Origin of the sequence: Prauserella flavalba, assembly GCF_003202235.1 — a bacterium.
Taxonomy (GTDB): domain Bacteria; phylum Actinomycetota; class Actinomycetes; order Mycobacteriales; family Pseudonocardiaceae; genus Prauserella_A; species Prauserella_A flavalba.
In genome coordinates, this window is sequence record NZ_MASU01000024.1 from 1 (window position 1) to 56,736 (window position 56,736).

Genomic DNA, 56,736 nt, shown 5'->3' on the forward strand with positions numbered 1-56,736 from the left:
TACTCCAGCTGTAGTTCGTGATCGGGTGCTGGGTTTTCGTGTCGTCGCTGGTAGTGGCTTTGCCGGGCGTGATGTTGGTGTCGTCGGCGCCAGGTGGACCAGGCCAGGATGTCGGCGACGCGGCGGGCCGGCTTGAGGATGAGCTGGGCGTAGAGGTGCCTGATCTCGTTGCGTGTCAACGGGATCAGGCCCTCGTGCGGTGGTGTGTGGCGGGCATGGGCGGCGGCGATGGCGAGGAAGGCGTGGGCCAGCATGACCAGCGTGGTCCAGCGATACCAGGAGGTCCAGGTGCGGACCTGGTGCTCGTCCAGGCCGGTGAGTTCTTTGCCGGTCTGGAACGTTTCCTCGATCGTCCAGCGACGCCCGGCAACGCGGGCCAGCTTGGCCAGTGAGACCCGGCGGGGGCTGTAACAGCGGTAGAACGCAGTCTCCCCGGTGCGCCGGTTGCGGCGCATCAGGATCCAGTGATAACCGGTGGTGCCCGCGGGGTGCAGCCGGATGCGGGCCCACAGGTAGTAGCGCCGGCCTTTCGCGCCCGCTCCGGCGGAGAGCTTCTGCCAGGCCCGTTTCGGTAGCGCGGCCGCCCGCTCATCAGCTCGCACGCTCTGCCTGCCGGGCCCGGGAATGCGATGGTCGCAGGCCACGGCCAGCACATAGGCCTGTCCGCGTTGTTCGAGCGGATCGCGCAGGCCGGCAGCGTCTTTGCCGTAGGCCTCGTCCCCGGTCACCCACCCCACCCGCACGCCCGCGTCCAACGCCCGGGTGATCATGGCCAACGCGAGCCGGGATTTCGTGGTGAAGCGGGTCGCGGCGGGCACTCCGGCCCGGTCCCGGCGCCGGGGGTCCTCGGCCCAGCTTTCAGGCAAATAGAGCTCGCGGTCGATGAACGTATGCCCGGCCGGGGTGGAATACGTCAGGAACACCGACATCTGTGAGTTCTCGATCCGGCCCGCCGTGCCCGTGTACTGCCGCTGGACTCCGACCGACTCGGTGCCCTTCTTCAGGTCGCCGGTCTCGTCGATGACCAGCATCGCATCCTGATCACCCAGCTGCTCGACCACGACCTCGCGCAGGTCGTCACGAACCCCGTCCGCGTCCCAGCTCGCGCGCGAGAGCAGGTTCTGCATCCCATGCGGGGTCTTGTCCCCGACAGCCTCGGCGATGGTCCAGCAGTTCACCCGAACCAGCCCGGCCAGCAGCCCCTGCACGAACCGCCCCGCGCGGCGACGCGACTCCACCCGCGCGAACCGGTGCCCCATCCGCACGAACATCTCACCCAGCAGCGACTGCCACCCCGCAGGGTCTACGCTGGCAGCCGCGGCCACCACATGATCTTGAGTTGTCTTCACAAACACCATGATCACGTGGTGGCCGCGCCCATCTCACCGGCCCCTCCAGCAAGATCACGAACTACAGCTGGAGTACTAATGTGCGCCCTTGTGTGGGAAGACCGCAGCTCGCGTATCGACCATGAATCGCTGGAACAGCACCTGTGGGAGCAGGTAGCCGATGACTTACGCACCATGATCGGCTCCCGCAAACTGCCACCTGGCGCGAAGCTGCCGAACGAGCGCGAGCTGGCGGAGCTGTACGCGGTGAGCAGGCCGACTACTAGGCGGGCCGTCTTCGAGCTGCGGAAAGAGGGCTTGCTGATCGTGGTCACTGGCAAAGGGACGTTCGTGCGGCGCTGAACGCCCGTGAATCCTGACCAGGGCAAACGTGTGCCGACGATCTCCATTCGTGTGGATGGACGGCCATACAGGCGACTATCCGATGGGGCAATCCCGGTAGCGTCACGACCGACAAGACCTCGCGAAGCCGCGATGCGGGACGAGCTGGATCAGCGCGAGCCTCTAGTCCAGGCATCGCCGATGCACCGACCGGGCCTTCTGCTGGTAGGATTTAAGGCGGTCGTTCAGGCCGAGGGTGGTGCCGGTGAATGCCGTGACGGCGGACACTCTCCGGCCGAGCGGGGCTGTGTTAAACGCCTGTGCTTGGTCGCTAGGTCGCTCGACCCGACCGGCAAGGGCCAGGTCTTGGGGAGGTCAGCGATATCGCCGACCCTCGCCGTCGCGCACAATGGGCGCGATGAAGATCAACTGGGTATGCGTCGGCTGCGGGCCGCCGTGCGGGGACCGTTTTGCTAGCGGCCAGCGTCGGCGATAGTGATGGGCGCAATGCTAGACGCGCAATGTGTACCGGGTGCTCGTAGGTCCGCGAGGGGTATGCGGTGTCGAAGCCAATGCGCCGGACGAGGATCTTCGCCCGGTCGCGGCACGCCGAACTGGTGGTCGTGTCTTTCCGTCCGTTGGCGCGTGTACTCACGGTAGTCGGCTCGACTCGTCGCTTGACCACCTACGATACCGGCGCCAAGACCGTGGCCGATCTCGGCGCCCGCAACCAGCACGACTGACACCCCTGAAAGAGCCTAATCGAATCTGCCGCTGCACTCTACGCCCCTACGTGAGCGGATGATCTTGCTTCGGCACCATCTCGATCGCCGAACTCCGGCCAGTTTGTCAATTGGCCAAAATGGGGCCAGAACGCCTTCGCTCCATTGAGCGCCGGGAGCATCAACCGCCGCGCTGCGGCGAAACACACCAAAGGCCGATAATGGCCGGTGGATTTCCAGAACGGAAGGACAGATTCTGGAACGGGTGACGACCTGGCGGTAGATCTCCTCGAATCGGGAAAGCGTGCGGTTCTCATCGTGGGTGTCGGCGATCCCCCGGCTCGCGGCACCCATGCTGACACGCAGTTCGTCGGAGATCAGGATTCGGCGTAATGCGTCGGCGAGCCCGGCAATGTCGCCCGAGGTGAACAGGAACCCGTTCTCACCTGGTATGACCAGTTGCAGCAGTGCGACAGCGTTAGCTGCAACTACGGGCAGGCCTGATGCCATGGCCTCGAGCGTCGCGATGCTCTGCAGCTCCGCGACTCCTGGCATGGTGAACACGTCGGCGGCGGCGTAGACGGTCGGCAGCTGCTCGTCCGGCACGAAGCCGAGAAAGTGGACGTGCTCGCGCACCTGGAGTCGGGCCGCGAGGCGTTGGGCGCCCCATCTTCCTGAGTTGAATCAGCGCCCGGGCCGCACGGGCGGCGTTGACCTTGTCGCTGATTGCTGCGCCTCCTGGCCGGCGGGTCGCAGGAGAGCGCCGAACTCCGCGACCGCGCTAGCGAGCGCCTCGTCCTGATCGAGCACAACACCGGTGACGTCGTGGTTTCTCGCGGTCCAGTGGGCGGCGTCGGGCGTGGTGAAGAAGTTGATGTGGCCGCAGGTGCGGTCCACCGAGGGGCCGCAGGCATCACCGGTAGTGCCGGCGCAGACGACCGTGGTGTCGGGGTGCCAGCGTGCGGTGTCGTGGTCGACCTGAACGGTCACAGTGCGGTCGGTGCCGGGTTCCGTGCTGGTGACGGTAATCGGGATGCCAAGCATGGCGGAGATACCGAGGGCGTCGATGGCACACATCGCGTATACGGTGCTTTCTGCGCCGTCCCAGGTGACCCGGTGTCGGGTCGGGGCGTGCGAGAACGGGTAGGCGGCGCGGATTTCGCCCCGCTCGTCGACGGCGAGGACGCCACGGCCGGTCAGTACGATCAGTGCCTGGGTCGGTGAACTGCTCGGGGTCGCGGTTGGTTGCCGCCATACAGGTGATGATGTGCTGACCTTAGGGGGTGTGGTGGCCGCCGATGTCGAGGTCGGCGTGCGAATGCGCCGGGTCAGTTGTAACGGCACGTCGTCGCGGAGGGCCTCGTCGACCGTGTTCCCTGCGAGGGTGGGGTTGTCGCACAGCGCGGCCGACTGGTCCGGGTGGCGCGGCAGCGCGAGGGTGCTGTGGCCAAGGAGGTTGACGGCGGTTTCGTGGCCGGCGACGAAGCAGCCGCAAGTGTCGCGTTGATCCAGGTTTCGGTGAGCTGCTCGTCCAGTGTCTCTGCTGCGATGAGCGCGGAGATCAGGTCGTCGCCGGCTCGTGGCGACGACGGTCGATGAGCAGCTCGAAGAGCGTGGAGCGAGCCCAGTTGCCGCGAGCCCCCCGGCGATCAGTAACGACAGGCGGCAACACAGCGCGGGCGATAACCGAGTGCGCGGCCGGCCAGGGGCGTGCGCTTGCTCCCGTGATCGGGATCGGTGGACATCACGAAGCCGCATCCTTTCGCTCTGGCTCAGGCGCGGGGGTGATGCGCATGCAGGCGGCCAGGGCGGCGGCGTTGTCGGCGGCCAGCGAGCGGGCCAGCAGCACCAGTTCGGCCACCCGCAGGTCGGTCACTTTGTAGTGCGCGAACCGGCCCCGCCGGCGCACCTGCACATACCCGCAGTCCGACAAGCACCCCAGGTGGGTGGACACCCGTCCCTGCGACAGGCCAACCTGCGCCACGCACTCGGTGACCGTGTGCTCCTTGTGCAGCAGGAACTCCAGCAACCGCAGCCGCACCGGGTCGCCCAGGGCGCGGAAGAACTTGGCCACCATCTCCACCCCGTTCGGCTCGGTGGGCAGCAACGTGGCCGGGGGCTCCGGGACTGCAGCCATGGGTTTGCCGTCCTCACATCGGATATGCAACGTATGCGGATGAACGGATACCAGGCTAGCATCGTCGTATCCGCTAGGGCGAATACGTCCAGTGGTTGGCGATCGGACGACGAACGGAGAGGGGCACAGGGATGCCGTACGACCTGGCGGTGACCGGCTCGGGCGGGGGCGCGTTCGCAGCGGCGATCGCGGCCCGAAACAAGGGCCGCACGGTGGTGATGATCGAGCGCAACACCGTCGGCGGCACCTGCGTCAACACCGGATGCGTGCCGTCGAAGGCGCTGCTGGCCGCCGCCGAGGCCCGCCATATCAGCCTGGACGGCCGGTTCCCCGGCATCAGCGTCACCCCGTTCGGCGTCGACCTGCCCCGCCTGATCGACGCGAAGCGGGACTTGGTCGACTCGCTGCGGGCGGAGAAATACACCGACCTGGCCGCCGAGTACGGCTGGGACATCCTCGAGGGAACCGCCACCTTCGCCACCGACGAGCACGCCGACCCGGTGTTGCGGGTCGATCTCGCCGCCGGGGGCACGCAGGCCGTGGTGGCCGAGCACTACCTGATCGCCACCGGCTCGACCCCGTGGGCACCTCCGATCGACGGGCTCGCCGAAGCTGGCTATCTGACCTCCACCACCGCGATGGAAGTCGACACGCTACCCGCGTCGATGATCGTGATCGGGGGCAACGCGATCGGCCTGGAACAAGCCCAGCTGTGGAACCGGCTCGGCGTCCAGGTGATCGTCGTGGAGGCGTTGGATCGGCTGGCGCCGTTCGAGGAACCCGAGAACTCCGAGGTGATCGCCGAGGTGTTCGCCCGCGAAGGCATCGGCGTGGTCACCGGCGCTACCGTCACCCGCACCGACCGGGACGACACCGGCTACCGGGTGACGCTGACCGGCACCGACGGCCAGCCCACGCAGCTGCGGGCCGAGCAATTGCTGGTGGCCACAGGCCGCCGCCCGGCCACCGCCGGCCTCAACCTGGACGCGGTTGGGGTCAAGACCGGATCACGCGGTGAGGTTGTGGTCGACGAGCACCTGCGCACCGACAACCCCCGCATCTGGGCCGCCGGGGACGTCACCGGCCATCCGCAGTTCGTCTACGTCGCCGGAGCCCACGGCACCCTCGTGGCCGACAACGCCTTCGACCACGCCGGACGGACGCTGGACTACCACCACCTGCCGCGGGTCACGTTCACCAGCCCCGCGATCGCCTCGGCCGGGCTGACCGACGCCCAGGCAGTCGAGCAGGGCTACGCCTGCGAGTGCCGGGTCCTGCCGCTGGAGTACGTGCCGCGGGCACTGGTCAACCGCGACACCCACGGCCTGATCAAACTCGTCGCCGAACAAGGCACCGGCCGCCTGCTCGGCGCGCACGTGATCGCCGAAGGCGCCGGGGACGTGATCGCCACCGCCGTGTACGCCCTCGCCAATGACATGACCGTGCAGCAGATGGCCGACCTGTGGTGCCCGTACCTGACCATGGCCGAAGGCATCAAACTCGCCGCGCAAACCTTCACCCGCGATGTGTCAAAACTGTCCTGCTGCGCATCCTGACCGAACGATTCGCCCGCACCACGCCGGGTAGTCACTGCCTGAACGGACGCCACGCATCGGGGAGGAGTTCTCCTGACAAGCACAATCCGGGGCTTGGCCGACGATCTGGCCCTTGGGCCACTTCGGGGTATGCGGCGACGAAGGTGAAGGAACCAGTCAGCATGACGCTCTACCGGTGACGCCTTGTTTCTCGTATCCGGTGACCTGACCGGGTCGGACTTCTCGCGGACCGCGACCGCCGTGTGCTCGTCGGTGCATGGGCGGTCGCGCCACTGGCGGCCGAGTGGATCCACCAGGCCGCCCTGGCCGTCCGCGCCGCCGTTCCCGTCAGCGAGGGATGCTGCTCGTCGTAGCGCTGGACGGCGCGCCGCTGCAGCCACCGCAAGCACCGCAGGCAAACCCCGATCTCGCGATGCTGTCCCAGGCGAACCAGCTCCGCCTCGGGGTACTCGGTGCCGCAGCACCAGCACCCCGTCGCCGAAGCCCGTGCCTGTTCAGGCTGCGCCGACACCAGGATCACCTCCAGCCCCGCAATGATGTGCGCTGAGACCACCATCCCACTAGATGCGGCTATCCGGCTGCGGGTCTATGCTGTGCGAACGGACTGGCTCGGCGGTCGTGCCGCAGAGCTCCCGGACATCCTCTCTGCTTCGACGGCGAGCTCTGCGTGCCGCGCCTGCCGTCTACCAGTCGTCCGCCAGGAGACATCTGTTGACCAGCTACAGCGTTCTGCCCTCCGGTCCCCGCCCCACCGTCATCGCCACCTGGCCCGGCGAATGGTCCGACCACAGTGTCAAGGTCACCACCCTCGCCGACACTGACCAGGCCAGCGAACTCGCGCACGTCCTCACCCGCCTCTCGGAAGGGGCGTGGGACGCCGCCGCCTGGCTGGACACCTACTCCGCGATCGAGGCCGGCCTGACCACGCTCATCGACCAACTGCGCGCACCGGCGGACAAGATCAGTGAGATCCACCTGCCCGAAGGCGGTTACCGGCACACCGACCAGTGGAGCTTCACTGACGTCAAAGGACCTGCCAGCGGCCGAACCGCCCGCGTCCGTGAACGCGATGACCCGCGCCCAGCGGCTCACGATCGCCGACGAACTGTCCTCTGACGCCGCCAGCCGCACGCAGGCGTTGCGTCTCCTGCCGACCGGACAGGATCCCGCCGCGACCTCCCGTGCTTGGCAGATTTGCGAGGTCACCCGATCACTGCGCAACGGCCAAACCGGTCCGCTCCCCGAAGGTGCCGCCGCGTGGTTGGTCCGTGGCTGGGGACCGGATCGCTCACCGGCCGAGCGGTGGGCGGCCCGCGATCGGTTGGTGCGTATCGAGCAACTGGTCTCCGCGTGTCAGGCGCACGGCGGCCGGGCAGCGGCGGAAGACGACCCGATGCTCGCCCACCTTCGTGGTGCCCGTACGCCGTGGAAATGGTCGACGACGAGGTCTTCTATGTTTCCGTGCACGACGGACATCGCAACTCGTGGGATACCAGCCCATACGCACCGATGACCGTCACCCGTGCCGGTAATCGCAACCGTGAATCGGAGATCCTTCGGCGCGCTCGACCCGACCGACGACGACGGATTCGTCCGGACGCTCGGTGAGTGGACCCGGCTCGTGCCGTACCACCGCTGACCGGCCTGCCGCTTCAAACGATCAAGCCGCCAGCGTGCATGCGTCGGAGTCTCTCGGATTCGATCTCGTCCTCGGCCAACTCGACTGTCGCGTCCTCCCCAGCTTCAGAGCGCACAGACCCGCAAGCCGCCGTGCCCTCTCAGCGTCAATTCCAGTCACGTGCGCCGCGTGTCAGCGGAGATCGGCCTCGGGTCGATCGCCGGGTGCTCGGCCCGCCGCGCCTGTCCTACATACGCCGGTTGCCGGGGCTGTGGGAGGGACGTCATACTCGCGTTTGGACGAACTCGAATCCCCGGTGACGGACTTGCTGTGGTAAGCTGACCAGCCGTCAAGGTTGGTGCTGAGCCGGGAAAGCCAACCTCGCAATTGACATCGCCGGCAGCGGTGATGTGTCACTGACGCGGCCAGCTTGGATCCATCCCTCGATGGTCTCAATCCTGCTGGATGCCTGCGGCGATGGCATCTGCGTTGGCAAGCAGAGTCTTCACCGCGTTAGTTTGTGCTGCCTCGCGTCGGTAGGCAAGCTGTACGTCGAGCGACCACCGTGGCAACGTGAGCGACAACTCGACGATAGTTCCAGCCCGCAGTGAATCCACTGCCGCGAATTCAGGAATGATTGCCACATAATCCTGTTTGATCGCCAACTCGATCGCGACTGAGGGTAGTCCAAGAAGTTGGACCGGGCGTTCCGGCGGTCGTCGCGGATATTCGAAGATCTCGGCAAGTATATCCGCGTCTGGATTCCAGCGATAGACGGCAATCCGTGAGGTACTTAGCGCATCGATACTTACCGAAGGTTGCTCGGCCAACGGATGTCGGGGATGGCTCACGGTGAGCAGTCTGGAGCGGCACAAGTTGTGCGCCGTGATGCTTGCCGGAAAAGCCTGATTGATGACCAGTCCGATATCCGCTGTTCCATCCAGTAAAAGGTCGATTACTTCACGACTGTGGGCGACTCGGCAGTGCGCTTGTAACGACGAATCGCTCAAGATCTTGAGTACCGGTGGGAAGAGTTCCGTTCCCAGGCTGGCGGGCGCGGCAAGAATGAGCCGGCTGGATGCCTCGGTTCCCACTGCCTGGTGAGCCTCGCCGAGTAAGTCGAGACAGCGACGTGCGTAAGGCACCAGTCGTTCTCCGGCTGGGGTGAGCGTTGACCCGCGGGCTGTGCGTGCGAACAACTGCGTCGTCAGTTTGTGTTCCAGCGTGGCGATGCGTGCGCTCACGGAGGGCGTCGCGAGTCGCAGTTCCCTGGCCGCTGTGCCGAAGCTTCCGGCGCGGGCAACGGTGAGGAATACAACGAGATCGAATGTTTCCAGGCTCTCATGAGTAGCCATAGGCCCAGCCTAACACTGGCGACAGGGAGATGCCACCTACCGCGCTAGCGTACACGCTGCCATGCTGGCGAAACCCGCGCGAAGTCTATATAGGAGCACCTAACGGGCAGATCGGAGACTCCGATGGCAAAGCGTTCTCCTCGATTGAAAACACTGATGGCAGCGGCGCTATCGCTCGCGCTGGTCAGTACGTCCTGCGGGACCAATTCCGGGGCCGTTGGTTCGAACAATTCTGCGGGCCTGCCGACCACTTTGGTGGTCGCTACGGGTGACTACAAGGTTCCGACGAGCTTCTTGAACAAGAAGGGCGAGCTGGACGGGTTGAACGTGGACCTCACCAGGGCGTTGGGCCGTCGGCTCGGCGTCGAGATGAAGCTGGTGGCCGTTCCGTTCGACGCTGTGATTCCCGGTATACAATCCGGCCGGTTTGACACCGCTCTCTTCAATGTGAGCGATACGCCGGAGCGGCGCGCGGTCGTCGACCTTGTCGACTACGCGCCATCGGGCACTGTGATTGTGACACGAAAAAATGATCGTAAGGGGATCACGGCCAACCCACTTACCCTATGTGGCCGGACAGTCGCGGTGAAGGCGGGGCAGACCGAGTTTAATATCCTGAACAAGGACGTGTCGCCGAAATGCAAAGAGACGGGCGAACCTGCGATCAATTTCCAGACTTTCAAGGACGACAACGGCTTGGAATTCGCCGTGGAGACTGGGCGTGCCGACGCCTTCCTCGGGGGCACCACGGTGACGCCCTACTTCGTCAGCAGGAACTCTGACACGTTCGAGATCGTGGGCAAACTGCCGATTGCGCTGGATCCGCTGGGTATGCCCTTCGCGAAGGGGCGCGATGACCTGGTGGGTGCCGTGCTCGCTGCATGGAAGGAGATATGGCAGAGCGGTGAGTACGAGCGGATCGCGAAGAAGTGGTCACTGCAATCAATTGTTCCAAAGGATATCTCGTTGTTCACCGTGAACGGGGGCGACAAGTCATGACATCGCTTACCGAAAGCCGGGAGACGTCGCTCGACCGCGATCGGGCTACCGCCGAGGACTTCGAGGTCAAACCGGGCCTGCATATCGTGCGGTGGGTCGTGGCGGGCGTGGTTCTCCTCTTTGCTGCGCAACTGGTATACGGCGCGGCGACCAATCCTCGGCTGTCCTGGGACATCGTGGCCGACTACTTCTTTGACCCGCAGATACTTGATGGCCTGCTCGTCACCTTGGGATTGACGATGGTCTCACAGGTGCTTGCAACTGTCATCGGGCTCACCGTGGCGCTCATGGCGCTGTCACACAATCCGGTGCTCGTGGCGGTCGCTCGCATCTACGTCGCTGTGTTTCGGACAGTTCCCACGATGGTGCAGATGTTGTTCTGGTACTACCTTGCGGCCGTCGTACCAGTCTTGTCGATTGGCATCCCATTTGGTCCGGACCTTGTCACACTCGACACAAACTCGGTAATGACTCAGTTCGCAGCGGCATTGCTCGGTCTCGCACTTGGCGAGGCAGCGTTCTTGGCGGAGTACTTCCGTGGTGGAATCATCTCGGTACCGCGTGGGCAGATCGACGCAGCTGCGGCTTGTGGACTGACACCGGCGTGCACATTCCGCCGCATCGTGCTTCCGCAGGCGCTCAGGGTGATCCTGCCTGCCTATGGCAATGCCATGATTATTAACATCAAGAACACCTCGCTAGTCTTCGTAATCGGGGCCGGCGACTTGATGACGCGCGCCCAGCTCATCTACTCCCAGAACTTCCAGCAGATTCCGCTCTTGATTGTTGTCAGCGGCTGGTACATGGTGATCGTCTTGCTGCTCACCTGGCTGCAACGTCGTATCGAGGTTCGATATTCACGGGGTTATGGAGACCGACCGGCGCCCGGAAGAGTGTGGTCCTGGCTCCGTGAGAACCTGAGTACGCGGCCGAGGAGCGTGCGATGAGTGGAAGTATTGTGGTTCGGGCCGTTGGTGTTCATAAATGGTACGGCGATGTGCACGCGCTACGCGGCGTCGATCTCGATGTCCCCCGAGGAAGCGTGGTCTGCCTCCTCGGGCCCTCAGGCTCAGGTAAGAGCACCCTTTTGCGTTGTATCAATCGACTTGAAGTACCGACTTCCGGCGGTGTAGAAATCGAAGACGATTGTATCGGCTACAAGCGGGAGCCGGGACGTCTCCGTCCGTGCAGTTCACGGCGTCTTGCGGCGCAACGTCGCTGCACCGGGATGGTCTTCCAGCAGTTCAACCTGTTTGCGCATATGACGGTTCTGCAGAACGTGATGGAGGGCCAGACAAGCGGTCTGGGTACGCCGAAGGCGCAAGCCCGTGAGCGCGCGTTCGAACTGCTGGACGGCGTTGGTCTTGTGGACAAGGCCGACCATTACCCAGGGCATATCTCCGGAGGTCAGCAACAGAGAGTTGCGATCGCGCGTGCCCTCGCATCGAATCCCAAGGTGCTGCTGTTCGACGAGCCGACCTCGGCGCTTGATCCTGAACTCGTGGGCGAGGTCCTCGCAGTGATGCGATCGCTCGCGCAGGAGGACGTGACGATGATCGTGGTGACCCACGAGATCGAATTTGCGGCAGAGGTCGCGACGGAAGTGCATTTCATGTGCGATGGCTCAATTGTTGAGAGCGGAAACCCGCGCCAGGTGATCGACGCGCCACAGCAGGAGCGCACACAGTACTTCCTCGCTCATATGAGGAAACGTCGCAGTGCGGACACAAAAGCATAGAACTTATCGTGAGTAAATACCACGACAGAAGGGGCTGGAAGCAGTTGACCATTTCAGATCTGGCGAGTTGGAGTGTTGCGAATTCCAGAGCGCGACGTTGCAAACGGTGGTCGCTATATCCGGCAGAAATCATCGACCTGACCGTTGCCGAGATGGACCTGCCGGTGGCGGAACCGATCATGGCTGCCGTACGCGACGCGGTTGATCGCCAGGCCTTCGGGTATCCGCTTCCCGGGCACGACAGCGAGTTGCCGGCCGCCGCAGCGGAATGGCTAACCGCACAAGGTCTGGCGGTACAACCCGAACACGTCAACCTCATTTCGGATGTCATCAAAGGGATGGTGCTTGGCCTCAGACATTTCGCTCCTCCGCATACTCCTGTCGTGGTTATCACGCCTACGTACAGTCGTTTTCTGGACGCGGTCGAGGCCGCGCAACGACAGGTGATAGAGGTGCCGATGCTACTCGGTGAGAACGGCTACAGCCTGGATGTTCCGGAGATCGAAAAGGCTCTTCGGCAGGGCGCGCGGACCGTGCTGCTGTGCAATCCGAGTAATCCTGTGGGCCGGGTCTTCAACCATAGCGAGCTAGCTGAGCTCAGCGTGCTCGTAGAGCGGTTCGGCGCACGCGTCATCAGCGACGAGGTCCATTCGCCGCTTCGGTACGGGACGAAGTTCGTGCCTTACGCGAGCGTAAGTTCGGCGGCGGCGGAGCATTCGATAACACTGACAAGTGCTAGCAAGGCGTGGAACATCCCAGGACTACGCTGTGCGATCATGGTGCTAACGAATCCGGCGGATCAGCTCACCTGGGACGTACTGCCGCGCGCGTCAAAGGGGGGCATCTCGCCTCTCGGGATCGAGGCCTCTACCGCTGCCTTCAAACAAGGGCAGCCATGGTTGAACGAAGCGATCAAACTGCTTGACGTCAACCGGCTGGCAGTCGGCGACTATCTGAAAAGGGCCGGGTTGGGGGGGGTCATGTGTATGCCGGAGGCGACCTACCTCGCCTGGTTTGACCTACGCGAGTTCGGCCATCCGGACCCCCAGCGCTACCTGATGGAGAACGCCGGTGTGGCTACCACTAGCGGTGACGAGCACGGCGTCGGCGGCGCTGGATTCGTCAGGGTGAACTTCGCGACTCCCCAGAGCGTTCTGCTGGACGCCTTGGAACGGATGACAAGTGCGCTACGTAGGTCGCCGACCCGGAACTCGTCCTGATTGCCCGCAGATTGACGATTGACCTCATCCTGGGCCGAGTGTTGTCGGCCGTAGCAACGTCGCGTACCTGTCGGCCGGGCTTTGGTGAGTGGCTGGCCCCTGCGCCGGAGCGGTGATGAACAGAGATGAAGACTCCGATGGAAGGAAAAGTGTCGTTGTGGAATCAAATTTTGCCAAATCGGTAATCGGCGATGTGCGGGTGCATCTCGTGCGATTGCCGGGTATGACGAACGTCTTCCGAGAGGAAGCAGCGATTGTCGAAGTGCAGACAGAAGACGGCGTCAGCGGTTGGGCAGAGGCGAATGGCCTGCTGCTTGCGCTCAAGGCGCACGTAGAGGCGGACCGTCCGCATCCACGCGATCGCGGCCCGCGGGCCGCGCTGGTGGGCCAGCAGTTCGCTGATGTCCATGCTGCGGTGGAGGCGCTCCGCAGCAACACAACGTTGTCTGGACGTTCCGGGCTCGGTCGTGTAGCCAATGGTGCGATTGAGACGGCGCTGTTCGATCTCGCCGGTCGACTCGACGGCGTGCCCGCCTGGCACCTACTTCTAGGGTCGGCCGAAGGTCCCGAGCAGCACGTCATTACTCCCTACATCACGATCTTCAATCGTGGCAGCTACCCCGATGTGGTTGCCAAGGCGAAGGAAGATATCGACCGTGCCAGGAGCTTCGGGTACCGACATTTCAAGATCGAAGCAACCAGTTACAACACCGACGAACGTCAGGCGGTGACGATTGTCGATGAGGTGCGCTCTCACGTCGGTGACTCCGTGACGTTGTTCGTCGATAATGTTTACCGGTGGGCCGAGTATACCGCCGGCGCGGAGGCCGCGAAGGCGTACAAGTCATTGGGCGCCGAGTTTCTCGAGGACCCTTTTCTGCCGGAGCAGTGGGAATGGTGGCGGCGCCTTCGAGACGAGGTCGGTCTGCCGCTCGCGACGGGCGGCGGTATGGAAACGCTGGAACGTTTCTTAGCGCAGATGGAGTTCGCGAACACGGACATCTTGCAACCAGGCGCGCATGTGGCCGGCTTGCTGGGGGCGCACGAGGTAGCGCAGGCGGCTGCGAAGCGGGTCAGGAGTATCACGCCGTTTGGCGTATCGGCAACGACACTCGCAACAGGCGGTGCGCTCCACTTGGCCGCCGCAAATCCGAACGTGAAATACATTGAGTACGCTCCAGCGAATCTGTTTAGGGTATTGCGTCTGAGGTCGGACGTAACACCCGACGAGCCGGAATTGCGGCCCGACGGCACGTTCCTGGCGCCCACAACCCCGGGTATCGGAGTCGACTGCGACACGGACGCCATCGACAAGTACCGGGTGTCGGGGTAGCCAGCTGGCGGACGCTAGCTGGGTGACTAGCCGCAGGGTCGCCGGGTGTGTCGGCACCTGGCGGCCTTTGCGTGCGTACGCCGGGCTACCTGACCGGATCTGCGCCGGACATGGTGCCCGCGCGAATCTCAGGAGAGGTCGGGCGTCCGTCGTAGTCGCAGCAATGGCCCTCAGCCTCGACCCTGTGTGTCAACAAGGGGCGGAAAGGGGAGGACGGCCGTCCCATTCCTACATCCCGGCGACCACGTTGGCGGTGATCCCGGAGGCTGGTTCGTAGCGCCGGTTGGAGATGGTCCGCCGTTGACGTGTGCGGCCAGCCACCAGGGTCAGTGAACCCTTGAACGCGCAGTCCGCCCAGCGTGGCGCGGCACAATAGGCTCGAGTTCGTGGCAACGGCTGTCGGACAGCTCCGGGAGAGACCGAACGGCTACCCGCATGTCTGGGGTCTAGGTGTGCTGTTCGGGGACGTTGGTGATGGGCTGACACGCTGAGGATGATCTTGATATGGGTGAGGACCTCCGGGTTCGGTGTGGATTGCGACATCAACACCCGAACACCAGGAGGTCCTCGATGGTCCACCGTAACGCCTCGTTGACCCCGACGGGCCGGCTGCGGCTTGCCCTGTGTGTCGTGGAGCAGGGATGGTCGCTGCGTCGGGCAGCGGAGCGGTTTCAGGTCAGTCACACCACCGTGGCCCGCTGGGTGGGCCGTTATCGCCAACACGGCCCGGCGGGGATGAACGACCGGTCCAGCCGGCCGCATCACAGCCCGAACCGCACGTCGCCTGAGGTGGAGGCTCTGGTCGTCATGTTGCGGCAGGAGCACAAGATCGGCCCGGTTCGCCTGTCGGTGCGGGCTGGGGTGGCGCCCTCGACCGCCCATGCGATCCTGCGGCGCCACGGGGTGCCGGTGCTGGCCGCGTGTGACCGCGCCACCGGCGAGCCGATTCGCCGCTACGAACGCGCCACTCCGGGCGAGCTGGTACACGTCGATGTCAAGAAACTCGGCCGTATCCCCGACGGTGGTGGGCACAAGGTCCTGGGCCGTGCCCAAGGCCGAGCCAACCAGGTCCGCACCGCCGGCGGCGGCTACCTCTGTCTGCACACCGCTCTGGATGATCACTCGCGCCTGGCCTACACCGAGATCCTGCCCGACGAGAAAGCCGCCACCTGCGCAGCCTTCCTACGCCGTGCGCACGCCTGGTTCGCCAGCCACGGCATCACCATCGAGCGGGTGCTGACCGACAACGCCTGGGCCTACCGCAAAACCACCTGGCACACCACCTGCACCGACCTGCACATCACACCCCGCTTCACCCGCCCCTGGCGACCCCAGACGAACGGGAAGGTGGAACGCTTCCACCGCACCCTGCTCGACGAATGGGCCTACCACCAGCCCTACACCTCAGAAACCCAACGACAAGCCGCCTTCCCCGACTGGCTCGACTGGTACAACTACCACCGACCCCACACCGGCGTCGGCGGCAACACCCCCGCCAGCCGCGGAACCAACCTCACCGAACAGCACATCTAGGGCGGTATCCCTCCCAGATGACGAGTTGACCGAGGGGCTCACGCTGCGGGCAGACCGCAATCCGCCTGCGGCCCGGCGTCGTCGCCGAGCTGCACTACGACAACAGTCTGGTACGTGCTTGGGCGTTGGATGAGCGAACCGGCTCCCCAACCGGGCGCCTTCACCGCCGATCTGGACGCGGCGACGAGATCGCCCTCGGCGCTGTCGCCACGTCGCTCGTTGCGGCTGAACTGCTCCACGGCAGGCCGTTGCGCTCGGTCGACTCGAACGTCACCGTGGTGGACTTGTGCGCGGCCCCATCCTTCGCCCGTGTCGCGGCTGTGAGTGCGGCGCGGGCTCCGGCTGCCGACTGCGACCGTCGAGATGAACCGGCCCCTGTCTAGCTCGCCGTTGACGCCCATCCTCGTAGCGTTGATCTGATACACCTCATCGGCCAGTACCCGGAAGGAGCGGGATGGTGGGGAAACCGTGCGAGTGAGTGGCGCGGGTAGCCTTGGATCTACGACCTGTGTACCAATCAACATTTCACACTCAAGCAGAACCCACTGCGCCGTCAACACCTGGACGATTTCGTCGAGCGCTACGCGTCCGAAACGCCACGCTCCGAGCGGATCGAGTCCGAACGATTCAGGCCGTTCATCTATGACGCCCTTCTCGCGCGCGACAAGGTCAACCTCGACATCACGTGGCTCCGTGATGAGTCACTCGAAGACACCGACAACCTTCCAGCCCCACACCTCATCGCCCGCGAGATCATCGAGGACCTCACCGCCGCACTGGTCGAACTCGAAGTCGTCGCTGCGGCGCTCGAACTGTCATCCGGCGGAATGTCCGACTGAAGAATGACTCGGACATCGAGAGTCCTCCGGTCAATGCTTGTCAGGGGGACTGTTTCACGGACGGTGTTTCCGACCGACACGCCGGGCGTGAGTTCGGCGGGACGGACACTGTGAGTGATGACATCTGATGCTGTGAGCGCATCGAGGAAGACCAACAAGCAGGAGCAACAGCTGTCGGCGGAGCAGGCGGGCCGCAGCCGAGCTGGTGGCGCAGGCGCGCGAGCGTGGGCTGGAGCTGACCGGGCCGGACGCGCTGTTGAAGATGTTCACCAAGAATGTGCTGGAAACGGCGCTGAACGAGGAAATGACTGAGCATCTCGGTCAAGAGAAGAACCATGCCGAGTTTGGACGGGACTCGTCGAATGTGCGTAATGGTACGCGGTCGAAGACGGTGATCTCGGACGCCGTGGGCGAGGTGGAGGTCGAGGTTCCGCGTGGTCGGGAATCGACGTTCGAGCCGAAGATTGTGAAGAAGCGTCAGCGTCGATTGACCGATGTCGATGAGATCGTGTTGTCGCTGTATGCGAAAGGTCTCACCAGGGGGAGATTTCTGCGCATTTCGCTGAAATCTATGGCGCCTCGGTGTCGAAGGAAACCGTCTCACGGATCACCGACAAGGTGGTCGCCGAGATGCAGGAGCGGGCCAGCCGTCCGCTCGATTCCGTGTACGCCGCGGTGTTCATTGACGCGATCGTGGTCAAGGTGCGTGATGGGCAGGTGACCGACCGGCCGTTCTACGCCGCTGTCGGCGTCACCACGGACGGCTGCAAGGAGGTCCTGGGCCTGTGGGCCGGCAGCGGCGGCGAGGGCGCCAAATTCTGGATGAGTGTTCTCGTGGACCTGAAAACCGGGGTGTTAAAGACGTTTTCTTTCTCGTCTGCGACGGGCTGAAAGGACTGCCCGAGGTCGTGGAGAACGTCTGGCCGAGCACGATCGTCCAGAACTGCATCATCCACTTGATTCGCAACTCATTCCGGCTCACCTCGAAGAAGTACGTGAAAGATTCACATGCCGTTGACAACTCGGCCGAGTGAATCGTGCCGCTGCTGAAGTCGTGCTCAGGTGCAGTGCCGCCTCATGGATGCCTCGCGAGCGCCGTGTTGTCCGCTCTGGTTCAGATCTTGATGTCGCCGGTCTAATCGCCCGCACCAACCCGGCCGACTTCGGGCAACGGAGACGTCCCACCGGCCCGCGTCGACCAGGTGTACAGCAGGTCAGGCTCATGATGACGAGCCGGGCGGGGGAACGTCACGGTGATGGCGACGCAAAAGGGTGCGTGCGGCCTCAACACGCTAGTTGATCGTGACGCGCCATCGCTGTTCCGCATCTACGACTACCTACTCAGCGGCGGGCACAATTTGGCCGCCGACCGGCTCGTGGCCGACAAGATCGCAGCTCTGGTGCCCGAATGTGGCGTGCCATCGCTGGGGCCCACCTCGCCGCGCATCCTCGGCGCGACCTCGCGCTTCTGATCACCGGCCTGCGCCACCATCCCGCCAAGGCTTCATCCGGCGCCTTGGATTCGCACGAGCTGCCTGTCGGAGGAGTGCTGCAGATGAGCGACGAGGACCTCGACGTCACCACCGCCCGGCTGTACCGCGGCCTGGTTGAGCAGCCCGGCGCCGAGTTCACCGCCAACCCGCTGGCCGCCGGCCTGGAAGTCCCGGTGACCGAGGTCGAGCGAGTACTCGGACGGTTGCTGGAGGCCAACCTCGTCACCGAGACCGGTGACGAGCGCTACCGGCTGTACGACCTGGTGCGCGACCACGTGACGCCCCTGACCGACCAGGACGACGAGGCCCGCGCGCCTCGCGGTACGTCGTCGGATGATCGAGTGGTACCTGCGGCGCACCGCGGCGGCCGACAAGGTCATCAACCCGTTCCCCCGTCGGTTCAGCCCCGTCTACTTTAGCCTCGACACCCGGGATGTTCCCCGACGCCAAGGCCGCCCTGGACTGGGTCGAGACCGAACGAGGCAACCTCCTGGCCGCACAACAGGTTGCCGCCGACAGCGGCTGGGACGAGCTGGTGTACCAGTTCGCCGACGCCCTGTGGAGCCCCCTGCGCCCCAACTACACCGCAAGCGAACTGGTGTGGTCCCAGTTCCTCGGAGCCAACGCAGCCGCCGACGCCGGACACATCCTGGAGATCGTCTGCCGTACCCGGCAGGGCTTCGGTGAAACCAACCTCGAACTCCACGAGGCCGCGATCGCCATCTGCGCCATCGCCGTACAGCGTGCCACCGAGGTGTGCGATCCGTGGCTGAAATCCGGCGCATTGGCCACTCTCCCGCGCGCACCTCAAGGCCGACGAATTCCCACGCCGCCCGCCCGGACCTGGAACGGGCGCTGGAGATCGCCGAGGACCCCAAGATCGCCGACGCCAAGCTCGCGGTACACCACCTACGGCTCGCGGCGAGCATGTTCGCTGGCATCAGCGACCACATCGGCCACGCCCGCACCGTCATGCACCTGGCGCGAGCCTCACCCTGAACGGGCAGGCCGCCGAGGCGCTGACCGAACTGACCGCGATCGAGCAAGCCGTGCACGACTACGGCTTGGTTGGCTACCTCGCCGACCTATACACCGTGCTGGGCGAAGTCCACGCCGCGCTAGGCAACACCGCCGAGGCCCGCCACCACTTCGGCAGGTCATCGACTGCTACACCGTAGCCGGCCCACTCCGGCTACGGCGACAAGCGGACTCTTGAGCCTGTTCTGAAGCTGATACGGAATGCCGCAGCGGTAACGGCGACGGATTGATGTGCGAGGTCAGGCAACGCCTGGCTCGCTATGTCCGGGCGACGAACGTTCCCCGGCCGAAGCGCGTGACGACTAAGCCGTCCTCCTTCAGCTTCAACAGCGCACGGCCGATCGTCCCGCGGGCTACGCCGTAAATCGAGGCCAGGGCCGACTCGCTCGGCAACCGCACACCTGGCGCCAACGCGCCGCTCTCGATGTCTGCGCGCAGGTCAGCAGCCACCTGTTCCCAGACGAAGTCCGGCCCGTCGTGATCAATGCGGTCTGCGCGATTGTCCCAGCTCACCTGCAGGAAAATACGCACTCCTATGCGCCTACCTTGCCATAGCGACGTCCATAGACGGACACAGACTCCTACAGACGTCCATAGGAGCCTATATTTTACCTGCAATAACGTGAGGAGGTAGAGTCATGAGAGAACCACAAGCGACGCCGCCACCCGCGCGTACCCACCGCGCGGCTCGGGAGGGGTTCACCGTGTCGCCCGCCGATGAACAGTGCCTCCGGATCGCCGACGCACTGCTGGATGACAACGTGGCACAAGCTGAGGTATACCTCTGGGCTGCGTGGCACCCCACCGCCGAGTTTCCCGACGAGGATTACTCTTCCGAAGAAAGGGCCTGGGCCACCGCCATCCGTACCCTTCGCCAGCCTGCTGCGCAGGACCTGGAGAGCGCGCTGGTACGGCTGGACCAGGCGATCTGCGCCGAAACGACACACCTTCTGCAGCACGACGACAGCGCCGCGCGCGACACACTGCGTTCCGTCGGCACCCACCTTCTCGCGCGGGGCCACACGATCCTCACCGTCACGGAGTCCCAGCCATGATCGTGCGACGACTCCGCCGATACGCCAGCCTCACCCGACGGCAATGGGAGGACATGATCGACGTTCTCTGCGAGATCACCATTGCCAGTCACGGCGCGCTCGAACACCTGCAACACCGGGGGCGCGGCATCCTCGAAATCGCCCGCCGACGGCGGCGCCCCCTACCACGAGCGCATGCCCTCGGCGCCGCCGAAACACTCTTCCGCCGCGAAGTACACGAAGCGATCGGCCTGCTGGCCACCTACATCGAGGACAGTGAGATTGACGAACACTACCTCAACGAAGTCGGCGCCGAAGTTCGCATCATCGCCGAACGCATGGAATGCTTTCCCCGCGAACCACTCCCGCCGCCACCATCCAACGACATCAGCGTCCAACTCACGCGCATCAACCACGCCGTCGACGCCGAAGCAGCCATGATCTACCAACTCAAAGACACCGGCCAACCCTCCGCCACGACCTACCTCCGGCGCAGGGGCCTCCACCTCCTCGAGCTCGGCATGCTCGAAACCGAACAAGCCGGCATCGACATCACCGCCATCCGCTCAGCCATCTCCACCGCCTTCAACATCCCCAACCAAACAAATAGCGAAAGTCGCGGCCTGTGCAGATGACCTGGATTTCGCAGGAAGTCACGGGCTGCTTCTTCGGCTAGCAAAGCGCGAACTTGCCTTCCGCGCCCCCATCGGACGCGCATCACAAGTCTGCGTCGTCGAGTCGGATATCAGCTGCCCAGGCCCGGCGGATCGATAACGCACGAGCGCGGGATTGCGAACACAGTTCGGTCCAAGGGCACGGTGATCGTCTCGATTGGCAACTCAGGCACCTCCTGACCTCAGCAGTGGCGCGGTCAGCTCGTGCAGCGGTGTGATCAGCGCCGGGTGGTCGCCGAGTTTTGTGGCCCGGTGCAGCAGCCGTGCCGCCACCCACAACAGGGCCCGCTGGCCGTCGTCGGTGTCCAGCACCGTGCCGAAGGTCCGCCAGACGCGGCGCGCCACGTCGGGGACGAGCAGGCTGTAGCAGTACAGCGAGGCCGCGTCGGTGCCCGCTGGGCCGCGCCCCCAGAATTCCCAATCGAGGATGCCGAGTTCGGGTGCCAGCAGGTTGTTCCAGTGGAGATCGTTGTGGATGGTCTCCCAGCGGCGAATGTGCAGGTCAACGCCGAGCGTGTCACGCACTCGCCGTGTGTCGATGCCGCGCGTGGCGTAGCGAGATGTCGACACTTGGCGCAAACGGTCCAGGCTGTGCGCAGGGACTCCCACCAATCATCCGACAGATCCAGCGGAGCCTGGAGAACATCTGTGGGCGAGCACGGATGCCCGCCTAGGACGGTCATGACGTCGGCGCGGACGCGTCGGTGCTGGTCAGCCGCCTCCCACTGGGTGGTGTCGAGCACGCGCGGTTTCGGTACCCCACGGATGATGTTGGCGTCGAGGTTGCCAGTCCAGAAGTCGCTGCCGTGATCCAGCCATCGGGTTTGCTCAGAGCCCACCCGCAACCAGCAGAGGCCGCCGGCGCCACGGGCGACGGCGACGACGGACCGCAGCCGCCAGCCGAAGGTCGGTAGCTCGACGAGGGTCAGCCCGAAGTGGGCGGCGGCGTGGTCGAGGTTGTCGCGCATCCACGCGCGAAACGCCTCGTCGGAACGCTCAACCTCGGTCATGGAGTGATATGCCGCAGGTAGAACGCGGGCTCGGCGAGGAACCGCCGCCACTGCGCCGTGAGGTCCAGGCCGTCCCACTTCGCCCGGCGTGTCCCGTGGTCGCCGATCTCGATGATGTCGGCACCTGCGCGCCGGAGTGTCCGAGGTCGTGCATGAGCGCCACGAGCTGGAGACACGAGGTGAACGACAGCGCCGCCTCGGGCTCGTCCATGAGATAGAGCCCGCCACCTTGGAACATTTCGGCGAACACGGTCAAAAAGCCCTCGCCGTGACTCATCTCGCTCGTGTCAGCCTCCCAGTGCCCGCTCATCCCGGACACGGCATTCATCAGCCCGAACGCGGTCTCGGCGCGCAGGAAGAACCCCTTCCGTTTGGTGCGCGGGCCTGACCGCATCCGGGCACCTTCGGGTGTGGTTTCGAGTTGCACGACCTCGCCGAGGGGTGTGCGAGGGCGGTCGTTGCCGTACTTGCGGCCGGCGCGCCCGCCGTAGGCGTCGAGTTTGAACGCCTCGGCAATGGCTTCCACGACAGTGGATTTCCCGGAGCCGTTCTCGCCGACCAGCATTGTCACCGGAGCGGTGAATTCGAGCCCATTGTCGGCCAGTTCAGCCACGCACGGCACCGTGTAGGGCCACGAGGTCAGGGCAGCGGGTCGCAGCCCCTCGGGGATGAACGCGCGTCGGACAGCATCCGCCTCTCCCTAATCCCTGTTCGTCAGCCATAGTCCGGTGCGCAAGCCCCAACCGGTCGGCAGTTGCCTGCTGGTCGGCACGCCGGGCTGCACGAGGGTCCGCATTGAGGGTCGCACATGGTCGGCACGCACATCGTCGCCGGCCGATCGGCGAACGCGGTGCGGAGCTCGTTGCTGACGTGGGCGGCTTTTTCGCTGGTCAACGCGGCGGCGAGGCTGCTCTCGCGCACATTGCCGATCGGAAGCCAGCGTGAGAACACGCACGGCCACACGATGCCGTCCGCCGCGACAGCGGCCGAGCCGCGACCGCATTGTCCGCAGAGCTGACCGACCGTGCCCGGCTGCCCGCGGCCGCCGCGCCCGACGTGCCGGAGCCGATCGCGGCCGATCTCAGGTACGCCGAGGTTCACCAGCTCCGCTGCCGCTTCGTTCACTCGCTGATTGTCGGCGAGGTCGATCAGCCCGGCGCGCAGCGGAATTCCGCTGCGCAGCGCCTTGCTGATGTTGGCACGTGTGCGGGCGAGCGAGGGGCGGCCAGTGATGGCAGCGTGCCGGTCAGGGTCGTCGGAGTAGTAGGAGGTCGCGAGGCTGACGCCAGGGCGGGAGAACACATGCCACAGCTCGTCGCTGATATGCACGAGGTTGGTGAACACCTCCACTTGCACATCATGGGCGAGCGCATGGTGCACCAACTCTGGCAACGCCGGGTGCAATGTGGGCTCGCCGCCGATCAACTGCACGGTCGTGACGCCCAGCTCCGCAGCTTGGTCGAGCACACCACGCCAGCCATCGGGCGTCATCGTGCCGTGGGTGCCCATCGGCGAGCTGCCTGCGTAACAGTGAGTGCACTCAAGCTGACAGCGGCCCGTGATCTCCAGCCACAGGAACGTCAACAGGTGACGGTCGCAGGTGACAGCGGTCAGCGCGGCATGGGCGTCATCGGCGTCAAGCACGTTCCAGCTAGCGGCATGCCGCGGAGAGGGTTGCGAACCGCGGACGACCAGTCGCCAAAGAGGTGCCACCTCGCCGCGACCCCTGCCAACGCCGCTGTGGCTGATTCTGCTCCGCAGTCGTGTGTAGAGAGATCGAGCGACGCGGCGAGCGCGCACGTCGGAGAGGCGGTAACAGATTCGAGGTCGCGTGCGGTCTCCAAGCCACCCATGACGGAGACGGCCTTCAGGTCATCTGTCATTCCGCTGATGACCACGCAAAGTGATACGGCTACGACAATGTGGTGAACTCGCGGGACAATGTGGCCTCGTGGCGTGTGCTCCGGCTTATCGTGGACGATCTGGATGCGACGGTCAAAGCGGTACGCGCGGGCTACGCCAATGGGGAGGTGAGTAGGCCCGGTCGTGACGACGTCGTCGTCACTCGGGCGGCCCAGCCAGGCTCGTCGATGCGAGCGGCTCGTCCCCAGGGTCAGTGGCCGAGGACGAGCCAGGCGAGCTGGGTGAGTCGATGCCTTCACAGGTCCTTGTTGCGCATGGCGAGCCTCCTCCCACAGATGGCGGACGGCCGAGTCTGGTAGCCCGAGCCGTCGCGAGCGGGCGCGGAACGAAAGCGGGACCAGTATGACGGCACATGCAACGGGTCGGCACGAGCAGTCGGCTGGCGATCAGCGCGCGGCATCGCGTTTACTACCGCTGCGATTCACGCTGTACTTTGTCGCAACCGTGTTGGCAGCTGGCGCGATCTGGGCGGTGGCAGCGTTAACTGAAACAATCCACGGTGCAGATGGCACTACGTTCGGCGTGCTCGTGGTGTCCGGCCTGGTGGCGGGCGAGCTCGCTGGGCAGATCGAGCGTCGGCGTCGGCGCTTCTCCGACACGCCACACGTGAATTTCAGCTCGGTATGGACGCTGGCTGCCGCGTTGCTGCTGCCCCTGGACTTGGTCTCGCTGGTCGCCGTGGTGCTGTATGCGCATCTCTGGGTACGAAGCTGGCGTGGCGTGACGGGCGTGCGTGCCTACCGCGTCGTGTTCAGCGTGGCCAACGTGATCGTGTCCTGCCAGGTGGCCCAGTGGTTCGCACGAGAGTTGGGCCTGTTCCCGCTCGGGTCGGAGCTGGCACTGACCGGAGTGCTGGCTCTGGCGGTGGTGGTCCTGGCGTATTTCGCGACCAACTCGATCATCGTCGGGATCGCGATCGCGCTGCTGCATCCTGGGCGTTCGCTGGCTGGTTTGACCGGGCCTGCGAGTGAGAACGTGCTCGAGCTGGCTACCTTGTGCTTCGGGACGGTGGCGGCGGTGCTGGTGAGCACCGAGCCGTGGCTGGTGGGGTTGCTGGTGCTGCCGCTGTACGCGTTGCACCGCAGCGTGCTGGTCACCCAGTTGGAGCGCGCGGCGACGCGGGACGGCAAGACCGGTCTGCTGAACGCGGCGAGTTGGCGCGCCCAAGCGGATGCCGAACTCGATCGCGCCAGACGCCACGACAGGGCCGTGGGCCTGCTCATGATCGATATCGACCGCTTCCGCACGATCAACGAGCGCTACGACCGGGGTATCGGCGACGAGGTGCTGGGCGCGGTGGGCGCGACGTTGCGCAAGGGCACCCGGCAGGAGGATCTGTGCGGCCGGCTGGGTGGCGAGGAGTTCGTGATCATGTTGCCCGGGGTGGCCGGGCAGGACCTGGTGCGCGTCGCCGACCGCCTCCGGCGCCGCATTGCGGAGACCACGATTGCCACTGGCGCGCCCCTGCCGCTGCAGGTGAGCGTGTCCATGGGGGCGGCGAGCTATCCGCGGGCCGGCTCGTCGGTGGAGGAGTTGCTGCTGGCGGCGGACAACGGGCTGTTCGCGGCCAAGGACGGGGGACGCAACCGGGTTGTGCTGGCCGGCTGACCCCGGAGTACGTGGTTAGGGTGGCGGTGCTCGGTATTCGCGTGCCCAGTCGACCAGGGATCGCAGGGCGCGGAGCAGGCTGCGTCCAGCCGGGGTGAGCCGGTACCAGACGGCGCCGAATCGGTCTCCTTCCGCTCGACGCTCGACGAGTCCCTCATCGTGCAGTCGTTGCAGGGTGGTCGTCAGGACCTTTTCGCTGAGGGGACGCGTGTGGGAGGCCCAGCCGATGCGTTCCTCGACCTCGTTCACCTCGGCCCGAAGCTCGCCGAACCGTCGTTCTCCCGGCGCCAGGGCAGCCAGTACGGCGACGGTCCAGTCGCCGTTGAGCACGGCGAGGGTGTCGCGCACCTGCTGGCGGTATGGCATGTCCCAATCGGCCACCCCGGTTGCGTATCACGATCAACACCGCGGGTTGACGACCCCCGGCGACCCGATCGGGTGGTGTACCGCAAGACCGTTTTCGAGGGCTGACCTGGTGTAGGTCGAACGGGTGAAGATTGCCCGACTAACCCTGGGGTAAGTCGGTACTTACCTTGCACTCAGTCGAGGTCCGCGCGCTACACGTAGATCAATCCGCCGCCGCGGATGGCGACAGAGGCGCGCAGAGGGGGGACTTGGCCATGGTTCATCGTCGACCGTTGATGACCGCACCCGATCCCGCTGCCGGGGTAGCGAGATGCATCTTCTATGGGTGTGGCGATGCCGGACGAGATGCTGGCGTCTGGGGAGGCGCAGCGGGCTGTGCTCAAGCTCTGATAGGCGCGTTGCTGAGCATGCCTGGCCGCTCAGTGATTCAGGTCTTTGCGTTTGCCTGGCCGCTACGCCGTGGCCAGGTGGCTCCCGGCAGGGATGACGGCGATGAGTGCACCCGCGACGAGGACAGGGCTCAATGCGAGAGTGCTGCGCTGGCGTGGCTGCCGAGCGGCTCGCCAGGTCAGGGTGATGTCGGCTGTGGAGAGTCATGTCAGGGCCGAGGCCCCGTGGTCGCGGGTGGCGACGGGGGCACCGGTGAGTCGGGTGCCGGTGCGCCGGTCTGGTGGTCGCGGCGTTGGTCACCGGCGTGCCGCGCGGGGGGTGTGTGGGATGTCGACGATGTTGTGGCTTATTGGGGTCGGAGTGCTGCTTGGTCCCGGGCTGGTCGCCGTTGCCGAACGCAGCCTGGGCTCTCGTCAGGGACCATGCAGTTCATGTGTGGTGGTGCTGGTTGCGGCGTCGGTGGGGTGTGCGGTGTTGTTCGCCGTGGGGTGGGCGCGGTTTGGACCGGGCCCGGTGGCAGTGGCGTGGTGCTGGGCGTGTGCGATGAGCTGCGTGCTGACGATCACCGACGTACGGTCTGGGCGTTTGCCGTTTCCGATCGTGGCCGCGATGACAGCCGGAGGCTTGGCGTGCTTGACGATGGCTGCGGCCGCCGAGAATCGCTGGACGAACTTGGGCTTCGCCTGCGGGGCGGCGCTAGGGGTGTTGGCCATGGCGGCAGCGGTGCAGGCGGTGGCACCGGAGCACACCGGCGGCGGGGACACCGCTCTGTACGGGGCGGTCGCGCTGTATCTGGGCTGGTTCGGCTGGAATGTCCTGGCGACCGGACTGCTGCTGGCTGCCGGCCTAACCGCGGTAGTCGCCATCGCGGTCGCGGTGGTCACGCACCAAGCGCGCGCCCGTTTTCCCGCCGGTCCTTCCGTGCTGGCTGGCGCCCTGCTGGGGATGTTGTTCGCGTAGCGAACCGATCGACGCTGAGCGTCGGCTCGCGCGGAGCGGACGGCTCTGCGAGTTCGACAGCGTGGGGGAATGCGTGATGGCTTGCTCGATCTGGCGCTCGTCGGCCTGGGGTGTCATCGTGGCGGTGGCGCTCGGCGCTTCGTTGCTGGTGTCCGGGTGCAGCGGCGAGAGGCCGTCCGCGCCACCGCCACTGGATTCGTCTGCGCCATCCCAGGGATCGCTGGCTCCGTCGGCGTCGCTGGATGCGGCGGCCGCGGTAGAGGCCGCGTACACCCAGTTCTGGCCGCGTTCGGCTCAGACGCCGCACAAGCCCGAGGACACCTGGCGTGACGCGATCGCCGCGATCGCCATTGAGCCGCAGCTGAGCGTCACGTTAGAGGCAATGCGCCGCAACAAGGCGGCCGGGTTCACCACCTACGGTGAGGTTGTCGTGCGTATCACTTCGGTCGAGGTGAGCGGCGACACGGCCAAGGTGGTCGACTGTCAGGACGCCTCCCGTGCGGGCCAGGCCGACGCGCGCACCGGTGACCCGAAGACCGTTGGCGTGCCTCGAATGCCGGTCACGGCGACGATGAAGCGCGATCAAGCTTCCGGGCAGTGGAAGGTGGCTCGACTGCGCTTTCCTGGGGGTGCGTGCTGATGCATCGTGGACTGCTCGCCATCCCCGCGTGTCTGGCTGCGGCCACGGGTGTGCTGGCGGCCAGCCCGTCGGCGGCGGCTGACGAACCTCACGATGATGGCCAGGTCGTCGTGACGCCGGTGGACCCGTATGGTCAGTACACGCCACCGCGGGTGGATCTGCGGGCGTTGTACTCGCGCGGCGAGGCGCCGATCCGCCGCGGCGGACCGCAGGCGACGTCGTCGCCCGGGAGCCTAGCGGGCACCGACGGGACCGGGACGGCCGACGCGTCGAGTGGTCTGCCGCCGGGCTGCTTCCTGGGTGGGTTCCCCGTTGGTGACGGCCCGGGAGGTATCCGGTCGGGCGGCAATGCGGTGGGGCTGCGGTGTCTGCCGTCCGTGCCGGCGGATGCCCCGCCGGGGGCGCAGGCTCCCGGCCCACCACCCTTGCCGACTCCGGCAGAGCTGGCCGCGAGAGCGTTCGAGCAGCTTCGTCTTCCTTTGCCGGTGCCGCGGCATTCGCCGGATGTGCGGTTGCCGGATGGGCGGGACGCCACGATCGTTGGGGAGAACACCTGGGTGTGGACCGACCGGAGCGTGTGGCATCCGGCGGTGCAGCGGGTGCAGGTGGGTCCCGTCTGGGCGGAGGTGACCGCGACGCCTGTGGCGATGTTGTTCAACTCCGGCACCGGCGGCTCGATGTCGTGTGCGGGTCCGGGCACGCCGTATGACCGGTCGTACGGGCTGCACGCTGCCAGCCCCGATTGCGGTTTTGTGTACACCCGCTCGTCGGTCGGGCAGCCGAACGACCAGGCCACGGCGGAGTGGGCGATCCAGTGGTCGGTGAGCTGGGTCGGCTCGGACGGCACCACGGAGGTCGGCGGGGACTTCCCGCAGATGAGTTCGCGGGCCGCGGCCACGTTCGCGGTGGCCGAGGTGCAGGCCCTGCGCGCGAACTGACGGACAGGACTTTGACAACCGCATTCTGCGACAGATTCGTTTCTCGCATTCTGCGGAAATAAAGGCAACAACATTTTTGGAATGGGGAAGGAGTTACCCCAGTGGGTACTGCTGTGTCTTTTTCCCGGCCGCCACAGCCGCGCAGCGGCGACTCGGGGCTCACCGGCCAGGGCGAGGAGGGCGATGGCCCGCGGGTGCCCCGGCGGCGCCGCTGGTGGCTGCTGGGCGTCGCGGTCGTGCTGGCCGCGGTGGTCGCGTACGGCAACCACGCGCTGATCGCGGGGCAGGACGAGCGGGTCGACGTGTTGGTGCTGACCCGCGACGTCGGGTGGGGCCAGCGGATCGGCGAAGGCGATCTCGGCGTAGCCAAGGCGGTCCCGGACCAGCGGCTGGCCTCCATCCCCGCCAGCGACCGAGCCGGGGTGGTCGGCCAGGTCGCGCGCTCGACGCTGCCTGCGGGCACCGTGCTCGCCCCCGGCCAGCTGTCCGCGCAGCCGGTTCCCGGGCCGGGCGAGCGCCTCGTCGGGCTGCCGGTGAAACCGGGGCACCTGCCCGCCCGCGGGTTGGCACCCGGCGACCTGGTCCAGGTGACCCCGGTCGCGGGAGGCACCGGAACCGATGCGAGCCAATCCACGGCGAGCACGGCCGGGCCGTTTCGCGCGCGGGTGCTCGGGGTTGGCCCGCCGGACTCCACCGGCGCGGTCACGGTCGATGTCCTGGTCGGCGCGGACACCGCGCAGGCCGCAAGCAGCGCCGCCGCGGGCCAGGTGGTCCTGGTCCAGCTCGGTCCCGGCGCCTAAAAGACGACTGCTGTCTGGAAGGGCGGTGAGGGTGTTGGCAATGATCACGATCGTCTCGGGCAAGGGGGCACCCGGCGCGACCACGACGTTGGCCGCGCTGGCGGCGGCCTGGCCCGTACCGGTGGTGTTGGCCGACTGCGACCCAGCCGGGGGCGACCTCGCAGCGGGCTGGCTGGGCCAGTGGGTCGTGGACGGCACGATCCGCACTGACCTCGGCGTGTTGTCGCACGCCACGGCGACCCGGCACGCGACGGCGGGCGACCCGGCCACGCTGCTCGACCACGTACAGCAGGTTCCTCCGGCCCGGCACGTCGGGCTGCTGGCCGGGTTGAGCGCGCCGGGCCAGCACGCCGCCGTCGGCACCGCCGGGTGGACGCGCCTGACCGCGGCGCTGGCCGCGTTCAAGACCACGTCCGGGCACCCGGCCGACGCGCTGGTCGACATCGGCCGCTACAGCACGCTCACCCCATGGCCGCTGCTGCTGGCCGCCGACCTCGTGCTGGTAGCGGTACGCCCGACCCAGCGGCACATCCTGGCCGCACGCCCGCTGCTGGCCGAGCTCGCCGAGCGGATCGTCCCGCACCGGCTCGGGTTGGCGGTCTGCGCGACGACTCCGGCGGGCAGCCGGGAAGTCCGCGCGGCGCTGGGCCGGGAGGCGGGCGTGCAGGTCGCTGCGGATGCGCGGGCGGCGGCGGTGTTCTCCGACGGCGCCGACGGCGGCACGCTGCCACGCCGGTCGCCGTTGCTGCGCAGCGTGCGCCGCGCGGCGCGCCGCCTGCACGGCACCTACCACCAGGACACCCCGGCGGAACTGCGCACACCGGCCGCACCGGGCTCGCCGGGCGTGCTCACCGGAGGAGCCCGATGACGTTGCCGCACAACGGGTACCGCCCCACCACCGGCCCCACGGCCCCGCGTCGCCCGCCCGACCTGTCGGCACCGTTCGCTGGTGCCCTGGGAACCGGGCCAGCAGCGCCGCCAGCGCCCACAGCACCGCCGGACGGGGCGACGGGCGGCTACCTGGACCCGCAGGCCGTGCGGGCGATCCGGGAGTCGGTCGCCGCCCGCCTGGAACAGGTCGCCGCCGGGGAAGCACATTTGGACTCGCCGCTGTCGGTCGAGGAGCAGCAAGCCCGGATGCGCGCCTACGTGGCCGAGGAAGTCACGGCCTGGGTACAACGTCGCGCCGCCGCGGGCCAGGCGCCGCTGCCAGTCGACGACGAACGGCGGCTCGTGCGCGCGGTGGTGGCCGCGCTGTCCGGGCTCGGCGCGTTGGAGGAGCTGCTGGAGCGCGAGGACGTGGAGAACATCCACGTCCACGGCTGCGACCACGTCTTCCTCGAACTCGCGGACGGCTCGATCGAACGGTGGCCGCATCCGGTCGCCGACACCGACGCCGAGCTGGTCGAGATGCTCGCGGCGATGTTCGCCCGCCAGGGCCAAACCAGCCGGGAGTTCAACGCCGGTCGCCCGATGGGGAACTTGCGGATTCCTGCCGGTGGCCCGCTCGGGGCGCGGGTGGCGGCGGTGATGGAGGTGTCCGACCGGCCGCGGGTGGCGATCCGCCGCCACCGCCTGGTCAACGTCGGCCTGGACGACCTGGTCGCGAACGGCACCCTCGACCCGCTGCTCGCCTCCTTCCTGCGTGCAGCCGTGCGCGCGGGCTGCAACACGGTCGTCTCCGGTGGCCCCGCTGCCGGGAAGACCACCATGTTGCGCGCGTTGTGCCGCGAGATCCCCGCCTTCGAGCACGTGGTCACCGTCGAGGAGGAGTACGAACTCGGCCTGCACATCGGCCCCCGGCCGTTGGTCACTCCGCTGGAAGCGCGCCCAGCGAACTCCGAGGGCATCGGCGAGATCACCCTAGACGACCTGCTCAAGCAGACGCTGCGGCACTCGCCGAGCCGCGTGATCGTCGGCGAAGTTCGCGCCGGAGAAGTCACCGCCATGCTCCGCGCGCTCGGGAACGGGGCGACCGGGGGCATGTGCACCCTGCACGCGATCTCCGCGTCGGCGGTGTTCGACCGGATCGGCGCGCTCGGGCAACTCGCCGATCCACCCCTGGCCATCGACGCAGCGCACCAATGGACCGCCTCGGCGATCGACCTCGTCGTGCACGTCGCCCGCACCGACCATCCCGGGCGCCGGGAGCGGTTCATTGCCGAAGTGATCGAGGTCGGCCCGGTCGGCGATTCCGGCCGCCCGGACACCACCCGGATCTTCGGCCCCCGCCCGGTGGACGGGCGCGCCGTGCCTGCCTACGCACCCAGCCGCGACCTGCTGGAGCGGCTGGAACGCCACGGCTTCGACCGCGCCGCGCTCGACGCCGCCGGTTCCGGCACCTGGCACACCGCTGGTTTCCCAGATGCAGGTCTGCGATGACGACCGTGTGGCCGTGGCTGCTCGGCCTGGCGGCGGTGCTGGCGGTGGCCTGCGCCGTGGCCGCGTTCCTGCCGCTCGCCGCGCGGCAGCCCGACGAGTCCGCTCGAGCAACCACGCCATGGGGGTTGCTTGCTTGGCGAGCAGTCGTCGCACGGGTTCCGCTGCGCCGGGTGTTGCTGGCCGTGGCCGCAGGCGCTGTGGTGTGGTGGGCCACCGGCTGGCCGGTCGCCGCGATCATCGCCGCCGCCGGAGTGATCACGGTGCCGATCCTGGCCCGCGGACACGACGCGCAGCGGCTCATTACCCGGCTCGACGCGTTGGCAAGCTGGGTGCGGCGCCTGGCCGACGTACTCGCCTCCGGCGCCGGTGGCCTGGAGCAGGCGATCGCCAGCTCCGCGCGCACCGCACCCGAGGCGCTCGCCACGGAAGTGGAGACCCTGGCGGTGCGGCTGCGCACCCGCGGCCTGGAGCAGGCGTTGCGCGCGTTCGCCGAGGACGTCGGTGACGAGGCCGCTGACGAGGTGGTCCTTGCGCTGATCTTGCGCTCGCGGGCGGGCGGGCGTGGCCTGGTCGACATCCTCGACGCCAAAGCCACCGCTCTGGAACGGGAAGTGGTGGCGCGCCGGGACATCGAAGCCGACCGCGCCAAACCCCGCACCGACGTTCGCGCGATCCTCGGCATCACCGCCGTCCTGTTGGCCGGGCTGGTGTTCTTCGCCCACGAGTTCCTCACCCCGTTCAACGATGTGCTGGGTCAGCTGGTGATGGCCGGGATCGGCGGACTCCTGGGCGCGGCCGGGTGGTGGATGCACCTCCTGACCCGAACTCGCCGCCCGGCGCGGCTGCTCGGCGCGGCCTCGCGCACCCCGGTGGGGGCACCGAAACCGACGCGGAAGGCGGCCGTGGTCGCCCCGGCCGGGGAGGGGGTGCCGCGATGAGCCCCGGCTTCACCGCTGCGGTGCTGGGCGCGCTCGCAGGGCTCGCGGTCGTGTGCGTGATCCTGGCTCTGGTACGCCCGGCCCCGGTCAACCTGGCCGCCGCGGTCGCCGAGCTGGACGACCGCACCGCTCGCCGCGCCGACGGCGCTCCGCCAAGGGGCCGGTGGGCGACGCGGCTGGAGCACCTCGCCGGCTACTCGGCTCGGTCATCGAGCCGCTGGTGGGGCATCCCCACCGCCGACCTCGACGTACTCGACCACACGCCCGAACGCTATGTCGCCCGCCGCCTGGCCTGGGCCGCAGGCGCCACCGCGGCCGTTCTCACGGTGACGGGGCTGGCGTGGTTCGCCCGGCTCGGCTTTCCCACCACCGTGGTGGTGCTGGCCGCCGTGATCGCAGCCGTGGCGGGATCGGTGGTGCCGGTCCTGGCCGTGCGCGAGGACGCCACCCGGGCACGGGAGGAGTTCCGCCGCGCGACTGCGGCCTACCTCGACCTCGTGGCCCAGGAACGAGCCACCGGCCGTGCGCCGAGTCAAGCGCTAGGCGAAGCCGCCGCGGTCGGCGATTCCTGGGTGTTCGCCCGGATCAGCCGCACGCTCGGCCGCGCGATGCGCGCCGGGCACACCCCCTGGGTTGCCTTGTCCCGGTTGGGAAAGCGGATGGGCGTGGTCGAACTCGCCGACCTGGCCGACATCCTCGCCACCGCCGCCGACGGCGCCGCCATCTACAGCACGCTGATCGCCAAAGCGAGCGCGCTGCGCTCCGCAGCCCTGGCCGCGGACAAGGCCGACGCCAACGCCCGCTCCCAACGCCTCGCGCTTCCGGTGGCGCTGCTGCTGGTCGCGTTCCTCCTGCTGGTCATGTACCCGGCCATGATCCGGTTGATTGCCGGAGGCGCCTAACAAAACCTCTGGGTTCAAAACCGCTGCGGGACAACAGAACCGCAGGTGACGTGAAGGGAGTTGAACACCGATGCCGAAGACAGTCCGCAGCATCCACACCAGAGTCCGGTGGCGCTACGGGCAGCTCGTTGGGGTCCTCACCGGTCTGGCGGTGGCGCTGGTCACCACCGTGGAGAACCGGTGGGCACAGGCACGGGCGTCCGGTGATCGCGGTTCGGAGTCGGTGGAAAAGGCCGTGCTCGTCGCTATCGGTCTGGCCGTGGTGCTCGGGCTCGCGTTCGCCATCCGCGCCGTGGTGCAGAAATACCAAGGCCAGCTCCAGTGATCAGCGCGACCGGACTGCGCTGCGCCGGTGGCTGGCGTGCAGGAGTCAACGAAGGGAGCGACCAGGATGGCGACGACCGAAGAGATCGAACGCCGGGTTGAACAGGCCGACGCCGCTCGTAGCGCGAAACGCTCAGCCGTCGCGAAACGGGTCGGGGAACTCGCCCAGCAAAGGGCCTCGATCGCGGAACAGCTCAGCGACATCGAGCGTGAGCTCGGGGACGTGCTTGCCGAATCCACGGACGTCATGGAGATCGCCGAGCTGGCGCGCTTCACCGACATCCCGGCGGCTGACCTCAACCGGTGGCTGGGCAGTCGGAAGGCGACTCGCTCCAAGCGGAAGAAGCCTGCCGGGCGCGCGTCGAGCACGAAGAGCGCCGCGACCCCGGCATCGTCCACACGAGACACACCAGCGGCGGACGCGCCATCCACCCGACGCAAACCTCCCGCGCCGGGCGACGACACGGCGAACGCGTCCGACCCGGTGACCACGGAGGTCGGCTGATGCTATCCCGCGGCCTGGGCAACGACACCGGCTCGGAGTCGGTGGGACTGGCCTTGCTGTTCCCAGTCGTGCTGCTGCTGATCCTGTCGGCGGTGCAGGGCGGGTTATGGTGGTACGCGCACGCCGTCGCCAGCCAGGCAGCCCAAGCCGGAGTCGACGCTGGTCGTCCGGTCGGCGCCACGAACACCACGGCGGTCCAGTCGGCGCGTTCGTTCGCTGCCCGAGCGGGAAGTGGCGTGCTTGCCGCCCCCGAGGCGCAGGCCGTAGTCACCGCGGACAACGTGCAGGTCACTGTGTCGGGGTCTGCTCCACGTTTGCTGCCCATGCCGGGCCTAGACATCGAGATCTCCGCCACCGCGCGGGCCGTGAAGGAGCGCTTCACCGTGCCCCTGGCCGCCGGAGGTGGCTCATGAGCCGCAACACCCGACTCCGTCGACATGGTCTGCGGTCGCGGTGGTGGGGTGATGCGGGTTCGGTCAGCGTCGAGGCCGCGGTGCTCGTGCCTGCCGTGCTCTTCGTCGGGCTGCTGATCGTCGCAGGTGCCCGCACCTCCTCGGCGCAGCAGGCGGTCGACAATGCCGCCACCGCCGCGGCGCGGGCCGCCTCGATCGCCCGCGGCCCGGCTGCGGCGCAACAGGCCGGGGCGGCGGTGGCCCGGGAACGGTTGGCGCGCGAGGGCATCACCTGCCGCGAGTCCAGCGTGGCGATCGACGCCAGCCAGATCACGGTCGGCCGCGCCGGGTACGTCCGAGCCAGCGTCACGTGTCGCGTTCCGCTCGGCGATCTTGCTTTGCCCGTCCCGAACGGAACCCGAACGATCACCGGTGCCTTCACCAGCCCGGTCGACCCGTATCGAGGCATCCCATGACCTCCCGAGCAACGACGGCACCAACACCGCCGCGGGATGCCGGGTCCGTGAGCGTGATGGTCGCCGTCCTGGTGCCCGCGCTGCTGCTCGTGCTCGCCTTAGTCGTAGACGGCTCCGCGCGGCTGCGGGCGATCGCCCGCGCCGACGCGCTGGCCGCCGAAGCCGCCCGCGCGGCCAACACCGCGGTGGACACCCGCAGCCCCGCGGTCAGCATCGACACGACGACCGCAGCGCGCACTGCCGCCGACTACCTCGCTCGTGCCGGGTATCCCGGTCAGGTCAGCGTCGCCGGACCGCGCGCGGTCCGCGTGACCGTCACCGTCGTCGAGCCCACCCCCATCGGGTTGCTCGGCGGTACCGCCGAGGCGACGGGCACCGCGTTGGCCGAACTCGGCGTCGGCACCCGGACCGGTGACCTGCCATGACCGCCGCACCAGCACAGCGGATTCGCGGGGCACTCGCCGCGCTGGCCTTGCTTGCCTTCATTGCCGGGATACCGTGCGGACTTCTCGCGCTTGGCGCCGACCCGGCCCGCCTGTTTCCCGACCATTGGCCCGACCCGGCTCCGATCGGTCAATGGCCCGAACGGATCTGGAACGCGTTGCGGTGGGCGTGGCTGACCGGCGACCTCGTGCTCTGGCTGGTCGTGGCGGTGGCGTGGGCCGGCTGGTTCTTGCTGACTCTTTCCGTCGTGGTCGAGGTGATTCGCCAGACGGGGCACGGTGTCCGTACCGCCCGCGGTCTGCTGCGCCGGGTGCCGCGTGGCCGATGGATCGCCGGACTGGTGGCCGCCGTTCTCGTGGCCACCTCCGCCGGTACCGCAGGGGCATCGACAGCCCCGGCAACACCGGTTGCGGCCACCGCGCCGCCATGGCCCCACGAACATCCCGTCACGGCAGCCCGGGTCTCCGCAACGGACACCGCGACCGACCAGACTGCGGTGACGGTCGGCGCCCCAAGCACGTCGTCTCCCGCAGCGGCGGGAACAGACGACGCCGTGCCCTACACGGTGGTCCACGGCGACACCTTGTGGGACTTGGCCGAACGCCACCTCGGCCGTGGCACCCGCTACCACGAGATCGTGCGGCTCAACCCCGGCCTGCTCGCCGACAGCCCCGGCGACCTGGAACCGGGATGGACGCTGCTGTTGCCACCGGACGCCGTCGCCTTGCCCCATCCCGCGGACATCGCCACAGCGAGCGGGCGCACCGTCACCGTCGAGCCCACCGACACGCTCTCGGCCATCGCGGAACGCGAACTCGGCGACCCAGACGCCTGGCGCGCGATCTTCGACCTCAACGCCGGCCGCACCCAACCCGACGGCCGCGCGCTGCGCCACCCCGACCAGATCCTACCCGGCTGGCACCTCGTCCTGCCCGCCCAAGCGGCACCACCACCCGCGCAGCCACCAGAGCAGCCCGCGACGCCACCGAACAGCCCGGCACCCGCTCACGCCCCAGAAGGCCCGGCTACCTCCGCCGAGCAGCCCGCCCCGCCGCACGCACCTCGAGGAGAACAGCCGGACATGCCCGAGGCACAACCCGGAACCGGTATCGCACTGCCGACCGGTGCGTTCGTCGGCCTCGGACTGGCTGCCCTGATCACCCTCGCGATGATCACCGTCCGACTCCGGCGCCGCCGCTGGTACCACCCCGGCGCACGCGACGACGCTGACCCTGCCGGCCTCCCGGTCGTCCGCGCACTGCGCATCGCCCACGACACCACCGCGCCCCAGCCGGTCGACGACAACCCGGCCGCTGCGCCCGCACCACCTGGACATCCACGACCGGCCGACATCCACGCCCGCGACCGAGCCCAGGCCACGGTCCGTGCTGTGCTCCCGGCACCCCAGGACACCTCGCTCGGCGTACGCGACGGGCACGCCATCGCGCTCGACCTCGCCAGCACGCGAGGACTGGGACTCACCGGTCCCGGTGCCCACGCCGCCGCACGGGCCTTGATCACGACCCTGCTCGCGCAGGCCACCAGCGATGACCTCGACGCCATGATCGTGATGCCCGCCGACGACGCCCGCGCGCTCTTCGGACACGACCTGCCGGATCCCGTCCCGGACCGGCTCCTCGTCGTTGACGACCTGCCCGCAGCGCTGGCGACGTTGGAGGCCGAACTGGTCGCCCGCACCGACACCGGCGACCTCGCGCGGGACGACCCACCAGCGAACACAGCGTTTTCGAGCGGCGACACCGGACCTGCCGTGGTGGTAGCCACGCCCACCGCGGACACGAACCGGCGTGCGCACGCCGTCCTCGACAACGGCGCGCACCTCGGTCTGGCTGGCGTGTTCCTCGGCCCCTGGCACCCCGGCGGCACCGTGCGCGTGCGCGACGACGGCACCGTCGAAGCGACCAGCCCCACCCTGAGCGATGACTTGGCCGGCACCCGACTGTTCACCTTGCCGGACGCCGACGCCCGTGACCTGCTCGCACTCCTGCACGCGGCCGAGCCCGGCAGCGACGACCCGATCCGAGACCGCACCGGCGCCAGCAGCGCCGTGGAAACGGGCACACAGCGGCAAAGCCGGGCCGAGAACACGACGGCGAGTCCCGAGCCACCCGTCTTCGAGTACGAGTTCGCTACCGAACCCGACGCCGCAGCCGTGACCCCACCGACGGAGACCGCCAGCGACAACCGCGGCGAGCACCCCACGACCGGACCGTCCGGACCGGCTGAATCAGAAACGACCGAGCCATCCCCGACGGAGGTCAGCAACCACCCACGCCCCTCGGCCGCCCGGCGCGACGACAACCCAACGACCGAGCCGCGCCCGGCCACAGAACCAGCCCCGGCCCCGCCACTGCACCTGCAGGTGCTCGGCCGGCTGCACCTGACCAGAGCGTATCCCGAACCCCGTGACCTCATCGACGTCCTCGCTCCGCGGCAACGCGAGATCCTGGTCTACCTGGCGCTACACCGTGACGGGTGCCGACGCGAAACCCTCAGCGCCGCGCTCTGGCCGGACGCGCCCGGCGAACGTCCCTACAACAGCTTCCACGCGACCCTGTCCCAGCTACGCCGCGGCCTTCGCCGGGCAAGCAACGACGACACCCTCGACATCATCGTCAACCAGGACAGCCACTACCGGCTCGACCAGACGATCCTGACCGCCGACCTCTGGCGGCTCCAGGACGCCATCACCGCCAGCCGCCAAGCCCCGGCAACAGAGGCTGTCGCGGCGGCGAATCGCGTCACCGAGCTGTACCGCGGAGACCTCGCCGAAGGCATCACCGCGGACTGGATCGACGGGCCCCGCGAAGCCCTCCGCCGCGATGTCCTCGACGCGCTCAGCACCCTGATCCGCAAGATCAGAACCGACAGCCCCGAACAGGCACTCGCTCTGCTGGAACAAGCCCGCCACCTTGACCCCTACAACGAGGCGATCTACCGCGACCTCATGCGTCTGCAGGCGCGCCTGGGCCAGCACGACAGCATCCCACGCACCCTGCACCTGCTCACCACATCGCTGGCCGATCTCGACCAACGCCCCGCCCCGAGCACCCTCAGCCTCGCGGACGCCCTACAACAGCCGAGAAATCACATATCCAACCGGCAGGCCAGCTAAACGAACCCAGCGCCTAACGCAGGAAGTAGACGCGAATCTCATAGCGATCCGCCAGTTTCCTGAGGCTGTCCAACACGAGCCAACGTCGTTATACTGGGTTAATTCCTCGCGGATACGTTGAACGCCGGGATGTGAACTTATTCGCGTGATTCCGGGAAGCGGCGGTGGCGGCCCGCGGAGGCGAGCTGCAGCACGGCCCGAGGCCAGTACTCTGCCGCGTGTACAACCGGCATGGAGTCGGCGGCGAGCCCGTAGACCTCTCGCCCGTCCACCTTCCTCTCGACCTTCCTTTCCGTCTTCCTTTCCGGGCTCCCACTAGAGAGGAAGGGGCGCGTCAAAGCCTTGTTGCAGGCCAACGCTGGGCAACCCCTTCCTCCGTGTTCCCCGACTTCGGTGCCGGCAGGCACGTGAACAGTCGGCTTGGGTGGTGTGTTGGCTATCTGATGCTCGCACTGCCTTCCGTCCGCAAGTCCCGTTCTGCTGTAGCCAGCTTCTTCTTCATTCTCCTTCGCCACAGCTTCCCTTCCATTCTTTCTTCTTTTTGATCCTAAGTGACTGCATGGCTCTTTCCGCCTTCTCCTTGCCCGCAAGATAAAACCTAACGATACAGAAACATGACTCATAGATGTTGACAACCATATAAACGGCGTGGCTGCAAGTGGTGTGATTCAAAAACCGCAAGATATCCAAAGAGAAATTCGTACTGAATCCAAGCTGTGCGGGTCGCGGGCGCGGGCGCTGGCTGCCGCTGTGCGGGTCGCGGGCGCGGGCGCTGGCTGCCGCTGTGCGGGTCGCGGGCGCGGGCGCTGGCTGCCGCTGTGCGGGTCGCGGGCGCGGGCGCTGGCTGCCGCTGTGCGGGTCGCGGGCGCGGGCGCTGGCTGCCGCTGTGCGGGTCGCGGGCGCGGGCGCTGGCTGCCGCTGTGCGGGTCGCGGGCGCGGGCGCTGGCTGCCGCTGTGCGGGTCGCGGGCGCGGGCGCTGGCTGCCGCTGTGCGGGTCGGTCTCTTCCTCTGCGTCTTCCCAGCTCAAGGGCCCAACCGGCCCTGAGCGGCGAGGTCGACGCCGAAGGTAACGGCGAGATAACGGAACCCGGCTGGAGCTTGAAAGTGTCTAGGCAGTGCGTCAACCTAGACATGTAACCGAGACAGACCGGAGGGGATGAGACAGAGAAGGGCGTGAGGACCGGGACACGGCGTCCCGCGAGCGATCTCCTTCCTTTCTTCTCCTCAAAGGATTGGCCGTTACGAACCATAAGACCCGCATAGCGCGGGCAGCGGCTTGGGCCGCGCGGACAGCAGCGAAACCGTGCAGGGCAGTAGTGGGGAACGACGCGTAGCCAAACGCGCATTTCTAGTCTGAGATGCGTAGTAACTGCGCTTGCAGCCCCGTTATGTGAATCCCTTGCTATAGAGCGGAGTAGCGCGCATAAAGGCATGCCTGCCACAGGTGTGTCCCCAAGATAACTACATGGTGGTCTAGCACCGAAAAACGTCACAACGTGTGGGCGTCCGGATTGTGTAAAGCGGTTGCCGACATTGAACGACACTCTCTCAAGCGCGTCGCGCCTTTTCTGTTCATAGCACGCTATGTCTTACGGGCATGGTTCCCTGCGTTGTGCACTAGACATAACGGCTTCCCTTTTAGGGAGGTTCAGGGAATGCGCTACCGGCCGACCGGGCGCTATCGCTTGCGTTTACGCATCGCACGGACATAGAAGATGATCCCCTTTGCGTGAATCGCACCCGACGCGTCCACATTTCGGCCCGTACCAGTTCGCAACTGGCCTGAACCGCCAAACGACACGCAACTACAACATCATTGGAGGTTCTGTCATGACGCGTAAAGACTTCAAAGAAATTGCCGATTCCGTACGTCGGGAAGTTGTCGCCGACGACGAACGAAAAGCGCTCGCCGACGCCTTGTGCACGTACTTCAAATCGGTAAACCCCCGATTCGACCGCGACCGTTTCTTTGCCGCATGCGGTCTGTGACTCGCACTAATCCGCACCCGCTGGGAGTGTCAATCATGAACAACCCTGAAATTTCGTTTTCCGAAGATGCGCACTTGTTCTTCAGGCAGAATTTCCGTTACGGGACATGGGACGGTGAAGACTGCGCCCGAGATAATGACTGGTCCGGATTCGGGTTCGTGCTCGGATCGGGCGGTGACCCGCTGCCAATTCCCGGCGATTACCTCACCGGGCACCAGTGCGCCCACCTGGCGGACGTGTCCAACGGGCACGCGGCGGTGCGGCTCATGGAGGAAGCGGCACCCGGCAAAGCGGCCGAGTGGAACGGCCTTCTCGCCTACGACTACGGCGATTCCGCCGCACGTGAGGCCGCCGACCGTATCGGTGCCGCTCTCGCCGGATACCCGCTGCTCGACGACGAAGACCTGTCAGAGCGGGAATCCGAGAACGCCGCGCGCGTGCTGGTCGACTGCTACGACGTGCCCGAGGAAATCGCGGCGGACGTCGTTTCGGCGCTGAGCGATGACGGACAGACCTTGTGCACCGACTGTCACGGCTGGGATATCGACCACATCATGCCCGAGCTGGGATATCGGCAATGCGTCGAGTGTGACAAGTGGCTCGAAAGCGCTTGTGATGAGCCGCTGCATTACGACTGCGCCGAATACTACGCAGAAGACGACTGCGAATGCGTTTCGGCCATGGTCGACGGATACCGACACGGCAATCACACCGTAACCATGTCGGACGTTCGCGAAACATTGCGTGGCTGCGAACACTGTTACCCCGTTGTCTACCCCTACGGCAAAAACGTGGCGTAACGAACGCGGCCCGTCAAACGGCACTAGGAAAAGGAGTCACCGTGGATACCAACAACCCGGTTGCCGGAAGCGAGCAGGACCGGCAATACGCGATCTTTCGTGACTACGCCGACCAGCACGGAGCCCGGCGCGCGTACCAAGCATTATCCACCATGGGTGTCCACCATGAACTATTAGTGAGCCTGGTCGTGCGTTATCTCGCCGAATCGGGCCCACAAGGGAATGACCGGCCCGACGACGAAACCGTATTCGCCTACGGCACCGAGCACGGACACGTGCGCGTGATCCTTCGGTGGCGCGGATTGTGGCGCGGGTTGGCGTTCTGCTCGGTTGAGCCCGACGAAACCGAGCAATGGCACCGGCATTTCAGCGATGCCGAACGGTGGCTTTCGCAACGTGCCGCACTAAGCCGGGCAGAAGAATCCATGCGATCTCACTACCGCAACTAGCCGCACCGCGTTGTGCCGTTTCGGTGCCGCGCGCGTTCGCGTGCGGACGCCGTGACCGCACAACGGTTTCCGTATCACATCCGATAACGAAAGTGGGTCTGTCATGTCCAAAGAAACCAGCGAATGGCTCAACAACAATGTGTTGATTGGGTTCACCGACAAGCGCGGGCACGCGTGGCACTACCGGGCATCGGCGCAAGGCAGCGAGCCGAACCACTACGCCGGAGCAATCCCGGTCGCCGATGTGCAGCGGCGCTTGTTCCACTGGACCGCCGAACCGGAACCGGTGCTTGTGGCGGGCAAGTTCGGCCTTCGCCGCGTGCCCAACAAGCAAGCCATCACCGCATCGGATACCGGTGACGTCCTCGGGATCTTCGCCGACGGGTACACCGTGCACCAGTACCAGGAATGGCTACTGGACAAGGTCGGCACGATCCTGGACGACGGTCTGTCGATCGGTTCCGCGGGCCTGCTGCGCGACCGCCGACAGGCCTGGGTGAGCGTGGAAGTGCCCGAGAACATCACCACCCCGGAAGGCGTGGAGTTCCGGCCGAACCTGGTCGCCTGCACCAGCCACGACGGCAGCCTTGCCACCACCTACAAGCGCACCGTGACCAACGTGGTGTGCGACAACACGATGTCGGCAGGGCTGCGCGAGTACGGCCAGCAGTTCAAGGTCAAGCACTCCAAGAACGGCAAGTTCCGCATCGTGGAGGCCCGTGACGCGCTCGCGATGGTCCACACGGTGGCCGAGGAATTCGCCGCCGAGGTCAAGGCCCTGTGCGAAACGACCGTGACCGACCAGGCATGGCGCGCCTTCCTGGACGCACACACTCCGGTGCCCGAGGAAAAGGGACGCGCCCGCACTACCGCGACGAACGAACGGGCCGCGCTCAACCGGTTGTGGAACACCGACAACCGGGTCAGCCCCTGGCGCGGTACCGCGTGGGGAGTGGTGCAGGCCATCAACACCTACACCCACCACGAAGCGATCGTGCGCAACGCCTCCCGCGCCGAACGCAACATGTCCCGCGCGGTGGACGGAAAAGCCGACGCGCTCGACCAGGACACCGTGACCACGCTCGGCAAGGTGCTGGCCTCGGTCTGAAAAGGACTGTCGCCGCTTCGGTGCCCGCGCGGCCATGCGCCGCGCGGGTGCCGTGGCCGCGAGATGGCCACAGCCGACGCCCGAACCAATTCCGGCGCACACAAATCCGCGACACAGGAAGGAAAACGAACCCATGGACATGCAGGCATTTGCGGTAGCGATGGCGGAAGCGCTCGACGGGACGTGGACGGTCGAACCGGGCTACCACGGTCACCGCGACCGGGTCCTGATCGGCCCAGATGGTGAAGACGTTCACGTGTGCTACTCCGACTGGGAGAAGGCACCACGGCTCAGGCTTTCCGCCAGCCTCCCGGCCGAACTAGCGACTATCCGGAACCGCCACGGAAACCCAGCGCCATTACACGAAATTACGGTGTCCCCGGCCAAGACACCCGAAACCGTCGCCGCCGAGACTGCCCGGCGGCTGCTGCCCGGCTACCGGGCCACCCTCGCGGAAACCCGCGAGCTGAAACAACGAATCGATGACCAGGCCGCCGCACGCGACCGGCTCGCGCACGCCATCGCGGACCCGCTCGGCGCGACCGTCCAACCGCCCGGACTCAGCCCGCTCGGCTGCGACCCGCAGGAAGCAATCGTGCGCTACCAGGGGCCGCTGGCCGGCACCGCCACGGTGCCCCGCAACTGCAAGCACGTGGCGTTCGCCTTCTCGGTCGCGTCGGACGACGCCGCCAAAGTCGCCGCGTTCCTCGCGACATTCCCGCACACCGACCACCCGACCAAGTCCGAACCGGAAAGGAAACCGACGGACCAGGAGATGCCGCACTTCACTCGAGACCAGGTTTCCCGCGCCGTCAACGACGGTGCCGACCTCGTGATCGACGAAGTGGCCACGCGCGACCGTGACGACGACCTGATCAATCTCGTTGTGAACGCCGCGCTCACCCGCCTCGACAACCCCACCGCTGACCTGGACCAGGTCATCACCGAGTGCTACGACACCGAGCCCTCCGAGGTCCGCAGCTGGTGGAGCGACTGGTCCTGACCACCCAGCCCACGAACTCAATCCAGAGAGGACAGAGGGACCATGAGCAAAGGCACCATGAGCGGCGAGTGCGGAACCCCAGGGTGCGACAACATCGGCATGGGGATTTCCATTGCCGTGTCACACCCCAGCGTCTACCGGTGCAGCACGTGCCTGGACTGCATCAACGCGCTGGCCCCGCGCTGGACACCCGGTATGACCGACCGCGACGCCTACGACGCCCGTACTGACGCGATCGGCGAGATGGACGCCGACACCCTCCGCAGCGAAGCGGCACCTATCCTCACGCGACTCACCACGGCCCGTGACGCGTACGCCCGGCTGGCCGACCTGATCGGGGCCACCGCCGCACGGGACCTGGTGAGCGCTATCGTCGATGCGGGAGACCGCGTCATTGACGTCACGGTGACCAACTGGTGGGCCGCGTACCGCTGGCCCGCACACCACCGGACCACCGCCCCCGAGCAGGAGCGGTTCGCCTTTACCCACGCATGGCCCATCACGGTCAACGGACTCGGCATCGGCACCGTCCGCCGCATCACCGAAGGGGACCGCGAGCGCTACACCGCCCGCGACCTCACCGGCGGCAGCATCCGGCCCGACCTTCCCGCCGCCGAGGAACCCACCTACGGCACACCGCACGAGGCCGCGCGCGCACTCGCCGCCTGGGCCGCCCGCATGGGATGGGACCAGGACCACTGACCCGCCCGCGTTTGTCACCCGCCCGCTCGCCGCCTCGCCGCCACCGACGGCGGGGCGGCGAGCCCTGCCCACAGGAGCACCACCGATGAATCACCAGACCGACCACGACCCGCTCGCCGAGGCCCGCGCCGAGGCCGACCGGAACCGTGCCCGCGCCGACGCGGCGGAAGGGCTCGCGGCACTGCGCGCTGCCAGCCTCGCCGAACTCGCCGCCTACGCCGAAGAGCTGCGCTGCCAGGTCGCCGACCTCACCGACGACGCGCACACCCTGTTCAAGGCCACGCCCTACCCACCGGACGGGCTGCGCTACGTCACCGCGCGCATGAACCGCCTCGCCGACACCATGGCACGCGCCGCCGCCGGATACACCGGAGTCCGCGCCAAAGACATGGCCTACCCCCGCATTCTCGACGACCTCGCCGCGCACGGATGGGCCGCCCGCCCCGATCACGAACTCGACGGCACCCTGCCGCCGATCCCGTCCGCCGAATTGGGCGAGCGGCGCGGTTACCGGCGCGGCTGGGTCCGGGACGGGCACACGCTCACGTTGTGGTTCACCGGGCCGCACGGGCTGGCCTACGCCGATTCCAGTGAGCGCGGACGCCTGTTCGAGACCACCGAGGTTCGCGCTGTGATCACCGGCGAATCCGGTGCAACCGACCGTGCGCCCGTCACCCCGGGGCAACCACTCGACGCGAGCTATGCCCAGGTCGCCGAGTTCTTGCACGGGATGGGGTGGACCGGCCCCGCGGACACCTACGCCTGCGATGAGCACGGCATCCGGTGCACCACCGGGCCCGGCGTTCACGCCACCTGGACACGCCCCAGCAATCCGCAGGTCGAGCTGTCCGTGTGGGGCATCGGCGACGAGCCCGCCCACGCCCGCTACTGGGCCGGGCCCATCACCTCACTCGTCCAGCTCGCCCGCATCACCCGCCACCGCTGACCACCTCGCGCCCCAAGAGCAGCCGCGCAGGTGGGACCGCGTCGCGCAGAAGCACAGGAAAGCCAAGCAACGCAGGAGAAACAGCCATGACCGCATCAACAGAAAGTGACCCCGTACTAGACATTCTCGGCGACATCACAAAAATTTTCGGCTCACTGTTCGACCAGATGGACTGGGCCGAGGAGGAAATCGCACGAGCGATCACCACTAATCCAGCTGAGGCGGACACGCTCTACCACGGTTTTTCGCTGCTCACGCCCACGCATGAGCGCATGTCCCGCGAATTCGTGTTCCGGCCGCACTGCCGCGAAAATCCTGAATCGGGTCGTCAACGGCGCAGACACCAGACCGGGCACGGCAGTCGAAGTGTGCTGCGCCTGCAGCGAAGTCAGCACGATTGCCCCGATGCGATCCGCTGCCGCCGGACTGTACGCCCGCATGTGGGCCGCTGCCTTCCCCGATGCTCGCGTGTTCGGTGAGCGGCAGTTGCACCACGAAGCGCTGGAAGGCTCGACCATCGACGACCTCGAAGCCGATGCCCGCCGCCGACTCGCGGTCAAAGATCGCATACTCGGCACCATCGAATGCGCCGGACGTCACCACGGCGAAATCGTTCAATGCAAATACGCCGGAGCTTGACCGCCACCCGTGCAACGCGCCGCCATGCGCGCGGATTCGTATCTACCTAATTCCATTACTGAAAGGGCATCGTCATGGCCACTGGAGCCGTCGTCAACGCGGCAACTCGACTCGATTGCGGACATGTTTCGGTGCCCGACGGAATCGGCACCGGATTCGCGACCGACTCCGCTACCGGCGCGACCATCTGCTACGCCTGCGCCACCGAACGACAGCGCGACGCACTCAACCACGCGACCCGTTTCGCCGCCTACGTCGCCTGCGACAGCGTGACACTCACGACCTGGTCAGGCGGGCATCTCGCCACCATCGACCCGGCCGACCGGCACCAGGCCGGCGAACGAGCCACCACGCCAACCGGGCACCGCTGGACCCGCTTTACGTGGCACGCCACCGACGGCGACGGCGGCCGATGGTTCGGCGTCAATGGCGGACCGGGCCTCGTGGTCTTCCTCCGCCGCCTCCGGGTGTGCGCCTGGCAAACCGAATTCGGCGACGGTCGCCCGCCGCGCTACTGCCATCGGCGCGCAACCCAACAGGTCAGCAGCGCACCGCACACCCTCTGCTGCCGCCAGCACGCCCGCATGGCGCGCGATCTCTATGCCTGGACCACCCAGCCGATCACCACCACCCGATAACGCCTCTGTGCAAGGAAAGGATCTGCCATGTTCACACCGAATCTCACCGCGACAGACGGCGACGTGTACGTCGCCCTCGCCGACACCACACAGACGTTCCCAGCAACCATCGAAAACGAGCGTTGGAACGGATTTGCTGTGCCCCGGTTCCGGCGCACTGTCGCCGAGGCCATTGCCTTGTGGCTCAACACCATGCACGACCACGACCCCGACGAATGGCCCGACACCGCCACTTTCGACGGTGACGTGCTGACGGTCCTCGAAACCGAGGAGCACAGGCCGGACCGGATCGAGCCGGACGAGAACAACCGCTACGCGATCGGCTATCGCGGGTGGTGCTGGGAACTCACCGCTCCGCCAACCGATCCGCAGGCTGATGCCGGTCTGCTGGCCGACTCCGCCCAGCTCGTGCCCGAGGACGACGAAATCCTGGTCACGATCAACATCGACGGTACGGACCCCGCCTTTCCTGCGCTCGCCTCGGAGATCCATGGGTGGAGCAGGGCTGGATGCCCCCGCTTCCGGCGCACCGTGGCCGAGGTGGTCGTCGCCTGGATCAGCGACACCGCCCGCAAATACCCGGGAAGGATCTGACCTCGCCTACTGGGACGGCGACACGATCGTCATGGTCGACCACCAGGCCATCGGCGAAGACGGATACCTGCCTGACCGGATCACCGCCGCCGAAGACGGCCGCTTCTCGATTGGTGCCAACTTCGAGTGGGAGCGCGCGGACTGACCGGGCCGGTAGCCGACCGCGAAGCGGGGCCCGGCCATCGCGGTCAGGAGGGGCCGTCCCTGACGGCCCCTCCGCTTTTCGCAGCCATGCCTTCAACCGGCGGCTGTGCCGCGCAGATGACAGATCGAACGACAGCGGACACAGAGGAAAGCCATGCATGCCAAGTCAAATCGCGTACGTCCACTCGGGCCTGTCGCTATCGACAAACTAGACCCGACGATGTTCGCAGGTGACGGCGAGCCCCGGGACACCGCCAACCAGGACGACATCATTCACGACAACACCCGCAAGGCCGGATTCGCTGCAACTGCCATCAACGCCTATGCCGCGCAGGTCGGCGGCGGCTACGAGACCTTCCACGCCCTCATGAGCGACTTCTTCGCAGACCTGCACCACCTTGCCGACGCCCTCGACATCGATCTCGCCGCCGCCATCAACGACGGCCGGGACGACTACCTCGCCGAGATCGGCTGCGATCGATAGCCGCCGAGCAGCGACAGGCCCGGCGGAAACGGAAGAAAGAAAGGAAAACAGCAATGACCGAAGTGAAACTGACCAAACTCACCAACGATAATGTTCGGGCGCTCAGGGAAACGATGAGCAGCGAGCAGGCGGCGAAAGTCCGGCAGGCCCGGCCCCCCGCCGTCGCGGCCGACCGAGACGCCCCGCCAGCATCCCACGTAAGAACCACGAAGCCGCATCCTGGCCCGTCGGCCGCACGTCGCTCCCGGCCACATCAATGACGAACAAAATCCGCCTGTGGGGACGGCATCCGATGTCATCCCCACAGGCCCGCTGTCCTGATTGGAGATCCGTATGAGCGCCCAAGAATTCCGTATCTCGTGGACATTCATGCAGAAGTTCGCGATGACACTCACGGTGGACGAAGCCCGCGCCGTCTTCACGCCCGATCCGTCAGCCGTAAACCAAGACGCGGACCGCGCCCGCCAGCAGCTCGCAGTGAGTGCGACGATCGAAGAGCTGCGGGACCTGCTGCAGAAGAACCCGACTGTTCTCTACGACGCGATGTGTTCTGTGGAGGACGACGAGGTCGAGCACGTGCGCCGCCTCGACAGCATCGAGATCGTCGGGTGAACGCGCATGGGCCACCACGACTGTCACGAAAAGACGGATGATCCGGACCTGGCTCGCTACGACATCATTCTGGTGAATTCCAGTGGCGGCAAGGATTCCCAAGCGATGCTCGACGTCGTCTGCCGCCGCGCGGCTGACGCGGGAGTTCTGGACCGGATCACGGTCCTGCACTGCGCGCTGGGGCGCGTCGAATGGCCAGGAACCGCGGACCTCGCTAGGCGGCAAGCCCTGCACTACGGCGTCCGATACGAGGAGCGCCACCCAGAGCAGGGAGACCTGCTGACCCAAGCCCGCCAGCGCGGGCGCTGGCCGTCGGCCACAGCTCGCTACTGCGCCTCTGACCAGAAGCGCGGCCCAGCAAGGAAACTCGTCACGCAGTTAGTCAACGAGCTAGGCACGATCAACCGGCCCGCTCAGGTGCTCAACTGCATGGGCCTGCGTGCCCAGGAGTCTCGCGCACGTTTGAAGAAGTTCCAGCAATGTTGCGCTGGCTGCATCACGGGTCCGGCGGGATTTGCCTGTGAGGTGGCGCGTGGCCGGTTCGCGCGACGACCGAGTTCTATCACGTGCCCGCCGTGTTGATCGAGGCGTGGTCCGGAACATCGTTTGAGATGGTGTAGCCTGCGCGCTATTGGTGCGTTCGGTGCATCATAGGGGGGCGATCTGGGACGACCTTGGTTGCGGAGGGTGACGATTGGTCGATGGGGGACGGACTGCGGGCCTCCGCCGTTCCGGCGTGTCGTCTGTTGTGCCTGGGGTTGCCACGTTGCATGTGGTGCCGGGTGTGTCGATGCTGCGGCCTGCGGAGGCGGTGTTCGAGAAGACCCTGCAAGGGTTCGCTGATCACCAGCGGGCTCGGCGGTTGACGAAGGACACGGTGCGCCAGCGGTTGCGGATGGCTCGGCAGGTGCAGGGGGTGGCGGACGGCTATCCGTGGGAGCCGGTGTGGAACCGGGGTCTGTTCGATCGGTGGTCGGCGATGCTGGCCGACAGCGTGGCCACGTCCACGATGCGCAAGTACCAGAACGATCTCGCGCTGTATCTGGCGTATCTGAGTGATCCGGCCTACGAGTGGCCGCAGGTGTGTCAGGGGTTGTTCGGCAGGTTCAACTCGTTCGCGCTGCGGGATCTGAACGCGGTCCGTCATGCGCAGGAGTACATCGGCAAGCCCAGCGGGAATCGGCCGCTGGCCCGCGAGGAGATCAAGCGCCTGTTCGGTTCCATGGAACCGGAGATCCGGCGGCTGCGGGCGGAGGGGCACAAGGGCGCGCTGACTGCGGCTCGTGACCTGGCGCTGTTGACCACGCTGTACGGCTGGGGCCTGCGGCGACGGGAGGCGGCGCGGCTGGAGACGCACGACTGGCGGAGGCAGGCGAAGCTGCCCGAGTTCGGCGACCTGGCGGCGCTGGCGGTGCGGTGGGGCAAGCCCAGCGCCGGGCAGCCGCCTCGGCGGCGGATGGTGATCTCGGTGTGGCCGTGGGCAGTGCAGACGGTGCAGGTCTACCTGGAGAACGTCCGCCCGCTGTTCTATGTCGACCGCGAGGACGACGGCGTGATGTTCCCGACCGAGCGCGACGAGATGATCTCGGAACGGGCCGTCAACCAGCGCTTCCAGCACTGGCGCGAACTGGCGGGCCTGCCGGATCATCTGGGCCCGCACTGCCTGCGGCACACGTACGTGACCAGGCTGATCGAGTCCGGCTACGACGGGCAGTTCGTCACCGACCAGGTCGGTCACTCCCACTCGGCGACCACGGCGATCTACACGGCGGTCAGCAGCGATTTCAAGAACCTGAAGGTCCGTGAGCACCTGGACGCGGCGGAGGAAGCCGCGTTGCAACGTGCCTTCGCGATGGCCGAGACGGAGGCGGAGATGGACGACGACTTCAGCGATCACGCGTCAGGTGAGCCTGCTGGCCGCCGGAGGAGGGTGCGATGAACGCGGTGTCCCGGCCAGGGCCGGACGAGCAGAACGACGACGTGCAGGCTCGGCAGCCACGCTACGAGTGGCGACTGCGGGAGCTGATGGCGGTCCGCAAGAACTGGTACACCACCACGAAGCTGATCCCGGAGTTGCGCAAGTACGGCTTCGAGTTCGACCGCAGCTCGATCTATCGCCTCGTCAGCACCGAGCGTCCGCCGAAGATGCCGATCGAGTTGATCCTGGCCCTGTGCAAGATCCTCGATTGCCGGTTCGAGGACCTGGCGGTGGAGATCGAGCCGCACCCAGCCGTCGAGGAGCCACCGCGCTGCGGCCCGCGGCCGGCCGTGCCGGACATGCCGTTGTTGTCCGCGGACTTCTTCGACGCCGAGAGCTGACCGAACACGGGTAACGCACGTGGGGAAAGGGCGAGGTGTCTGCGCCGGCTGCGGACGCGACCGCTCGCTGGTCACCAGCGGGCTGTGCCATACCTGCTACCACGCCCGCCGGGACAAGGAGACCTGTGTCGGGTGCGGCCGACTGACCGTCCCGATTGGACGCACAACCGAAGGGGCGTGGTGCCAGAACTGCAACGGAAAGCGCCGCGCCGAACCGTGCTCGCTGTGTGGCCGGTCCGGGCGGGTGGCCGCGCGGCGCGACGGGCAACCGGTGTGTCGGCGGTGCTGGCAGCGCGAGCGGCGCGTCCCTCAACCATGCTCGGTGTGCGGGCGGACGATGAAAGCCACGAAGAACACCGCTCAGGGCCGGGTCTGCTACACCTGCCACCGCAAGACGCTTCCCCGCGAGCCGTGCTGGGTGTGCGGCAAGGTCGTGCTGGCCACCGCCCACACCGAACAGGGAGCGTGGTGCGAGCGGTGCCGCCGGACGCATCTGGCTGAGCCCTGTTCACGGTGCGGTCAGACAGCACCGGTCACGTCCGCGACGACGAGGAACGGCCGGTGTGCCGGCGGTGCTGGCAGCGCGAGCATCAGCGGCCTCTGCACCGGTGCGTCGACTGCGGCGAGGACAAGCCGGCGGCGCGGCTCACCGACGAGGGCTCGCTGTGCGAGAAGTGCGACAACCGGCGTGCGCCAAAGCTGCTGTGCCCGCGCTGCGGGAAGACCCGCAAGATCGGGATCCTGAGCACCGGTGTCTGCCGGGTCTGCGCCCGGCAAGCCATTCCGCGGCGGCCGTGCCGCACCTGCGGCCAGACCCGGTTGGTGGCCTACCGCGACGCCGACGGTGAACCATGGTGTGACCGCTGCCGCCGCCAAGCGCAGGCGGAACCGTGCTCGGGCTGCGGCGCCCGCAAAGTGGTCTGCGCCCGTGACCACAATGGACCGTGGTGCAAGGCGTGCTGGGAAGCGGTGCGGCCTGGCCCGCCGTGCACCGACTGCGGGCAACGACCGTCGATGCCTGTGCCCGGTGTGGACGGCGTGGCCAGGTGCGTGCCGTGCTACCTGGCCGCCCAGGTGCCGTGCGCGCGATGCGGAACCACCGCCCGCGCCGAACGGCATTGGCCGGAAGGCCCGGTCTGCCTGTCCTGTGTGGACGCCGTACGGCTCACGCACGAGCACTGTCACCGCTGCGGTCAGCTTGCCGGGGCGTTCCGCCGCGAGCCCGCCGGGCCACTGTGCCCGGACTGCGCGGGCGTCACCTTCTCCTACCGCTGCCCGACCTGCGGGGCCATGGGCCGTCTGCTGCGCGGCCAGTGCCTGCCCTGCACCGCGCGTCAGGACCTGATCGAGGTGTTCACCCAACCCGACGGGCAATCGGCAGCCTGGTTGGCGCCGCTGGCCGAGCTGCTGGAGAACTACGACAACCCGTACTCGCTGTGCCTGTATCTGCGCCGGCCCGGCGGACAACTCATCCGCCGGATGGTGACCGGCGAACTGGCCTGTTCGCACGAGGCACTCGACGAGCTCCGGCAGACCACCGCGGTGCAGCACCTGCGCGGCCTGCTGGTGCTCGCCGAGATCCTCGAACCCCGCGAGGAAGAACTCGCCCAGCTCACCCGCGACGTCCAGACCCTGCTGGCGCGGGTGACCGCCCCGCAGGACAAGACCATCCTGGCTCGCTACGTCCGGTGGCACCTGATGCCCTTGGCCCACCAGCGCGCCGAACAGGACACCAATTTCACGTACTACCAGCGCGAACACCTCGGGCGGAAGCTGGATGCTGCCCGGCTGCTGCTGAGCTACCTCCGCACCCGCGGGATCAGCCTGGCCGCCCTGACCCAACCCGTGGTGGACCGCTGGCTGATCCGCAACCGGCCCCGCCAGCGCTACGCGCGCCCGTTCCTGCTGTGGGCCGCCACCAACGGCCTGGCCCCGGCCCACGTCGCGATCGGCACCTCGGCCCACACCGGCAACCGGGAGATCATGAGCGAGACCGACCGCGTCCTGCTCGCCGTCACGCTGGAGACCGACGACACGCTGGCGCTCACCGATCGGGTCGCCGGCTGCCTGGTCCTGCAGTACGGACAAAGCTGCTGGCGGCTGGTCAACCTCACCGTCGACGATGTCCTCGCACACCCCGACGAACCCGGCATCCTCGGCCTGCAACTCGGCCGCGACCCCTTGTGGCTCCGGCCCCGGCTGTCCGCACTCCTGCACCAGCTCGTCACCCACCGCCGCCCGCTCGCCGGCGCGCTGAGGCACCGCCCAACGCCCTACCTGTTCCCAGGGCTGCGCCACGACCGGCCAATGGCCTCGGCCACGCTTCAGACCCGGCTGCGCAAGCTGGGCGTCCCCAGCGCCCGCACCGCCCGCAACGGCGCCTGGCTGTCACTGGTCGGCTCGGTCCACTGGAAGATGCTCGCCGACCTGCTCGGCGTCGCCGACACCACCGCCAGCACCTGGCACCGGGAGAACGGCGGCGACCGCGCCAGCTACGTCGCCAGCCGCCTGCGCCAAGGGCAGAGCATGGCAGGCCCCGAATAACCGGCGGCCCGGTGCGCCCAGGTGGGCCCGGACGACACCGGGGGAAACCGGCGCGAAGTGGCCCCATGTGGTCGGTTTAGACGCCGGATTCGTGGATAGCGGCTTGACCTTGCCCCGCGGGCAAGCCCCTACGTTCGGTGGCATCGCGGGTCGGGCGCGCCCCGAGCGGGCGCTGCTCGGTCCGGCACGACAGGCAGATGTTGCGGAACCGAAGGAGGTTGGTGATGGCGGTCGCGACCGTGGACGAGACGAACAAGAGCACACGGGCCCGCGTCGCGCCGGACACCGCCTGACCCGCAACCGGGTCAGGCGGTGTCGGCGGTCTCGATGATGCGGCAGACGACGGCGTCCTCGCCGCGGCGTTGGCTGTCACGGGCAGCGCGGCGGGCCTCGACCAGGGTCCGGCGCATCGCGCGCAGATCGGAGAGTTTGCGGTCGATCTCGGCGATGTGGGCGTCGAGCAGGGTGGTGACCCGCCCGCAGGGGGCGGCGCCGCAGCGCTGCAGGTCCAGGATGTCTTTGATCTCGCCCAGGGTGAGGTCCAGTGCCTTGGCTTGGCGGATGAACCGCAACACGTCCACGTCGTCCCGGCTGAACGTGCGGTACCCGGCGTCGGTGCGTTGGGCGGGCGGCAGCAGGCCCTTGGACTCCCACAACCGCACTGCCTTGGCGCTGACTCCGGCCGCCTCCGCGGCGGCCCCGACAGTCATCTCCATCACATGGCTCCCTTCCGACGCACTCCAGTCTTGACCTTACCCCTCGGGCAAGGTTCTAGCGTGATGTCAGCGAGAGAAAGAGCAGCTCAGAAGCGTGGAGGAGTCCCGTGATGGAGTCGTGGGTGTTGCAGGTTGAGGGGATGTCGTGCAGCGGGTGCGAGCAGCGGATCGGCGCCGTGCTGCGCCGGGTCGACGGCGTGTCCGGCGTCGTGGCCGACCACACGTGCGGGCGGGTCGAGGTCCGCGTCGACCCGGCGGTCACCGACCGCACCGTGTTGGTGGAGCGGATCGAGGCCGCCGGCTACCACGTCGCCGAGGAGGTCTCGCGATGAGCCTCGTGACCGAAGACCGCCCGCAATTGTGGGCGTCGGAGCCCAGCGCGACGCCGGGCCACGAGCGGATCCGGGCCCGGATCGCCGGGCTGCACTGCTCGCTGTGCACCGGCACGATCGAGAAGGCCCTGGGCCGGATGGACGGCGTGGACACGGTGGCGGTGAGTCTGACCCACGAACAGGCCCTGGTCGACTACGACCCGCAGCGTGTCTCGCCGGAGCAGATCCTCGGCACGCTGCGGGATGTCGGCTACGAGCTGTATGACCCGCGCAAGCTGCGCCCGTTCGAGGAGGAGGAACGCGACCTCGTCCGCGAGGGCGCCAGGTTGCTGGCGGCGATCGCGGCGAGCCTGACTGCGATCGGGTTGATCGCCACCGTGACCGGGATCTGGTCGGTGCTGGTGCCCGCGTCGGTGGTGGCGTTGATGGTGCCGTTGTCGTTCGCGTTGCTGCGCCCCGCCGGGAACCTCAAGGCCCTGGCCGGGGCGGTGGCCATCGTGACGCCCGGCGTGGCGGCGCTGGTGCTGCGGGCGACCGGGGTGCTGGCCGAGCCGCTGATCGGGTGGCTGGCCGGGGTGTTGGCGGTCGGGGTGGTGGTCGGGGTGGCGCCGCACATCCTGCGGATGGCGTATCAGTCCGCCCGCCGGGGCATCCTCAACCAGCACGTGCTGCTGGAGGTGGGCGCGTTCGCCGGCATCGCCGGCGGCGTCATCGGCCTCACTGGGGTGCTGCCGGGGTATCCGACGGCGGCGTTCTTCGCGGTGTCGGTGCTGGTGGCGAACTATCACATCTTCTCGGAGTGGTTGTCGCTGCTGGTCAAGACCCGCTCCAGCCAGTCGGTCAAGAAGCTGCTCGATCTGCAACCCGACCTGGCCCGCGTCGTCGACACCGACGGCGGCGAATCCGAGGTTCCGGTCGAGGACGTGGCGCTCGGACAAGTGGTGCGGGTGCGGCCCGGCGAGCGCATCCCGCTGGACGGGCGGATCCGGTCCGGGGCCTCCGCGATCGACCTGTCCCTGGTCACCGGCGAACCAATCCCCGCCGAACGTGGACCTGGCGAGGAGGTCGTCGGTGGGTCGATCAATGGCACCGGCAGCCTGCTGATCGAGGTCACCGCCAGCCACACCGAAGGCTTCCTCGCTCAGGTCGTCCGGCACGTCGAAGACGCCCGCGCCCTCAAACCCGGCATCCTGCACCTGGTCGACCGGGTGCTGCGCGTCTACACCCCCACCGTGCTCACCATCGCCGCGCTGGCCCTGTTCGGCTGGCTGGCCGGCAGCTGGGCGCTGGCCGGGGAGCCGGATGTGCGGCGCGCGGTGTTCGCCGCGCTGTCGGTGCTGGTGATGGGCTACCCCTGCGCTGTGGGCATCGCCGCGCCGCTGGCCATCGTGCGCGGCACCGGCGCCGCCGCCGACCGCGGGATCGTGATGCGCACCGGGGAGGCGTTCCAAACCTTCAGGCTCGTCACGCGGATCGTGCTGGACAAGACCGGCACCCTCACCCAAGGTCGCCCCACTGTCCGCACGGTCGATGCCCTCGACGGCGACACCGATGGGCTGCTGGCCGTGGCTGCCGGGGCGGAGGGCCCGTCGGAGCACCCGCTCGCCCGTGCGGTGGTGACCGC

The 56,736-nt window shown here is 67.2% G+C and carries 59 protein-coding genes and 2 pseudogenes (1 of these 61 only partly in view); 50 read left to right on the top strand and 11 right to left on the bottom strand.

From position 1 onward, the window contains the following. Positions 1-1,271: IS701 family transposase (locus tag BA062_RS37395; RefSeq protein ID WP_245960024.1), on the bottom strand; the 1,271-nt coding region annotated here is incomplete at its 3' end. Between the two features lie 168 nt (positions 1,272-1,439). Here BA062_RS37395 and BA062_RS37400 point away from each other — a divergent pair. Beyond that, positions 1,440-1,691: a winged helix-turn-helix domain-containing protein gene (locus tag BA062_RS37400; protein WP_228714200.1), complete on the top strand. Its 252-nt coding sequence runs from the start codon at positions 1,440-1,442 to the stop codon at positions 1,689-1,691. A gap of 539 nt (positions 1,692-2,230) precedes the next feature. Continuing rightward, positions 2,231-2,413, top strand: coding sequence for a hypothetical protein (locus tag BA062_RS39635; protein ID WP_137096681.1), 183 nt, complete (start codon positions 2,231-2,233; stop codon positions 2,411-2,413). Between the two features lie 15 nt (positions 2,414-2,428). Here the strand turns inward: BA062_RS39635 and BA062_RS37405 are convergent. The 3 genes and pseudogenes from BA062_RS37405 to BA062_RS37415 all read right to left on the bottom strand — a co-directional run. Next, a pseudogene (locus tag BA062_RS37405) lies at positions 2,429-3,040 on the bottom strand (glycosyltransferase); the annotation flags it as partial. A gap of 36 nt (positions 3,041-3,076) precedes the next feature. After that, entirely contained in the window at positions 3,077-3,736 is a 660-nt protein-coding gene (locus BA062_RS37410) for an alkylmercury lyase family protein (protein ID WP_206078011.1), read from the bottom strand. Between the two features lie 400 nt (positions 3,737-4,136). Then, entirely contained in the window at positions 4,137-4,529 is a 393-nt protein-coding gene (locus BA062_RS37415) for an ArsR/SmtB family transcription factor (protein WP_110343879.1), read from the bottom strand. 131 nt (positions 4,530-4,660) lie between these two features. Between BA062_RS37415 and merA the strand changes: the two genes are divergently transcribed. Together merA and BA062_RS37430 are read left to right on the top strand one after the other, a co-directional pair. After that, positions 4,661-6,085 carry a mercury(II) reductase gene (merA, locus tag BA062_RS37420; protein WP_110343880.1) on the top strand — a complete coding sequence of 475 codons (1,425 nt, stop codon included), beginning with the start codon at positions 4,661-4,663 and terminating at the stop codon, positions 6,083-6,085. 711 nt (positions 6,086-6,796) lie between these two features. Then, the gene (locus BA062_RS37430) at positions 6,797-7,201 is read left to right on the top strand and encodes a hypothetical protein (protein WP_110343881.1); all 405 of its coding nucleotides are present in this window, start codon (positions 6,797-6,799) and stop codon (positions 7,199-7,201) included. Positions 7,202-8,155: 954 nt separating this feature from the next. Here BA062_RS37430 and BA062_RS37435 read toward each other — a convergent pair. Beyond that, positions 8,156-9,058 (bottom strand): LysR family transcriptional regulator, encoded by a 903-nt coding sequence (locus BA062_RS37435; protein ID WP_110343882.1) that lies wholly within the window; start codon positions 9,056-9,058, stop codon positions 8,156-8,158. A gap of 123 nt (positions 9,059-9,181) precedes the next feature. On the opposite strand from BA062_RS37435, the gene BA062_RS37440 reads away from it, so the two are divergent. The 10 genes and pseudogenes from BA062_RS37440 to BA062_RS37490 all read left to right on the top strand — a co-directional run bounded on the left by BA062_RS37440 (position 9,182) and on the right by BA062_RS37490 (position 19,212). Then, positions 9,182-10,057: an ABC transporter substrate-binding protein gene (locus BA062_RS37440; protein WP_110343883.1), complete on the top strand. Its 876-nt coding sequence runs from the start codon at positions 9,182-9,184 to the stop codon at positions 10,055-10,057. Beyond that, entirely contained in the window at positions 10,054-11,004 is a 951-nt protein-coding gene (locus BA062_RS37445; protein WP_110343884.1) for an amino acid ABC transporter permease, read from the top strand. The genes BA062_RS37440 and BA062_RS37445 overlap by 4 nt, the downstream gene beginning before the upstream one ends. Continuing rightward, positions 11,001-11,795 (top strand): amino acid ABC transporter ATP-binding protein, encoded by a 795-nt coding sequence (locus BA062_RS37450; protein ID WP_110343885.1) that lies wholly within the window; start codon positions 11,001-11,003, stop codon positions 11,793-11,795. The genes BA062_RS37445 and BA062_RS37450 overlap by 4 nt, the downstream gene beginning before the upstream one ends. A gap of 8 nt (positions 11,796-11,803) precedes the next feature. Further along, entirely contained in the window at positions 11,804-13,015 is a 1,212-nt protein-coding gene (locus BA062_RS37455) for a MalY/PatB family protein (protein ID WP_137096682.1), read from the top strand. 115 nt (positions 13,016-13,130) lie between these two features. After that, on the top strand, positions 13,131-14,348 hold the full coding sequence (locus BA062_RS37460) for an enolase C-terminal domain-like protein (RefSeq protein WP_110343887.1): 1,218 nt from the start codon (positions 13,131-13,133) through the stop codon (positions 14,346-14,348). Positions 14,349-14,918: 570 nt separating this feature from the next. Further along, positions 14,919-15,881: an IS481 family transposase gene (locus BA062_RS37465; RefSeq protein ID WP_110343888.1), complete on the top strand. Its 963-nt coding sequence runs from the start codon at positions 14,919-14,921 to the stop codon at positions 15,879-15,881. Between the two features lie 1,041 nt (positions 15,882-16,922). Next, positions 16,923-17,712: pseudogene (locus tag BA062_RS37475) on the top strand (IS256 family transposase); the annotation flags it as partial. A 264-nt stretch (positions 17,713-17,976) separates the two neighbouring features. After that, positions 17,977-18,192: an SAM-dependent methyltransferase gene (locus BA062_RS37480; protein WP_110343889.1), complete on the top strand. Its 216-nt coding sequence runs from the start codon at positions 17,977-17,979 to the stop codon at positions 18,190-18,192. Between the two features lie 83 nt (positions 18,193-18,275). Then, positions 18,276-18,632, top strand: a complete 357-nt coding sequence (locus tag BA062_RS37485; protein ID WP_110343890.1) for a hypothetical protein — start codon at positions 18,276-18,278, stop codon at positions 18,630-18,632. Positions 18,633-18,978: 346 nt separating this feature from the next. After that, positions 18,979-19,212, top strand: a complete 234-nt coding sequence (locus BA062_RS37490; protein WP_110343891.1) for a hypothetical protein — start codon at positions 18,979-18,981, stop codon at positions 19,210-19,212. A 297-nt stretch (positions 19,213-19,509) separates the two neighbouring features. Here the strand turns inward: BA062_RS37490 and BA062_RS37495 are convergent, their stop codons facing one another. After that, on the bottom strand, positions 19,510-19,782 hold the full coding sequence (locus BA062_RS37495) for a GntR family transcriptional regulator (RefSeq protein WP_158303191.1): 273 nt from the start codon (positions 19,780-19,782) through the stop codon (positions 19,510-19,512). Positions 19,783-19,955: 173 nt separating this feature from the next. Here BA062_RS37495 and BA062_RS37500 point away from each other — a divergent pair, with 173 nt between their 5' ends. After that, positions 19,956-20,306, top strand: coding sequence for a hypothetical protein (locus BA062_RS37500; protein WP_110343893.1), 351 nt, complete (start codon positions 19,956-19,958; stop codon positions 20,304-20,306). A gap of 53 nt (positions 20,307-20,359) precedes the next feature. Further along, positions 20,360-20,920, top strand: coding sequence for a hypothetical protein (locus BA062_RS37505; protein WP_110343894.1), 561 nt, complete (start codon positions 20,360-20,362; stop codon positions 20,918-20,920). A 204-nt stretch (positions 20,921-21,124) separates the two neighbouring features. Here the strand turns inward: BA062_RS37505 and BA062_RS40865 are convergent, their stop codons facing one another. From BA062_RS40865 to BA062_RS37520, 3 genes are all read right to left on the bottom strand, one after another. Beyond that, positions 21,125-21,484, bottom strand: coding sequence for a phosphotransferase (locus tag BA062_RS40865; protein ID WP_245960223.1), 360 nt, complete (start codon positions 21,482-21,484; stop codon positions 21,125-21,127). A gap of 471 nt (positions 21,485-21,955) precedes the next feature. Continuing rightward, positions 21,956-22,582: an AAA family ATPase gene (locus BA062_RS37515; protein WP_228714202.1), complete on the bottom strand. Its 627-nt coding sequence runs from the start codon at positions 22,580-22,582 to the stop codon at positions 21,956-21,958. Positions 22,583-22,683: 101 nt separating this feature from the next. After that, positions 22,684-23,613 (bottom strand): radical SAM/SPASM domain-containing protein, encoded by a 930-nt coding sequence (locus tag BA062_RS37520; protein WP_228714203.1) that lies wholly within the window; start codon positions 23,611-23,613, stop codon positions 22,684-22,686. A gap of 801 nt (positions 23,614-24,414) precedes the next feature. Here BA062_RS37520 and BA062_RS37525 point away from each other — a divergent pair. After that, positions 24,415-25,500: a GGDEF domain-containing protein gene (locus BA062_RS37525; protein ID WP_168214200.1), complete on the top strand. Its 1,086-nt coding sequence runs from the start codon at positions 24,415-24,417 to the stop codon at positions 25,498-25,500. A 15-nt stretch (positions 25,501-25,515) separates the two neighbouring features. Here the strand turns inward: BA062_RS37525 and BA062_RS37530 are convergent, their stop codons facing one another. Continuing rightward, positions 25,516-25,848 (bottom strand): winged helix-turn-helix transcriptional regulator, encoded by a 333-nt coding sequence (locus BA062_RS37530; protein ID WP_168214201.1) that lies wholly within the window; start codon positions 25,846-25,848, stop codon positions 25,516-25,518. 960 nt (positions 25,849-26,808) lie between these two features. Between BA062_RS37530 and BA062_RS40870 the strand changes: the two genes are divergently transcribed. The 31 genes from BA062_RS40870 to BA062_RS37665 all read left to right on the top strand — a co-directional run bounded on the left by BA062_RS40870 (position 26,809) and on the right by BA062_RS37665 (position 54,064). Continuing rightward, entirely contained in the window at positions 26,809-27,216 is a 408-nt protein-coding gene (locus BA062_RS40870) for an A24 family peptidase (RefSeq protein WP_245960224.1), read from the top strand. Positions 27,217-27,334: 118 nt separating this feature from the next. Continuing rightward, positions 27,335-27,856, top strand: coding sequence for a hypothetical protein (locus BA062_RS37540; RefSeq protein ID WP_137096687.1), 522 nt, complete (start codon positions 27,335-27,337; stop codon positions 27,854-27,856). Next, positions 27,856-28,794 (top strand): hypothetical protein, encoded by a 939-nt coding sequence (locus BA062_RS40875; protein ID WP_245960225.1) that lies wholly within the window; start codon positions 27,856-27,858, stop codon positions 28,792-28,794. Before BA062_RS37540 ends, BA062_RS40875 begins: the two co-directional genes overlap by 1 nt. A gap of 101 nt (positions 28,795-28,895) precedes the next feature. Then, positions 28,896-29,594 (top strand): SAF domain-containing protein, encoded by a 699-nt coding sequence (locus BA062_RS37550; RefSeq protein ID WP_110343899.1) that lies wholly within the window; start codon positions 28,896-28,898, stop codon positions 29,592-29,594. Positions 29,595-29,634: 40 nt separating this feature from the next. Next, the gene (locus BA062_RS37555; RefSeq protein ID WP_110343900.1) at positions 29,635-30,462 is read left to right on the top strand and encodes a hypothetical protein; all 828 of its coding nucleotides are present in this window, start codon (positions 29,635-29,637) and stop codon (positions 30,460-30,462) included. Then, positions 30,459-31,976, top strand: coding sequence for a TadA family conjugal transfer-associated ATPase (locus tag BA062_RS37560; protein WP_110343901.1), 1,518 nt, complete (start codon positions 30,459-30,461; stop codon positions 31,974-31,976). Before BA062_RS37555 ends, BA062_RS37560 begins: the two co-directional genes overlap by 4 nt. After that, positions 31,973-32,914, top strand: coding sequence for a type II secretion system F family protein (locus BA062_RS37565; RefSeq protein ID WP_110343902.1), 942 nt, complete (start codon positions 31,973-31,975; stop codon positions 32,912-32,914). The genes BA062_RS37560 and BA062_RS37565 overlap by 4 nt, the downstream gene beginning before the upstream one ends. Next, entirely contained in the window at positions 32,911-33,816 is a 906-nt protein-coding gene (locus tag BA062_RS37570; protein WP_110343903.1) for a type II secretion system F family protein, read from the top strand. Before BA062_RS37565 ends, BA062_RS37570 begins: the two co-directional genes overlap by 4 nt. A gap of 70 nt (positions 33,817-33,886) precedes the next feature. Next, positions 33,887-34,141, top strand: a complete 255-nt coding sequence (locus tag BA062_RS37575; RefSeq protein ID WP_110343904.1) for a hypothetical protein — start codon at positions 33,887-33,889, stop codon at positions 34,139-34,141. Between the two features lie 66 nt (positions 34,142-34,207). Next, positions 34,208-34,645, top strand: coding sequence for a hypothetical protein (locus BA062_RS37580; RefSeq protein ID WP_110343905.1), 438 nt, complete (start codon positions 34,208-34,210; stop codon positions 34,643-34,645). Next, complete coding sequence (locus BA062_RS37585) at positions 34,645-35,058, top strand: TadE/TadG family type IV pilus assembly protein (protein WP_110343906.1); 414 nt, start codon at positions 34,645-34,647, stop codon at positions 35,056-35,058. Before BA062_RS37580 ends, BA062_RS37585 begins: the two co-directional genes overlap by 1 nt. Beyond that, positions 35,055-35,513 (top strand): TadE family protein, encoded by a 459-nt coding sequence (locus BA062_RS37590; protein WP_110343907.1) that lies wholly within the window; start codon positions 35,055-35,057, stop codon positions 35,511-35,513. The genes BA062_RS37585 and BA062_RS37590 overlap by 4 nt, the downstream gene beginning before the upstream one ends. A 56-nt stretch (positions 35,514-35,569) precedes the next feature. Then, entirely contained in the window at positions 35,570-35,938 is a 369-nt protein-coding gene (locus tag BA062_RS37595; RefSeq protein WP_228714211.1) for a hypothetical protein, read from the top strand. Then, positions 35,935-39,093 (top strand): BTAD domain-containing putative transcriptional regulator, encoded by a 3,159-nt coding sequence (locus tag BA062_RS37600; RefSeq protein ID WP_110343909.1) that lies wholly within the window; start codon positions 35,935-35,937, stop codon positions 39,091-39,093. Before BA062_RS37595 ends, BA062_RS37600 begins: the two co-directional genes overlap by 4 nt. A 1,830-nt stretch (positions 39,094-40,923) precedes the next feature. Then, positions 40,924-41,082, top strand: coding sequence for a hypothetical protein (locus tag BA062_RS40075; RefSeq protein ID WP_158303192.1), 159 nt, complete (start codon positions 40,924-40,926; stop codon positions 41,080-41,082). A gap of 35 nt (positions 41,083-41,117) precedes the next feature. Next, positions 41,118-41,882 carry a hypothetical protein gene (locus BA062_RS37605; RefSeq protein WP_137096688.1) on the top strand — a complete coding sequence of 255 codons (765 nt, stop codon included), beginning with the start codon at positions 41,118-41,120 and terminating at the stop codon, positions 41,880-41,882. Positions 41,883-41,923: 41 nt separating this feature from the next. After that, positions 41,924-42,331 carry a hypothetical protein gene (locus tag BA062_RS39640; RefSeq protein ID WP_137096689.1) on the top strand — a complete coding sequence of 136 codons (408 nt, stop codon included), beginning with the start codon at positions 41,924-41,926 and terminating at the stop codon, positions 42,329-42,331. Positions 42,332-42,434: 103 nt separating this feature from the next. Then, a complete protein-coding gene (locus BA062_RS37610; RefSeq protein WP_110343911.1) occupies positions 42,435-43,439 on the top strand; it encodes a DUF932 domain-containing protein in 1,005 nt (334 codons plus the stop codon). Between the two features lie 133 nt (positions 43,440-43,572). Continuing rightward, on the top strand, positions 43,573-44,442 hold the full coding sequence (locus BA062_RS37615) for a hypothetical protein (RefSeq protein WP_137096691.1): 870 nt from the start codon (positions 43,573-43,575) through the stop codon (positions 44,440-44,442). Between the two features lie 42 nt (positions 44,443-44,484). Next, positions 44,485-45,144: a hypothetical protein gene (locus BA062_RS37620; protein ID WP_137096692.1), complete on the top strand. Its 660-nt coding sequence runs from the start codon at positions 44,485-44,487 to the stop codon at positions 45,142-45,144. An 85-nt stretch (positions 45,145-45,229) separates the two neighbouring features. Further along, positions 45,230-46,090, top strand: a complete 861-nt coding sequence (locus BA062_RS37625) for a hypothetical protein (RefSeq protein WP_110343914.1) — start codon at positions 45,230-45,232, stop codon at positions 46,088-46,090. Positions 46,091-46,176: 86 nt separating this feature from the next. Beyond that, positions 46,177-46,569 (top strand): hypothetical protein, encoded by a 393-nt coding sequence (locus tag BA062_RS39645; RefSeq protein WP_146240141.1) that lies wholly within the window; start codon positions 46,177-46,179, stop codon positions 46,567-46,569. After that, positions 46,559-46,729, top strand: coding sequence for a hypothetical protein (locus BA062_RS40080; protein WP_168214202.1), 171 nt, complete (start codon positions 46,559-46,561; stop codon positions 46,727-46,729). The genes BA062_RS39645 and BA062_RS40080 overlap by 11 nt, the downstream gene beginning before the upstream one ends. Before the next feature lie 74 nt (positions 46,730-46,803). Continuing rightward, positions 46,804-47,367 (top strand): hypothetical protein, encoded by a 564-nt coding sequence (locus BA062_RS37630; RefSeq protein WP_110343915.1) that lies wholly within the window; start codon positions 46,804-46,806, stop codon positions 47,365-47,367. Between the two features lie 27 nt (positions 47,368-47,394). Beyond that, on the top strand, positions 47,395-47,961 hold the full coding sequence (locus BA062_RS37635) for a hypothetical protein (protein WP_110343916.1): 567 nt from the start codon (positions 47,395-47,397) through the stop codon (positions 47,959-47,961). A 364-nt stretch (positions 47,962-48,325) separates the two neighbouring features. Further along, positions 48,326-48,589: a hypothetical protein gene (locus tag BA062_RS37640; RefSeq protein WP_110343917.1), complete on the top strand. Its 264-nt coding sequence runs from the start codon at positions 48,326-48,328 to the stop codon at positions 48,587-48,589. Positions 48,590-48,922: 333 nt separating this feature from the next. Then, positions 48,923-49,201 carry a hypothetical protein gene (locus BA062_RS37645; RefSeq protein ID WP_110343918.1) on the top strand — a complete coding sequence of 93 codons (279 nt, stop codon included), beginning with the start codon at positions 48,923-48,925 and terminating at the stop codon, positions 49,199-49,201. Positions 49,202-49,207: 6 nt separating this feature from the next. Beyond that, positions 49,208-49,783: an adenine nucleotide alpha hydrolase family protein gene (locus tag BA062_RS37650; protein ID WP_206078012.1), complete on the top strand. Its 576-nt coding sequence runs from the start codon at positions 49,208-49,210 to the stop codon at positions 49,781-49,783. Between the two features lie 208 nt (positions 49,784-49,991). After that, a complete protein-coding gene (locus BA062_RS37655; protein ID WP_137096694.1) occupies positions 49,992-51,140 on the top strand; it encodes a tyrosine-type recombinase/integrase in 1,149 nt (382 codons plus the stop codon). After that, positions 51,137-51,520: a helix-turn-helix domain-containing protein gene (locus tag BA062_RS37660; RefSeq protein ID WP_110343920.1), complete on the top strand. Its 384-nt coding sequence runs from the start codon at positions 51,137-51,139 to the stop codon at positions 51,518-51,520. The genes BA062_RS37655 and BA062_RS37660 overlap by 4 nt, the downstream gene beginning before the upstream one ends. A 1,014-nt stretch (positions 51,521-52,534) precedes the next feature. After that, entirely contained in the window at positions 52,535-54,064 is a 1,530-nt protein-coding gene (locus tag BA062_RS37665; protein WP_146240142.1) for a hypothetical protein, read from the top strand. A gap of 305 nt (positions 54,065-54,369) precedes the next feature. On the opposite strand, the gene BA062_RS37675 is transcribed toward BA062_RS37665, so the two are convergent. Next, on the bottom strand, positions 54,370-54,780 hold the full coding sequence (locus BA062_RS37675; RefSeq protein ID WP_110343923.1) for a MerR family transcriptional regulator: 411 nt from the start codon (positions 54,778-54,780) through the stop codon (positions 54,370-54,372). A 122-nt stretch (positions 54,781-54,902) separates the two neighbouring features. Between BA062_RS37675 and BA062_RS37680 the strand changes: the two genes are divergently transcribed. Beyond that, positions 54,903-55,112, top strand: a complete 210-nt coding sequence (locus tag BA062_RS37680; RefSeq protein ID WP_228714207.1) for a heavy-metal-associated domain-containing protein — start codon at positions 54,903-54,905, stop codon at positions 55,110-55,112. Next, on the top strand, positions 55,109-56,736 hold the 5' portion of the coding sequence (locus BA062_RS37685; RefSeq protein ID WP_110343925.1) for a heavy metal translocating P-type ATPase. Its footprint extends 856 nt past the window's final position; the window shows 1,628 of its 2,484 coding nt (coding positions 1-1,628); it begins with the start codon at positions 55,109-55,111; its stop codon lies off the right edge, out of view. The genes BA062_RS37680 and BA062_RS37685 overlap by 4 nt, the downstream gene beginning before the upstream one ends.

What these genes read in the sequence shown, in the direction of transcription:
- BA062_RS37505 (WP_110343894.1), top strand. Translation starts at nt 20,360, where the DNA reads ATGATCGACGTTCTCTGCGAGATCACCATTGCCAGTCACGGCGCGCTC.
- BA062_RS37625 (WP_110343914.1), top strand. Translation starts at nt 45,230, where the DNA reads ATGAATCACCAGACCGACCACGACCCGCTCGCCGAGGCCCGCGCCGAG.
- BA062_RS37445 (WP_110343884.1), top strand. Translation starts at nt 10,054, where the DNA reads ATGACATCGCTTACCGAAAGCCGGGAGACGTCGCTCGACCGCGATCGG.
- BA062_RS37635 (WP_110343916.1), top strand. Translation starts at nt 47,395, where the DNA reads ATGTTCACACCGAATCTCACCGCGACAGACGGCGACGTGTACGTCGCC.
- BA062_RS37675 (WP_110343923.1), bottom strand. Translation starts at nt 54,780, where the DNA reads ATGGAGATGACTGTCGGGGCCGCCGCGGAGGCGGCCGGAGTCAGCGCC.
- BA062_RS37560 (WP_110343901.1), top strand. Translation starts at nt 30,459, where the DNA reads ATGACGTTGCCGCACAACGGGTACCGCCCCACCACCGGCCCCACGGCC.
- BA062_RS37415 (WP_110343879.1), bottom strand. Translation starts at nt 4,529, where the DNA reads ATGGCTGCAGTCCCGGAGCCCCCGGCCACGTTGCTGCCCACCGAGCCG.
- BA062_RS37440 (WP_110343883.1), top strand. Translation starts at nt 9,182, where the DNA reads ATGGCAAAGCGTTCTCCTCGATTGAAAACACTGATGGCAGCGGCGCTA.
- BA062_RS37555 (WP_110343900.1), top strand. Translation starts at nt 29,635, where the DNA reads ATGATCACGATCGTCTCGGGCAAGGGGGCACCCGGCGCGACCACGACG.
- BA062_RS37565 (WP_110343902.1), top strand. Translation starts at nt 31,973, where the DNA reads ATGACGACCGTGTGGCCGTGGCTGCTCGGCCTGGCGGCGGTGCTGGCG.
- BA062_RS37650 (WP_206078012.1), top strand. Translation starts at nt 49,208, where the DNA reads ATGGGCCACCACGACTGTCACGAAAAGACGGATGATCCGGACCTGGCT.
- BA062_RS37575 (WP_110343904.1), top strand. Translation starts at nt 33,887, where the DNA reads ATGCCGAAGACAGTCCGCAGCATCCACACCAGAGTCCGGTGGCGCTAC.
- BA062_RS37630 (WP_110343915.1), top strand. Translation starts at nt 46,804, where the DNA reads ATGGCCACTGGAGCCGTCGTCAACGCGGCAACTCGACTCGATTGCGGA.
- BA062_RS37655 (WP_137096694.1), top strand. Translation starts at nt 49,992, where the DNA reads ATGCTGCGGCCTGCGGAGGCGGTGTTCGAGAAGACCCTGCAAGGGTTC.
- BA062_RS37450 (WP_110343885.1), top strand. Translation starts at nt 11,001, where the DNA reads ATGAGTGGAAGTATTGTGGTTCGGGCCGTTGGTGTTCATAAATGGTAC.
- BA062_RS37580 (WP_110343905.1), top strand. Translation starts at nt 34,208, where the DNA reads ATGGCGACGACCGAAGAGATCGAACGCCGGGTTGAACAGGCCGACGCC.
- BA062_RS37465 (WP_110343888.1), top strand. Translation starts at nt 14,919, where the DNA reads ATGGTCCACCGTAACGCCTCGTTGACCCCGACGGGCCGGCTGCGGCTT.
- BA062_RS37590 (WP_110343907.1), top strand. Translation starts at nt 35,055, where the DNA reads ATGAGCCGCAACACCCGACTCCGTCGACATGGTCTGCGGTCGCGGTGG.
- BA062_RS37485 (WP_110343890.1), top strand. Translation starts at nt 18,276, where the DNA reads ATGAGCGACGAGGACCTCGACGTCACCACCGCCCGGCTGTACCGCGGC.
- BA062_RS37605 (WP_137096688.1), top strand. Translation starts at nt 41,118, where the DNA reads ATGAACAACCCTGAAATTTCGTTTTCCGAAGATGCGCACTTGTTCTTC.
- BA062_RS40075 (WP_158303192.1), top strand. Translation starts at nt 40,924, where the DNA reads ATGACGCGTAAAGACTTCAAAGAAATTGCCGATTCCGTACGTCGGGAA.
- BA062_RS37645 (WP_110343918.1), top strand. Translation starts at nt 48,923, where the DNA reads ATGAGCGCCCAAGAATTCCGTATCTCGTGGACATTCATGCAGAAGTTC.
- BA062_RS37640 (WP_110343917.1), top strand. Translation starts at nt 48,326, where the DNA reads ATGTTCGCAGGTGACGGCGAGCCCCGGGACACCGCCAACCAGGACGAC.
- BA062_RS37460 (WP_110343887.1), top strand. Translation starts at nt 13,131, where the DNA reads ATGAACAGAGATGAAGACTCCGATGGAAGGAAAAGTGTCGTTGTGGAA.
- BA062_RS37600 (WP_110343909.1), top strand. Translation starts at nt 35,935, where the DNA reads ATGACCGCCGCACCAGCACAGCGGATTCGCGGGGCACTCGCCGCGCTG.
- BA062_RS37620 (WP_137096692.1), top strand. Translation starts at nt 44,485, where the DNA reads ATGAGCAAAGGCACCATGAGCGGCGAGTGCGGAACCCCAGGGTGCGAC.
- BA062_RS37480 (WP_110343889.1), top strand. Translation starts at nt 17,977, where the DNA reads ATGGCGACGCAAAAGGGTGCGTGCGGCCTCAACACGCTAGTTGATCGT.
- BA062_RS40875 (WP_245960225.1), top strand. Translation starts at nt 27,856, where the DNA reads ATGCATCGTGGACTGCTCGCCATCCCCGCGTGTCTGGCTGCGGCCACG.
- BA062_RS37665 (WP_146240142.1), top strand. Translation starts at nt 52,535, where the DNA reads ATGCCTGTGCCCGGTGTGGACGGCGTGGCCAGGTGCGTGCCGTGCTAC.
- BA062_RS39645 (WP_146240141.1), top strand. Translation starts at nt 46,177, where the DNA reads ATGACCGCATCAACAGAAAGTGACCCCGTACTAGACATTCTCGGCGAC.
- merA (WP_110343880.1), top strand. Translation starts at nt 4,661, where the DNA reads ATGCCGTACGACCTGGCGGTGACCGGCTCGGGCGGGGGCGCGTTCGCA.
- BA062_RS37615 (WP_137096691.1), top strand. Translation starts at nt 43,573, where the DNA reads ATGGACATGCAGGCATTTGCGGTAGCGATGGCGGAAGCGCTCGACGGG.
- BA062_RS37660 (WP_110343920.1), top strand. Translation starts at nt 51,137, where the DNA reads ATGAACGCGGTGTCCCGGCCAGGGCCGGACGAGCAGAACGACGACGTG.
- BA062_RS37585 (WP_110343906.1), top strand. Translation starts at nt 34,645, where the DNA reads ATGCTATCCCGCGGCCTGGGCAACGACACCGGCTCGGAGTCGGTGGGA.
- BA062_RS37435 (WP_110343882.1), bottom strand. Translation starts at nt 9,058, where the DNA reads ATGGCTACTCATGAGAGCCTGGAAACATTCGATCTCGTTGTATTCCTC.
- BA062_RS37595 (WP_228714211.1), top strand. Translation starts at nt 35,570, where the DNA reads ATGGTCGCCGTCCTGGTGCCCGCGCTGCTGCTCGTGCTCGCCTTAGTC.
- BA062_RS37570 (WP_110343903.1), top strand. Translation starts at nt 32,911, where the DNA reads ATGAGCCCCGGCTTCACCGCTGCGGTGCTGGGCGCGCTCGCAGGGCTC.
- BA062_RS37610 (WP_110343911.1), top strand. Translation starts at nt 42,435, where the DNA reads ATGTCCAAAGAAACCAGCGAATGGCTCAACAACAATGTGTTGATTGGG.